A 57671-nucleotide genomic window follows, 5' to 3' on the forward strand; every position below is an offset into this window, starting at 1 on the left:
TCGCGACCCGTTCATCGCCAGCCAGAAGGCGACAATGCGAGCGGCTGCCGAACAGGCGTTGCTGCAAAAAGACATCGAGCCGGCGGATTACACAATGATCCTGTCGGTCATCGCTGGCGAAATGCATCCCTGGATGGGCAACAGGCAAGTGTGGTTCGAGGACCTTGGCGTGATGAAAAAGCGCCTGACTGGCTGCGTCGCGTTCGTGATCTGCGAAAAGTATCGTTACAACGATGAGCTGATCCTGTATGTCCCCCACGATCCGCACCACCCGCTCAAACGGTACACGTACGAGCAGATGCGCAGCGAATTCAAGCGTTTGTTGACCGCGCGGGACGCAGCCGACACGAACGGCGCAGCTCCGACCCGCTACCAGCAGTTCCTCAGCCAGTTCCTGCCTTATGACCAGCGTCCTTACTATTTCAGCCAATTCACCCAGGTGGCCGCCGATTCACCCAAGGATGCCTGGCAAATAGTGCGTTCGCCCTGGGCTGTGGTTATCCAGGCGATCAGCCCCGGCTCGGCATTTACCACCCTCAGCGAGGTGCCGCCCCAGCGCAAGGTGAAACTGCAACCGGTGCCTGAACCCTATATTGCCCCGTCGACGGTCGGTCGCAAGGGACGAGGCCTCTGGGCCCCCAATGATGATCTCTGGGAGTACCTGTTTACCCAGAGTCGGGACAAGACCATTGCCGATGCGCGAAGCCATGCGGTGCCGACTGCCGATGTCGATGCGAAAGCCCGCGACGCCAAACTGGCGCACCTGATGCAGATCGGCATGCTGGGCTTGAACATGGTATCGATGTTCGTGCCTGTGCTGGGTGAGGTAATGATGGTAGTGATGGCCGGGCAATTGCTCTACGAAACCCTGGAGGGCGCCATTGAATGGAGTGAAGGCGATCGCAGGGCAGCCAAGGATCATCTGATCGATGTAGCGGAAAACCTGGCACTGATCGGAGCCATGGCGGGGGTCGGCGCCGGCGTGCAGAAATTCGCCGCAGCCCGCGCGGTGCCGGTGATCGAACAGATGAGTCCGGTGACACTGGTCAATGGTGAAGCCCGGCTGTGGAAGCCTGATCTCAGCGCTTATGAGTCGCCCGTCATCCTTGACGCCAGCCTTGCCCCCAATACAGCGGGCCAGTACGGGGTTGACGGCAAAACCTATATCCGGCTCGAGGGCAAGCTTTACCAACAGAAGTTTGACGAGGTAATCGGAAAATGGCGCCTGCAGCATCCCACCGATGCCAGCGCCTATCAGCCTGTTCTGGACAGTAATGGCGCCGGCGCCTGGCGCGCCACTCTGGAACGTCCACTGACGTGGGATCGCCGTACACTGCTGCGCCGCATGGGCCATCGCAGCGAAGCGTTTTCCGACGCCGAGTTGGGCAGGGCCGCCGACATCAGCGGGGTCAGCGATGACGCATTGCGCAAGATGCATCTGGACCACGCGTTGCCGCCTCCGGAGCTGCTGCAAGCCTTGCGCATGCTCAAGGCCGATACGGACGCCGGGCGAGTCATTGAACAGTTGCGCGGCACGCAACCGATCGACGAGATGTATTTGTATGCCTTGCCGCTGGTCACTGAGATGCCGTTGTGGCCAGCCAACCGGGTACTCGAAGTGTTCGACGGCGCGGGCTTGTCGGGTCAATCCGTCAAGTATGGCGGCGCGCGCCGTGTGCGTGGCAGCGGTGTTAGGGCGCCGATCCGGATTACCCGATCCGATATTCTTGCCGGAGAGCTGCCCACGGTCATTCTGGCGGCACTCGACGAAGCTGAAATCACCCGACTGCTGGGCGCGCAGGGCGCGCGCCTGCGTGACGCCAGGCCTGTCGAGTTTGCAAGGCAAATGGCGGATTACGCGCAAACGCGCCAAGCTGCCATTTACGACAGCATCTACACAGGGACCGAAGCCGCCGACCCCTTGGTCAAGCGCTTGCAGACTGCCTGCGTGGGGCTCACCGAATCGGCTGCTCAGGACGTTTTGGCTCACGCCGGACCCGCTGAGCTCGAACAGCTGACGACGACCGGACGCGCGCCGCTGCGCATGCTCGAGGAGGCGCGCTGGTACGCGCGCAAAAGCCGGCAGGTCAGGGCTTTTGCCGGCCTGCGCAGCGACAATATCGCGTCAGCGGACAGCCGCCGTCTGGCACTGCACGCACTGGGAAGTCTGCCCGGTTGGCCGGACGGCTTGCGTCTGGACGTTCGCGAAGGCAGCGTCGAAGGTCCAGTGCTCCACAGCGTGGGCCCCGAGACAGGTGGTGAGAAAAAGTACCTGATCAAAAAAGGTGCACAATTTCAGGCATTCAACGATCGCGGCGAGGCGCTCAACAGCCTGCCTCGCCACGGCGACAACTTTTACCCATCGATCATGCACGCCTTGCCTGATGAGGCGCGACGCAGCCTGGGACTGCCAGCAGTCGGCCAGTGGGCCGAACTGCAGCAAGCGATTATTGCGCAAGCCGAGCAGGATCCCCGCACAGCGCTGGCTTTGCTGAAACCGCAAAAATGGCTGAAGCCGCCCGCACGCATCAGCGGAAATCTGGTCGGGTATTCCGCCAGCGGGCGAGGCCCGGCTTTCAATCCGGAACTGGTCGAGCGATTGCGCGATCTCTATCCGGAGCTGTCGGTCGAGCAAGCGAACGGTTTTATCCTGACGCAGGTGCGCGAGGGCAAAAGCAACCGCGAAATCTTTGCGATGCTGCAGTCCCGTCGTCAAGAGTGGGAACGACTCAAAGCAACGCTCGATGAATGGGTGGGAGATTCGCGTACCACCTCAAATGACCTGTCGGGCGTGTTCCAGAGATCACAAACGGCGAGGGCGCTGGAAGCGAGCTGGCGCAAGGCACCGTTAGCCGCCGATGATCACAGCGCCGCGAGGCTTTTGATTGTCAGCTACTACCCGCTGCCAGCGATCGAGGCCGATTTTTCCCACGTGCGCGAGTTGATCCTGAGCGGTGACGGCATGACGGACCCGGGGGCCGACGCGTTTCTGTCGCGCTTCCCCAATCTTGAGCAGTTGACCCTCGGCGAACGAGGCAGTGCTTTCGGCACCTACATGGGGCGCGAACAATCACTGAGCGACCTGCCGCCGGCCGTGAGTGCAATGGCTTCGCTGAAAAAACTCAGGTTCAGAACCGGCGCGACGTCTTTGGCACAGGGCTTTTCCCAGAGACTGGCGACGATGACGACGCTGGAGGACCTTGATCTTGAATTGGTTCGACTGGACGCCGCTGCCACGCCAGAGCTTGATCTGGCCACGTTGCAGCGGCTGAAAAGACTCAAAATCGACGCACCGGAACTGGCTCGATGGCCTGCGTCCGTGCAAAGTCTGCCAGATCTGCAACGGCTGGATTTGTCACGAACCGCCATTGCCCACATTCCCTCGGCACTGATGGCTGGCCATGAACGGCTGTGGGCGGGGCTAGCCCTGGATTGGTCGAAGTTTTCCCACGAAGCATTCAAACCGGCTTATGAGTACGTAAAAAATTATCTGGGACCTTGGGGACATCTGGTTGACCTGGACTTGATGGTTCGCCAGTACTGCGTCGGCGAACTGGATTTTCTGACGGGAGAGGCGGGATACGTCAATCCACTGCCACAACATATCCTGGGCCTGTGGAATACCCCCGAAACCCGACTCAACGCCGTCGAAATCCTGCGTCTGGAACACGCCGGAATATTCCGTGCGTTTTATGAGCCAACGACATCCAGTGGTTTGCGCACTGCGGCTCCGGCTTCGCGCTGGCGATCTCTGCCCAACAGACAAGTCCTGGATGCGCTGGCGGCCAATTGGCGCGCTGCCGTGCGCAAGCGCTATGGTCTGGAACGCGCTATCCGGCCCCGCAGCTCGCTGGATCGGGACTTCTACGTGCCTGGAGACGCTCGTGTATTCGAGTTGAGTGATCGCAACTGGCTGACTGGCGGCTCCTCCATTACCGAACTTGCGCCAATACCGGCCGGTACTTTTTCCCACGTTGAGACCGTACGCCTGGACCGGCTGAATGTTCCGGCCGCACAGATCGAGACTTTTCTGAAGGCTTTCAGCGAGATGCGCACGCTGGAAATTACCGCTTGCGGGCTGACTGAGGTGCCGGTCGGCCCGCAAGACCTTGCGCAGCTCACTCGGCTGAATCTTTCAACCAACCGCATCGTCATGACGCCGCAGGTGCAACGGCAGTTCAGTGAATTGAAAGGACTGAAATTCCTCAGCGTGCGCCTCAATCAGCTGACAGCACTGGATGTGTCGGCATTGACCGGGCTTGAGGTTTTGGACCTGAGTTCCAATGGACTCAAAACTTGGCCGGCCGGTGCTGAAAACCTTCCCCGCCTGCAGTGGCTGGATCTGCGTTACAACGCTATCGATTCATTGCCTGAGCAAGTGCTGGCTTGCGATGACGTACTGTTGAAGACCAGCCTGACGGACAACCTGTTCAGCGCAGAGGGCGAGGCCGCACTGTCGATGGCCCAGCAGCGTATCGAAGCTGCCATTGGTCTGCCCGCAGGCGCTTTGACAGCGTTCAGAAGCCCATCCGCCGCGCTGTATGCCCATACGCTTACGACGCCGCAAACCGCGTTTTCCATTGTCCACGATTTTCTCTTGCCGCTGCGCCCTTTGACGTCCGTGGCTGAAGATGCGGCAGACAGCGTCGGCCGGCTACAGCAGCTCAACCCACGGCTCTCCCATGAATATGCGCAGCAATGTGTGGCGCGCCTGCGCAGTGAGGGGCTGGATGATATGCAGATAGATGCCCGGATAAGCGAGTGGCGGGACAGCGGCGACTCACTGACGCGGCAGTTGAACAGCTGGATCTTTGCCGGTGCGACCGACTCCAGGACAACCGCGCTGACGACGCAAGGTCGCGCTTTCGCGGCGATAAAAATTCGTGATTGCATGGTCGACGGGCTGACACGGCATACAGAGGGAGCGGGGCGTGAGCTTGATCTGACCGGGCTCTCCACCGGTGATCTGCCGCCCCTGTCGGACACGCTTTCCCACGTACAGACTCTGAATCTGACAGGCGCAGGGTTCTCGGCACAGAGCTTCAATGAGTTCTGCACGGCGTTTCCGGAGTTGACCAGACTGGTGCTCAACGGCAACGCATTGCAGACGGTGCCGGACGCCGTCAGCGGCCTGAGTCGTCTCGAACGTCTGGAGTTGAGCGGCAACCTGCTGACGGATGCGCAGCCGCTGCATCGCCTGGTCAGTGCCAATCGCCTGCGCTGGCTGGACCTGAGCCACAACCGGCTCGACGTTATCGATGCCAGCGTGTTCGTTCAGCTTGAAACACTCGAGCTCGCCTACAACGGGCTGGATCGCTGGCCGGCCGGTGTGCTGGACTTGCCGCAATTGCATACGCTTAACCTCACAGGCAACAACATCACGGCGTTTCCGGACCGGCTGCTGGGCGGCAATCATGAGGGGCTGGTCGCGGGTACTGATTTATCCGATAACGCCCTGACGCTCAACAGTCTTGAGCAGCTGCGTGACTACAGTATCGCTAACGGCAATCGCGACGTAATGGGCTATTCGCGGCTGTTGCTGGATGAGGAAATGGCGCAGCGCCTGGCGTCTGGCAGCGAATCCGATTCTGACCCGGACTCCGACTCGGGGTCCGATGGCGGCAGCGACGACAGCGACGACAGTGACGACAGCGGCGGTGGCACAGGGTCGAGGCGCGTCGATACACATGCGGTAGTCGAAGCCGACGAAGTCATCGATAACCCGCTGCAGGACATTGCTGCACCGGCAATGGACATCTGGTTGACATACACCCCGTCCGATCTACGCGTGGAGCGCGCCGCGCTATGGAGGCAGCTGGCCGAGGAACCCGGCCATGAGGCGTTTTTCCATCTGCTCTCGACGCTGCCCGATACCGGTGAGTACAAGTTGGCGGGTGCCGACCTGACGCACCGGGTATGGCAGGTGATACAAGCGGCGACAGAAGACAGGGAATTGCGCCAACTGTTGTTTGCCAACGCCGCGACGCATGGCACCTGTGTCGATGGGCGGATTCTGACTTTCAGTGAGCTGGAAACAAGGGTTTACTTGCACAATGCCCTGCGCGACGTGCCGCTTCGTCCGCAACAGCGCGGCAGAGCCTTGATCGACCTGACCCGACGCTTGTTTCGCCTGGAAAGAATTGACAGGCTGGCCGAAGCTGTCGCGAAAAAGAAGGACCGGGCGGAGAGGCGCTTGCAGTACCGGATCGGCATGATCCGAGGTTGGCCTGACGATCTGGAATTGCCCGCGCAACCGGAACACATGGTGTTTGACACTCCGATTCGCGATCAAACCCTGACCAACGCGCGCAACGCCGTGCTGGCGGACGAGGCATCCGACCTGTTCCTCGAAGATCTGATTTCTCGTGATTACTGGATCGATTACATGCGCGACCAGCACCCCGAGGTATTCGATGAGCTGGAACGAAACGCCACACGGCGTCAGGAAGAGGTTGAAGATGCGTATCCGGAGCGCGATGCCAGTCAGCAAATGCTTGATCAGTATCTGGATGCAATGCGTCAGTTGGAGATCGAAATCGCCGAAGCGCGAACTCTCAAGCTCAAGGAGTTGACCCGCGCAGAACTGGCAAAAACGCCAGCGGTCCAGGCACAAACGGGCCCAGCGTCACCGCAACCAGGGCCTTCACGACCCTGAGACCGATTGAGCCCGCCAGGGCCTGAGAGCCTCAGGCCCTGGCGGTGTATCAGCTGTCGTAACCCAGGTTCGGCGCCAGCCAGCGCTCAGTCACGCTCAGGTCCTGGCCCTTGCGAGCGGTATAGCTTTGCACCTGGTCCTTGTCGATCTTGCCCACGGCAAAATACTGCGCCTGCGGATGGGCGAAGTACCAGCCGCTGACCGCTGCTGCCGGGAACATCGCATAGTGTTCGGTGAGGAACACGCCGCTGCGCCCGGCGCGCATTTCGGCAGCCTCTGGATCAAGCAGGGTGAACAGCGCGGCTTTCTCGGTGTGATCCGGGCAGGCCGGGTAGCCGGGGGCGGGGCGGATGCCACGGTATTGCTCTTTGATCAGCGCATCGTTGTCGAGGGTTTCATCCTTGGCATAACCCCAATGTTCTTTACGCACTTGCTGGTGCAGCCATTCGGCGCAAGCTTCGGCCAAGCGGTCGGCGAGGGCCTTGACCATGATCGAGTTGTAGTCATCGCCCGCGTCCTGATAGGCCTTGGCCACTTCTTCGGCGCCGATGCCGGCGGTGGTGATAAAGCCGCCGACGTAGTCGGTGACTTCGCTGTCCTTCGGCGCAACGAAGTCGGCGAGGCAGAAGTTCGGCTTGCCGTCGGTCTTGATGATCTGCTGACGCAAGTGATGCAGCTTGGCCAGCGGCTTGCCGTTGTCGTCGTACAGCTCGATGTCGTCTTCGTTGACCTGATTGGCCGGCCAGAAACCGAACACCGCACGGGCGCTGATCAGCTTTTCGTCGATCAGTTTGGCGAGCATCTCCTGGGCGTCCTTGTACAGCGCAGTGGCGGCTTCACCGACCACTTCGTCTTCGAGGATGCGCGGGAACTTGCCGGCCAGGTCCCAGGAGATGAAAAACGGCGTCCAGTCGATGTACTCGGCCAGCACCTTCAAATCGATATTGTCGAGCACCTTGCTGCCAGTGAAGGTCGGTTTCACTGGCTGATAATTGGCCCAGTCGAATTGCGGCTTCTTGGCGATGGCAGCGGCGTAGCTCAGGCGTTCGGTGCGGGCGCTGCGGTTGGAAGTACGCTCGCGCACGTCGATGTATTCCAGGCGCGTCTTCTCGACGAAACCGGCTTTCAATTCCTTGGACAGTAACTGCGTCGCCACGCCGACGGCGCGCGAGGCGTCGGTCACGTAGACCACGGCATCGTTGCTGTACTTCGGTTCGATCTTCACCGCGGTGTGCGCTTTCGACGTCGTCGCGCCACCGATCATCAGTGGCAGATGGAAATCCTGACGCTGCATTTCGCGGGCAACGTGGACCATCTCGTCCAGCGACGGCGTGATCAGGCCGGAGAGGCCGATGATGTCGCACTTTTCTTCTTTGGCAACCTGCAGGATTTTCTCGGCCGGGACCATCACGCCGAGGTCGACGATGTCATAGCCGTTGCAACCGAGCACCACGCCGACGATGTTCTTGCCGATGTCGTGCACGTCGCCCTTGACCGTAGCCATGAGGATCTTGCCCTTGGCTTCCGGTTTGTCGCCTTTTTCCAGTTCGATGAACGGGATCAGGTGCGCCACGGCCTGCTTCATCACCCGCGCGGATTTCACCACTTGCGGGAGGAACATTTTGCCGGCGCCGAACAGGTCGCCGACGATGTTCATGCCGGACATCAACGGGCCTTCGATCACCTCGATCGGCCGCGCAAACGACTGCCGGGATTCTTCGGTGTCTTCAACGATGTGCGTAGTGATGCCCTTGACCAGCGCATGCTCCAGACGCTTGTTGACGTCCCAGTTGCGCCACTCTTCGGTCTCGGCTTCCTTGACGCTGCCGTCGCCCTTGTATTTGTCAGCGATGGCGAGGAGGGCGTCGGTACCTTCCGGCGTACGGTTGAGGATCACGTCTTCGACGGCGTCGCGCAGCTCGACCGGGATCTGGTCGTAGATCTCCAGCTGACCGGCGTTGACGATGCCCATGGTCAGGCCCGCGCGGATCGCATACAGCAGGAACACCGAGTGGATCGCCTCGCGCACCGGGTTGTTGCCACGGAACGAGAACGACACGTTGGACACGCCGCCGGAGCTCAGGGCGTACGGCAGTTCATCGCGGATGTAGGCGCAGGCATTGATGAAGTCGACCGCGTAGTTGTTGTGTTCTTCGATGCCGGTGGCCACAGCGAAAATGTTCGGGTCGAAGATGATGTCTTCCGGCGGGAAGCCGACTTCGTTGACCAGAATGTCGTAGGAGCGTTTGCAGATTTCCTTCTTGCGCGCTTCGGTGTCGGCCTGGCCGGCTTCGTCGAACGCCATCACCACCACCGCAGCGCCGTAGCGTTTGCACAGTTTGGCGTGGTGGATGAACTGCTCGACGCCTTCTTTCATGCTGATCGAGTTGACGATGCCCTTGCCCTGAATGCATTTGAGGCCGGCTTCGATCACTTCCCACTTCGACGAGTCGATCATGATCGGCACGCGCGAGATGTCCGGCTCGCCGGCAATCAGATTGAGGAAGGTGACCATGGCCTTCTTCGAATCGAGCATGCCCTCGTCCATGTTTATGTCGATGATCTGCGCGCCGGCCTCAACCTGTTGCAGGGCGACTTCCAGCGCTTCGGTGTAATTGTCTTCGCGAATCAGCCGGGCGAACTTGGCCGAGCCGGTGATGTTGGTGCGCTCGCCGACGTTGACGAACAGTGAGCTGCGATCGATGGTGAACGGCTCCAGACCCGAGAGGCGGCACGCCTTGGGAATGTCCGGAATCTGCCGCGGCGAGTAACCGGCAACGGCTTTGGCGATGGCTTCGATGTGCCCCGGCGTGGTGCCGCAGCAACCGCCGACGATGTTGAGGAAGCCGCTCTGGGCGAATTCCTCGATGACCTTGGCTGTCTGCGATGGCAGCTCGTCGTACTCGCCGAACTCGTTCGGCAGGCCGGCGTTCGGGTGTGCGGAAACGTGGGTGCTGGCCTTGTTCGACAGCTCTTCCAGATACGGCCGCAATTCACTGGCGCCTAGCGCGCAGTTGAGGCCTACGGAAATCGGCTTGGCATGGGCCACCGAGTTCCAGAACGCTTCGGTGGTCTGCCCCGACAGGGTACGGCCGGACGCATCGGTGATGGTCCCGGAGATCATGATCGGCAGTTCGATGTGCAGTGCTTCGAACACGCCCTGCACGGCGAAGATCGCCGCTTTGGCGTTGAGGGTGTCGAAAATGGTTTCGATCAGGATCAGGTCGGCGCCGCCCTCGATCAGGCCTTTGGTGGCTTCGGTGTAGTTCTCCACCAGCTCATCGAAGGTGACGTTGCGGTAGCCGGGGTTGTTGACGTCGGGCGACAGCGAGCAGGTGCGGCTGGTCGGGCCGAGTACGCCGGCGACGAAGCGCGGCTTGGCCGGGTTCTCGGCGGTCTTGGCGTCGGCAATCTTGCGCGCCAGACGTGCGCCTTCTACGTTTAACTCGTAGGCCAGCTCTTCCATGCCGTAGTCGGCCATGGAAATGCGTGTGGCGTTGAAGGTGTTGGTTTCGAGAATGTCGGCACCGGCGTCGAGATAAGCCTTTTCGATGCCGCCGATCACGTCCGGACGGGTGATCACCAGCAAGTCGTTGTTGCCCTTGACGTCACTCGGCCAGTCCGCAAAGCGCTTGCCACGATAATCCTGTTCTTCGAGCTTGTAGCTCTGGATCATCGTGCCCATCCCGCCGTCGAGAATCAGGATGCGCTCTTTGAGGGCTTGCTTGAGAGCTTGAAGGCGGACGCTGCGATCGGACATGTGGACTACTCGAAAAGACCATTACGAAGGAGCGGGATCATAACAAACCTGTGCGCTTTTGGAGCATGCCGGGCTTTTCCATGAATATCGCTCATGTTGGTACGAACGTCATAACGGTAGAATCGCAGCCTTTTTTACAATCGGGATCAGCAGCATGTCGTACCGCGTCATCAGTTTCATGTTGCTGTTCCTGAGCGGCGTTGCTGCAGCGCAGACGCCTGCGACCTCGTCCCCGATCAGTTACACGCGCGATATCCAGCCGATTTTCACCGAGAAATGCGTTGCCTGCCACGCCTGCTATGACTCGGCCTGCCAGTTGAACCTGGGCAGCGGCGAAGGCGCCGCCCGCGGCGCGAGCAAGATGCCGGTCTACGACGGTGAACGGACTCAAGCGGCACCGACCACCCGATTGTTCTACGACGCGTTCGGCAAACGTGCCTGGCAGCAGAAGGATTTCTATTCGGTGCTAGATGCCCAGGGCAGCCAGGCAGCACTGATGGCGCGTATGCTCGAACTCGGCCACAAAACCCCGCTGACACCGAATGCCAAACTGCCGCAAGAGATTGTGCTGGGGCTCAACCGCAGCAATCTGTGTGCGATGCCCGCGGAATTCGACGCTTATGCCGGCGCGCATCCCAAAGAAGGCATGCCGCTGGCGGTCACCGGGCTGACCGACCAGCAATATCAAACCTTGCAGCGCTGGCTGGCGTCCGGCGCGCCGATTGATGAGCAGGGGCTGGCGCCGAGCGCCAAAGAGGCGTTGCAGATCGTCCAGTGGGAACACCTGCTCAACGCCCCCGGTGCTCGGCAGAGTCTGGTCGCGCGCTGGCTGTTCGAGCACTGGTATCTGGCGCACATCCATTTCAAGGATGGCGAGCCGGGGCATTTTTTCCAGTGGGTGCGTTCGCGCACGCCGACCGGTCAACCGATCGACCTGATCGCCACGCGCCGGCCCAATGACGACCCGGGTACGCAGGTGTATTACCGCTTGTGGCCGGTGCAAGGGGTGATCGTGCATAAGACCCACATCACTTACCCGCTGAGTGCGGCGAAGATGGCGCGGGTCAAAAGCCTGTTCTACAGCGGCAACTGGCAGGTCGATGCGTTGCCCGGTTATGGCCCGCAGAGTCGCGCCAATCCATTTGCCACGTTCGAAGCGATTCCGGCGCAGGCGCGCTATCAGTTCATGCTCGACAACGCCGAATACTTCGTCCGTACCTTTATTCGCGGCCCGGTGTGCCGGGGGCAAATTGCAACCGATGTGATCCGCGACAACTTCTGGGCGCTGTTCCAGGCCCCTGAGCATGACCTGTACATCACCGACCCGCGCTATCGCGGTCAGGCCACGCCGTTGCTGGCCATGCCGGGGCAGAACGATGACGTCGGCAGTGTTCTGAGCCTGTGGCGCGATTATCGCAACAAACGTAACGAATACGAGGCGCTGCGCCGCGACAACTACGCTGATATCCCGGCGCCGAGCTGGTCGACCCTGTGGGCCGGCAATGACAACGCGCTGTTGAGTATCTTCCGCCATTTCGACAGCGCAGCGGTGGTCAAGGGCTTGATCGGCGACGTGCCGCAGACGATGTGGTTGTTCGACTATCCGCTGCTCGAACGCACCTATTACCAGTTGGCGGTCAACTTCGATGTGTTCGGCAACGTCTCCCATCAGGCGCAGACGCGTCTGTACTTCGACCTTATCCGCAACGGCGCCGAGCAGAACTTTTTGCGCCTGATGCCGGCCGATTCCCGCGAGGATTACCTCAATGATTGGTACCAGAGCAGCGGCCAGTTCAAGATGTGGCTCGACTATGAAGCCATCGATGACGACAAGCCGAGCGCACTGAAACTCGACGAAAAAGACCCGAAACGCGACTTTGCGATGCAATTGCTGGGGCGTTACGGTGATCTCAATGCGCGGCCGGATCCGATCAATCGTTGCGATGGCGCTTACTGCTCGCGGCCGAACATCGACCCGGCACTGCAAAATGCCGAGCAGGCCCTGAGTCACCTGGCCTCTCGCCCGGCTGCCGGATTGAAAGTCATCGATCAGTTGCCCGAAGCGACGCTGCTGCGCATCGAAACGGCGGGCGGTAAACGTGAGGTGTACAGCCTGCTGCGCAACCGTGCGCACAGCAACGTCGCGTTCCTGTTGGGTGAATCGCTGCGCTATCAGCCGGGCCTCGACACCCTGACGATCTATCCGGGCGTGCTGACCAGCTATCCGAATTTCATCTTCAACGTACCGGCGGATCAGGTCCCGGCGTTCGTCGATGCGATGGAAAATGCCAGGGATGCCCATCGCTTCGAGAAAATCGTCGAGCGCTGGGGTATCCGTCGCAGTCACCCGCAGTTCTGGTTTTATTTCCATGATCTGAGCCAGTACCTCCACGAAACCGATTCGGTGGAAGAAGGCGTGCTGGACATGAATCGCTACGAGAATCTCTGAGCAGACAACGACGCAGGCTTTTGGCCTGCGCCGTCGGGTGCGTCAATGCTGAGCAGCGCTCATGTCGGATCGGACGCTGACGCTGCGCCAGCGGGCTTGAAGGCTTTCCAGTAGTCCGTGCCGTAATCGAGGAACAGTTCGGTGCCCGCCGGAATTTTCTCCCACGCGACGAGGAAAACCATGTATTTGCCGACGCAGATCGAGCCGACGTTCTCGACGCCAATATTCGCCTGGCCGGGTACGTTCACCGCGTTGATCATGCTCAACAGGTTGCTGTTGCCATGGCCGCTGAGCGTTGCGCCTTTGGTTGCGGTTGCAAACAGAAAGGTACTGACCGATTCATGGGATTTGTCGAGCATTTCCGCATGCAGGGACTTGGCGGTGCGGTGCAACTTTCCCGCGTAAGGACCGAGGACTTCGAAAGGCTCGATATCGATTTTGGCGAACACTGACAGTCCCCTCTCTGGACCGTCAGTGGGTCGCCTGAGCTCGAAGCGATCAGTCAGCCTGTCGTGATGCACGCCTTCTTCGAAGATCCACTCATGGACATCCTCGGTGATTCTGCGCTGCATCTCCTTGAGTCTGGGGCCCTGAAAGTCCGCGAAAAACCGGTTGGCGTCAGTAATTGCGATTTTGTCTATATCACCCTCCAGTTGGTGCGTGAGGCTGATTCTGACATCTGTCGGATCTTGCAAAATGGGGGCGTTGTTATTGATGTGGTGACCCAGTGATGGCGTTAGATCCAAGGCACTTGCTGTGGCTGTAGCAGGATTGTCCAGTCTGGGACGCTTGGAACTGCCAGCTGTGGGCAGCGATGTTGGCTCGGGGCTGCTGGGCGTCGGCGGTTCCGGCAGGTGCCTGGGGCCGGACTTTATTCCATAACCCACGGGAATTGATTTACGCGGGAGTATTTCTACCGGTTCGGAGGCGGCGATCAACTGCAAGCTCTCCCGGACTGCACTTCGCAATTCACCCCGGTCATTGACATACGTGGCCCAGAGCACTGGATTGAGATCATTGTTGTGGACGAACATGTCCATCGTGGTTGCCGAACCGGTTGCGAGGAAATGCCTCTCCCACTCGTTGAGATGTTCAGCCGTCAAGGGTGTGAAGCGCTGGTTGCTGGCGTATTTCTCCAGCACTTTCCCCCGCGCTTTGAAGCTGCCGTCAGCATTGACGTGATCCATGAGATCCGCAGGATCGAGATTGTGCTCAGCGGCGAACCCCTCAAGGGTAAGGCTATTGCGGTCTTCCCGCGCCATCGCTCGCCAGTTCTGCAGGTTTTCGAACGTCACAGCGACGCGTGCGATTTCAGCTTGGTCCAATACCTGCTGGCCGAGCGGGGTCAATTGACCTTGGGTATGAACGAATTGCCGGAAGGTTTCCGGATCCAGTCTGTGCTTTTTGGCAAAATCCTTGATGGCTCGACCCAACGCCTGCTCACTGAACTCAGACCATTGGGTGAGGATCAGGGGTGTCACCTTATTTGAGTGTTCGGGAGCGCCGCCTTTCATCCCGATCGGGTGGCTATACCAGTGACCGGGTCTGACTGATGACAGGTTGATCGAAAGGTCCCGGTTGTTTTTCGGATTGACCAGCACGACGGAAAAACTGTTTTCGCCGGTCATCGCTGTTTCCTTGATGAATCCATACGAGTTTTCCCGAATCTGGTAAACGGCGATAGTGCCGTGCTCATCGATGTTGCAGATGAACCTCTGGTTGTATTCAGGCCGGAAGAATATGCCTCGCGAGTCGGCTTTCAATCCGGAAATCCAGCTTGGTTCTACCGCGTATGGACGCAACAACGGGCTGCTGTTGCTCATTACCGTCAGAGGTTCGCGAAAGCGCGGGCCGAAAGCCTGGCTCGACAGCGCATCGATCAGGCGATAATCCACTGCGTCAGCGCTGCCAACGTTGCGCATGGGGATGTTGGCAATCCCCTCGACCGTGCACAGCCGGTCGCCAGGCTGACGCGGTGTCCATGTGGTGGGGTCGACGGCCATCAGATGGTGGGCCGCAACCGACCCATCACGCAGACGTGCAATTCCCATCCGCGTCTGGCGCAATGTTGCGCGACCAATCTTGCGCAGAGTGAATCGCCCCAGCCTGAGCAATGACAGCACCGACTCCAGCGGATTGAGTTCCTGAAGCGTCGAGATCACCAGCGTTCGCGTCAGGCTGGCGAACCTGGGCAAGGCCATGCGGATGCCGAGCTTGCCAGCCTGCGTTGCCAGACGCGTACAGCCGGCAATGTATTTACCAATGGGCAGGGCAAAGGAAACAATGTCGGTGAACAGGCCAAGGCCACCGCTTTCAATGCGCTTGGGTTCGCCGGAAGTCAGATCGTCGATGGCGCTCCAGAACGGCACGAATATCTTTCCCCAGAACGCTAGATCCTGCAGAAAATCTCTGCCCAGATCCATGCTGCGCGTGGCCTTGCGGGTTTGCTCGAGCAAGGCCGATTCATCTTTGAAAAACAGTTCGCGGGCGATCATCGCGGCCAGGCTTTCAGCTCGCGCAGACGTCAGGTTGTTCGCAGCGAAGGGCAGAGTCCGCGCCGCTACGTCAGGGGCGCGCTGTTCAATCGGCACAGCCTCTAACGTCTCGGCGACCTGTTCCACAATCAACGTCGCCTGCTGGTTGTCTCTGGGTTTGGAGCCGTCGCGATAGGCATCCCAATCGAAGGGCAATGGTGTGCCTTTTCTGAAGGAGCCCCGGGTGGTCCGACTGCTGGAGCCGATGCTCTCGACAGCAATTTCACCCCCCACCTGCAAGGATTTCAGCTCTTTGCGCCAACGCACGACGCCCGCGAACGGAAAAACTTCAATGTAGCGAACATCCGTCGGGTAGGCGGGATTGACGGTACGCAGAATAAATCCCGAGCGTGCACGAACCGCGTTGGTGTTTGCCGGATTCTCATGCTCCACCTGAGTGTCATGGAGGGGCAGCCTTAATGAGTAAACGACGACTTCATCGCGCTCCAGATCCGTGCCGCAGGCGGGTAGATACTGGCTCAGCAATGCTTTGATCAGCGTCGCGTAGGCGGCTCGCGGTGTATCCAGCCAGTTGCGGAAGGCCTCTTCGAAGGCAGCATCCGTTTGGTAACGAAAACGACTCGGGGGCCTGAGCGTCAGGTCTTGCATTGCACGGACCACATCGCGCTCGTGCTGCTCGAGGGTCTGCACTGCCAGCTCGACTTCGCTTATCGAGTAAGCTCCGTGACGTTCTCCAAGAAGACCGGTCTCCACTGCCCAGTCCACCGTGGGACGCAGTTTCGCTGCCGTTACCAGGCGTTGTTGCTCGGCATCATCGACATGCGCCTGGTAATGCTCGGCTGGCAGGTTGACCAGCTGTTCGAACGTCATATGCCGGGGTGAACCGGGCGCGATGCTTTCGGCCAGAATAAAGCCACTCTTGAAATTGACCCAGGTGCTGGAAGTGCCGTAGGGAAGATCCTCGGGGATGTCCTGTACCCACGCCTCGCTGGCGATATGGCTTTTCAGGACGGCCACTGCCAGTAATGCCGTGGGGCGGTTGACCGACAGCGATCGTTGAAAGTGCTCGATGAGCGACTGACGTATGAGCGAGTAACGGCTGCCTGTTTCGATAAGGATCTGCAGTTCGTTTCGATAGTTGCCATGGGGACCGGGTTTTACCGTCAGCCAGAGTGCTCGCCACAGCAGTTTTTTCAATACGGCAGGGGGGCACTGCTGATTGTCGCGTGCACCGTACCAGTCCAGTTCGCGGGCAATGCGTAGAGCCAGTTGCAGGTTCTTTGCAGCACCTAGAACGGTTTCCAGAAGAGCGACGGGGGTGGTGTTGGCAAAGTTCTCCAATTTGTCATTGAATTTTCCCGGGAGGAGGTTTGCCAGCAATGAGCGGGATGTTTCCAGTTCAATCTGGCGAACAATGCGCAGGATCGCTTGATCACCCGTAGCGCCGAACAGGTGCTCAAGGTCACTGACGTGTCCATCATGCCCAAGCAGCCACAGTGCGCGATGGTCAACCAGATTGTGCAGAAGGCGTTGCCAGTCGGCGTTATTGGTGGGTCGAAGTGGTTGCAGCGAATAGTAGGCAAGGACAAGATCGAGCCTTACCGAGCCGTCGCTTTTGACGCCGTTGCCGACTTTACGGTGAATGTCGAGCAAGACATCGACATCAATGGACCAGTACATCGGCAGCTGTCTGAGAGTGACCGCGTAACCGGCTATGGTGAAAACTTCCGGAGGGGAGGGGGCGGGCGTTTTGCTGGAGCTCAACTGGAAAGAGACAAGATCAGACAAGAAGTCATTTCCCAGAGGCGATGTATCCACGCCGACCGGTGTTGAAACATGCCTGATGAAGTCTTCATCCTCTTCCAGCTTTTTCAGTACGCGAAATGCTTCCTTGCACTCGCGCCCCAGGGCGGAGCTGGCAGGAGGGTGATAGTAAAGGTCGCGGGCATCACCGTTGAAATGCTCACCGACTAGCGCGTGCAGATAACTGATCAGGTGGTTGAGGTCCTGCAGTCTGCGCGGCGGCGTTCTGCTGTAAAATCTCGATAAAGATGTATTCATTGAGCGCCTCTGAAATAAGTGCAATGGAAACGTGCAAGTAAACGAAGGCGGGGAATATATCGGTCGAAAAAATCCCTGAGGCATACATATATATGCCTGGTGCTTGTCTCAGTATCCATTTGTATACGGGGCAGCCCGCTAGCGGAAGCAGGCCTGACGACGCCGCGAGGCGCTTGGGCGAGCGATGAATCCAGCGTTTTCCGACAAAAATACTAGGACTTTGTCAGGCGCGTCATTTGGCGTAAACTGCGCCCAAGCCTGCGAGGAGTTTCCATGACCGCTATTACCATTACCGACGCCGCCCACGACTACCTGGCTGATCTGCTGTCCAAGCAGAACACCCCGGGCATCGGCATCCGCGTCTTCATCACCCAGCCTGGCACGCAGTACGCCGAAACCTGTATTGCCTACTGCAAGCCGGGCGAAGAAAAACCTGAAGATACGGCGCTGGGGCTGAAAAGCTTCACCGCGTATATCGATTCGTTCAGCGAAGCGTTTCTCGACGACGCCGTGGTCGACTACGCCACCGACCGCATGGGCGGCCAGCTGACTATCAAGGCGCCAAACGCCAAAGTACCGATGGTCAACGCCGACAGCCCGGTCAACGAGCGCATCAATTACTACCTGCAAACCGAAATCAACCCGGGGCTGGCCAGCCACGGCGGTCAGGTCAGCCTGATCGATGTTGTGGAAGACGGCATTGCCGTGTTGCAGTTCGGTGGCGGTTGCCAAGGCTGCGGCCAGGCCGACGTGACCTTGAAGGAAGGCATCGAGCGCACCTTGCTCGAGCGCATCCCTGAGCTCAAGGGCGTGCGCGACGTGACCGACCACACGCAGAAAGAAAACGCCTACTACTAAGGCGTTCGCTGCGAACAAGAAAAACGGCGCCCCGTGAGCGCCGTTTTTTATGCCCCCGCTTTACCCAGGGTGGGAGCGAGCCTGCTCGCGAAGAGGCCATCAAGGGCGATAAAGATGCGCATGCCCCGCCCGATACAACGACGACTCACTGAACACCTCGCTGCCCAGCACCCGCCCGACCAGAATCAACGCGGTGCGCCGGAAGCCTTTCGCTGCAACCTTGTCGGCAATGTCCGCCAGCGTGCCCACCACCCAGTCCTGATCCGGCCACGTCGCCCGGTGAATCACCGCAATCGGACAATCTGCACCGTAATGCGGCAACAACTCCACAAGAATCTTCTCCAGATGTTTGACTCCCAGGTGAATCGCCATGGTTGCGCCATGCTGGGCCAGATTGGCCAATTCTTCGCCGACCGGCATCGCAGTCTTGTCGGCATAGCGAGTCAGAATCACGCTCTGCGACACATCCGGCAGGGTCAGTTCGGCACCGAGCAACGCCGCACAGGCGGCAGTGGCCGTCACGCCCGGAATGATCTCGAACGGGATATCAAGCTCACGCAGATAACGAATCTGTTCACCGATCGCGCCGTACAGGCTCGGATCACCGGAATGTACCCGCGCGACGTCCTGGGCGTTGGCGTGCGCGGTCTTGATCAGCTCGATGATCTGCTCAAGGTGCAGCTCGGCACTGTTGACCACGGTTTGCGCCTGATGCCCTTCGAGCACCGCAGCGGGTACCAGTGAACCGGCATAGATGATCACCGGACATTGGCGGATCAACCGTTGGCCTTTGACAGTGATCAATTCCGGGTCGCCGGGGCCGGCGCCGATGAAATAAACGGTCATCGTTGGATCCTTGGAGAAGAGGCGCGACAACGCTACAGATGAAGATTGCTCATGATGGATGGCGGCGATTATCAGGATTTACGCGGCGCCGGCCAATGCCAGAGTGGCTTGAGCGTATTTTTGACGGCTGATCAGCAGCTTTGCCGGCGCCTGCAACAGTTGTTCGGCGAGCGCCAGCGCTGCACTTTCCGCCACGCCGTAGCAGCCGGTGCGTTCGTACGCGATTTGCGACTGGTGGCTGAGCATTGACTGGTAACCGGCCAATTCCTCGCTGCTGAAATACAGCAGGGGCAAGGCCAGTTGTACGGCCAGTTCCTGCAGGCCCGGTTCGTCGCGCTTCAAATCGATGCTGGCCAAGGCCTTGATCGACTTGAGCTCGATACGGTGTGCCTGCAAGGCCTGGTCGAGCAACGCGCGCAGCGTGCTGGTCGGACAGCCGCGCTGGCAGCCGAGGCCGACCACCAGCGTGGACGCCGCGCGGTCATCGCTCATGCGTGATAGTGACCGTCGCTGTTGCGGCGGAACAACCAGGCGCTGATAAGGCCTAGGGCCAGCCAGAACGCCACGTTGGTCAACTGCGAAGCGATCTTGAACTGGCTTTCCAACGCTTCGGGCGCGAGCATCGAATGCACCAGCGGCTGCGGCGCGCCAATCACATGCGGCACCGCGAGAATCGCTACGCCGAGCAGCTTCATCAGCCAGTGCCGGCTGAAGGCGATCAGCGACAGGCCGACGGCGGTTGAGGCCGCAGTGCCGATCCACCACATCTGCCGCGACGTCAGATCAGCCGCAGCGGTGCCCGGCAATTCCGGCGGCAGGCCCAGCGTTGGCGCCAGAACGAACGTCACGTAACCGGCCAGACCCCAGAGCAAGCCTTGCCCGGTGGAGCGCGGCGCACGCAGGGTGTACAGGCCCGCCAGCATCAGAGCGAAACCGACCGCCACCACCAGATTGCCACCGGTGGTCGAAACCACGCGCTGCCAGCCGTTTTCCGGCTCCCAGGCTTCGCCATCGTGGCTGTGCGCTGCGGTGCCGGCCGCGTGTTCGTGGACTTGGGCGACCGGTTCGGATTTTTCAAAGGTTTCGGCCTGAAGAATCAGCGGTGAGACCCAGAAGCTTTGCAGCACCGTGAGGAGCAGGGCGGCCAGCAGGCCGCTGAAACCTGCGGTTTGCGCAATTCGCTTGATCATTTGACAGGTCTCAGTGGCACGGAAACGCGGCGCTGTGGCGGGTATCGTGGGCGGCGTTGTGCACCGCTTCGATATGCGAAAAACCGGCGAAATACACAAGGCCCGCGCCGAGAATCGAGGCGAAGGCTGCGGCGATCAGGCGTTGGCTGAGGGGGGTGGTGCTGGCGATTTTGTCCGTGTTGCTGGCGGTGCTGCTGATGATCGACATGGCGCTTCCCTATGGAGTGTCAGGGGCAGTCGAACGCATGCGGACCCTGCGTGACGGACGCGCAGAGGTACGAACAGCGCCCGCCCACCGCGGGTTTGTTATGTCCAGTGACGCCGATTGCGCACTGTGTGTTGCGGGCCGGTCTCCGGGCTCGCGAGGGGTTGGCGCCTGGCCGACCTGCAAGCGTCACCTTCCCATGCCGGGTCGGCACAGTGGTTTTGACGCTTCGCTCGCTTACCGTTGCGGGGGCAGCACCGGACTGACATGGCTCTGAGTAAAGCACATGATTCACCGGTTTCCCGTTTCACCCTGTGAAGGGCACCCGTAACAAGGCGTACAGGAGAGCATGTGGGTGGGTTTGAGTCAATTTCGGGCGGTAGTGAATATCCACGAAACCTAAGCATTGACCCATCACCAAGCCATGCGTAGCCTTGCGCCTTCGAGGTTCTTCGGCATCTGTCGAAGCTAAGAAGGGAACGCGGTCAAAGCCGCGGCTGCCCCCGCAACTGTGAACGGTGATGTTCGCTGCCACGCCACTGCCAGCTCGGTCCACGAGCCCGCGGGAAGGCGCAGCGAATGCCAGGCCCGGCGCCTGAACACTGTCAGCCAGGAGACCTGCCTCTCACTTTCAACCGGGCGGGGTGATCCGGTGGCGAATACTTCCGGCGCGCCTGCGCGTGGCCGGTTCTCGTCCCGTATGCCCGCCGCTTTGCCAAAGGGCATACCGATGAAAACACTGGCCAAACTCCCCGTCACCATCGTCACCGGTTTCCTCGGTTCGGGCAAAACCACCTTGCTGCGGCACATGCTCGACAATGCTCTGGGCCGGCGCATTGCGGTGATCGTCAACGAGTTTGGCGAGCTGGGCATCGACGGCGAAATCCTCAAGCAGTGCACCATCGGTTGCACCGAAGAAGAAGCCAGCGGCCGCGTTTACGAACTGGCCAACGGCTGCCTGTGCTGCACCGTGCAGGAAGAATTCTTCCCGGTGATGCGCGAACTGGTCGCGCGTCGCGGCGATCTCGATCACATCCTCATCGAAACCTCGGGCCTGGCCCTGCCAAAACCGTTGGTGCAAGCCTTCCAGTGGCCGGAAATCCGCAGCGCCTGCACCGTTGATGCGGTAATCACCGTGGTCGACAGCCCGGCCGTAGCCGCCGGCACCTTTGCCGCGTTCCCGGATCAGGTCGATGCCCAGCGCAAGCTTGACCCGAACCTCGATCACGAGTCACCGCTGCACGAACTGTTCGCCGACCAACTGGCCAGCGCCGATCTGGTGATCCTCAATAAAGCCGACCAGACCAGTCCGGAAGATCTGGCGCGTGTGCGTCTGGAAGTCGCCGAAGAGCTGCCACCTGCGGTAAAAATCATTGAAGCGAGCAGCGGCCGTCTGCCGCTGGACGTGCTGATCGGCCTCGGCGCCGGTTCCGAAGAGCACATCGACAGCCGACACAGTCACCACGACCATCACCACGACGGTGATGACGATCACGATGACCACGATCACGACGCCTTCGACTCGATCTCCATCGAACTGCCGCAAGCCGACGAAAGCCTGCTGCTCGACGCACTGACGCAGTTGGTCGTGCAACACGGCATCCTGCGCGTGAAAGGCTTCGCCGCGATTCCGAACAAGCCGATGCGCCTGCTGATTCAAGGCGTGGGTACGCGGTTCGACAAGCATTTCGACCGTCAGTGGAGCGCCGACGAAGCGCGCGTGACGCGTCTGGTGTTGATCGGCCAGGAATTGGATGCCGCGCAACTCGAAGCGCAACTGCGCGCCGCGCTCAGCGTTTAAGCCATGCACCTGCTCAGGACCCAGCCCGGCGGATTCGTCTCGGACGACAACATTGCCGATCTCGGACAAACCCCCGCCGAGCTGGTGATCCTGTGCAGCGGCGATTCCAGCCTGGCGCTGCTCGCCGAGGCTGCGCAGCAACTGCCCGAAGACTACCCGAGCCTGCGTCTGGCCAACCCGATGCAGGTGCAGAATCATGCCTCGGTCGACCTGTACGTCGACGAAGTGCTGCGCCACGCCAAGGTCATTCTGATCTCGCTGCATGGCGGTATTGCCTATTGGCGCTATGGCGTCGAGCGGCTGGTCGAGTTGTCGGAGCGCGGCGTGCAACTGATCCTGGTGCCCGGCGATGACCGCCCGGATCCGGAGTTGAGCGACTTGAGCACGGTCAGCGCCGAAGTCCGCGATCGACTCTGGCAATTTCTGCGTCAAGGCGGCATGGGCAATGCGCTGGATTTCTTCCATTGCCTGGGCAACCAATGGTTCGCCCGCGATTACCCGTGGAGCGAGCCGCAAACCCTGCCGCGCACGGCGATTTATCACCCACAGAAAAACAGCGCTGCCCTGAGCGATTGGCAAGCCGAATGGCGACCCGATCAACCCGTGGCGGCGCTGTTGTTTTATCGCTCGCATTTGCAGGCGGCGAACACGGCGTTCATCGATGTGTTCTGTCAGCGTTTGCAGGCAGCCGGGCTCAATCCGCTGCCGATCGCGGTGGCCAGTCTGAAAGAACCCGGCTGCCTGTCGGTGGTTGAGGACTGGCTGGATGAAGTCGAGGCGGGGGTGATTCTCAACACCACCGGTTTTGCCCAGTCCAGCCCCGAAGCGCCGCATCTGCGCCCGTTCCGCCGCAACATCCCGGTGATTCAAGCGATCTGCGCTCAGGACAACGAACCCGGCTGGCGCGACAGCGAGCAAGGCCTTGGGCCGCGCGATCTGGCGATGCACATTGCTTTGCCGGAGCTTGACGGGCGCATCATCAGCCGACCGATCAGCTTCAAGGATCTGGCCTGGCGCAGCGAGCGAAGTCAGTCCGATGTGGTCTGCTACCGCGCTCAGCCCGAACGCATGGATTTCGTCGCCGAACTGGCGCGGCGTTGGGTTGCTTTGGCACGCGTGCCGAACGGCGAAAAACGCATCGCGCTGATCCTTGCCAACTACCCGACCCGGGACGGCCGCATCGGCAACGGTGTGGGCCTCGATACGCCGGCGGCGGCGCTGAACATCCTGCGGGCATTGCGTGCCGAAGGTTATCCCATCACAGCTGAGTTGCCCGACAGCGGCACCGAGCTGATCCAGCAACTGCTCGGCGGTGTCAGCAATGACCTCGACAGCCTCGATCTGCGTCCCTGTCAGCAGAGCCTGGCGATGGACGATTACCTGGCAATGTTCAACGCGCTGCCGGAGGCAAATCGCGCGGCGGTGGTCGAACGTTGGGGATCACCACACAACGATCCGATGTGCCGCGACGGCCGCCTGATGATTGCGGGTCTGCGTTTCGGTCTGACCTTTGTCGGCATTCAGCCGGCGCGCGGTTATCAGGTCGATCCGAGCGCGGTGTATCACGACCCGGATCTGGTTCCGCCGCACGGCTATCTGGCGTTCTATTTCTGGTTGCGCAACACCTACGGCGCTCACGGCGTGATCCACGTCGGCAAGCACGGCAATCTCGAATGGTTGCCGGGCAAAGGGGTTGGCCTTTCGGAGAATTGCTGGCCGGACGCGCTGCTCGGGCCGCTGCCGAATATCTATCCGTTCATCGTCAACGACCCCGGCGAGGGCGCTCAGGCGAAGCGGCGTACCCAAGCGGTGATCATCGACCACCTGATGCCGCCGCTGACCCGCGCCGAAACCTACGGGCCGCTGCGCAATCTGGAGTTGCTCGCCGACGAATATTACGAGGCGCAACTGCTCGATCCGCGCCGCGCCCGTGAGCTACAGCGCGACATTCTGCAATTGGTGCGAGACACGCAGATCGACCGTGAACTGCAACTGGATGCTGCGCTGGACAGCGACGCCGATGCGGCGATCTGGTTGCCGCGTCTGGATACTTATCTGTGCGATCTGAAGGAATCGCAGATTCGCGATGGGTTGCACATATTTGGCGAATCGCCGAGCGGGCGCTTGCGTATCGACACGTTGCTGGCGCTGCTGCGCATCCCGCGCGGAGACGGCAAGGGCGCGCAGTCGAGCTTGTTGCGAGCGTTGGCCAAGGCGTTTGAGCTCGGTTTTGATCCGCTGGATTGCGCGTTGGCCGATCCCTGGAGCGGCCGGCGGCCGACCGAGTTGCAGACCATCAGCGAAGAAGTCTGGCGCACCGCCGGCGACACCCGCGAGCGCCTCGAACTCTTCGCTGCAGACCTGATCTCCCAAACACTACAAAATCCCTGTAGGAGTGAGCCTGCTCGCGAAGGCCTCGGGTCCGGCAATTCAGTTTTGAATGACACACCGCTTTCGCGAGCAGGCTCGCTCCCACAGGGGCCAGGGTGGTCTGATGTGAATGAGATCATCCAGTCCCTGCGCGAAGTCGTCGCCCCGCGCCTCGATGCTTGCGGGCCGGCTGAAATGCGCGGTCTGCTCGACGCCCTCAGCGGTCGTTTCGTCCCCGCCGGCCCCAGCGGCGCGCCCAGCCGTGGCCGCCTCGACGTGCTGCCCACCGGGCGCAACTTTTACTCGGTCGACGTGCGCAATCTGCCCACAACTACCGCGTGGCGCATCGGGTTCCAGTCGGCAACGCTGATTCTCGAACGGCATCTGCAGGACCACGGCGATCACTTGCGCCAACTCGGCTTGTCCGTGTGGGGCACCGCAACCATGCGCACCGGCGGCGACGACATCGCCCAGGCCATGGCGCTGATGGGCGTGCGTCCGGTCTGGGCCACGGGCAGTCAGCGCGTGGATGACTTCGAAATTCTGCCGCTGAGTCTGCTCGATCGCCCGCGTGTTGACGTGACGCTGCGGGTTTCGGGGTTTTTCCGTGATGCGTTTGCCAATCTCATCCGCCTGTTCGACGCCGCCGTGCAAGCGGTGGCCGCGCTGGACGAGCCTGACGACTTGAACCCACTGGCCGCCAAAGTGCGCGCTGAACGTGAAGCGCTGCTGCAAGCGGGCATTGATGAGAACACCGCGCGGCGTCAGGCCGGGTGGCGCATCTTTGGCGCGAAACCGGGGGCGTACGGCGCGGGAGTGCAAGGCGCTATCGACGGGCGCCTGTGGCAGACCCGCGAAGACCTCGCCGGGGTTTATCTGAATTGGGGTGCCTACGCGTACGGCGGCGCTGACGAAGGTACCGCCGCCCGCGAGCAATTCAGTCAGCGCTTGAGCCAGGTGCAGGCAGTGCTGCAAAACCAGGACAATCGCGAGCATGATTTGCTCGATTCCAATGATTATTACCAGTTCCAGGGCGGCATGCTCGCGGCGGTGGAGAGCCTGCGTGGCGAGGCGGCAGCCAGTTATCACGGCGATCACAGCCAGCCGGATCTGCCGAAGATTCGTACCTTGAAAGAAGAGCTGAACCGCGTGGTGCGCTCGCGCGCGGCCAACCCGAAGTGGATCGACGGAGTCAAGCGTCACGGCTACAAAGGCGCGTTCGAACTGGCGGCGACGGTTGATAATCTGTTCGCCTTCGATGCGACGACGCAGCTGATCGACGACCATCAATATGCGTTGCTGGCGGATGCGTACTTGCTTGACCCGGCGACCCGGGATTTTGTCCGTGAGCATAATCCCCATGCACTGCGCGACATGACTGAGCGCATGCTTGAGGCGCAGCAGCGCGGGATGTGGCAGGAGCCGGGAGCGTATAAAGAGGCGCTGGAAAACCTCCTGCTGGACATAGAAGAAGACACCTGACACAACGCGATCCCCTGTAGGAGTGAGCCTGCTCGCGATAGCGATAGTTCAGCAAATCCATAAGTTGACTGATACACCGCCATCGCGAGCAGGCTCACTCCTACAGTTGAAACAATTCACCGACCATGACCGAGTACCCAAAATGACCGACACCCCACATTTCCCGCTCTCCGCCGTGGTCGGCGCCGATGACTTGAAGCTCGCCCTGTGCCTGACCGCCATTGACCCGAAAATCGGCGGCGTACTCATCGAAGGGCCGCGCGGCATGGCCAAGTCGACATTGGCCCGGGGCCTGGCGGATCTGCTCGCCAGTGGCCAGTTCGTCACTTTGCCGTTGGGCGCAACTGAAGAACGCCTGGTCGGCACCCTCGATCTCGACGCTGCCCTGAGCGACGGGCGCGCGCAATTCTCCCCGGAGTATTGGCCAAGGCTGACGGTGGCGTGCTGTACGTCGATGAAGTCAATCTGCTGCCCGATCACCTGGTGGACCTGTTGCTCGATGTCGCCGCCAGCGGCACCAACCTGATCGAGCGTGACGGCATTTCCCACCGGCATTCGGCGAGGTTCGTCCTGATCGGCACCATGAATCCGGAAGAGGGCGAATTGCGGCCGCAACTGCTTGACCGTTTCGGCTTGAATGTCGCCCTCAGCGGGCACACCGCGCCCGCCGAGCGCGGCCAGATCATTCGTCGGCGGCTGGATTTCGACAGCGATCCACAAGGGTTCTGCGCGCAATGGAAAAGCCAGCAGCAGATTTTGCGTTCGCGTTGTGAAAGCGCCCGCGAGCGCTTGGCAGCCATCCCGCTGGATGATGCGGCACTGGCGCTGATTACCGAGCGTTGCTTTGCCGCTGGCGTCGATGGCCTGCGCGCCGATCTGGTGTGGTTGCGCGCAGCGCGCGCCCATGCCGCGTGGCGGGGGGCCGATGCGATTGCGCAAGAGGATATCGACGCGGTGGCCGAATTTGCCCTGCGCCATCGCCGTCGCGAGCAGCCCTTGGCTGGCGCGGAGCCACAAGCGCAATCTCCGTCAGCCGCAGACAGCAAACCCAGCGAAGGGCAGGGCCAGTGGGGCGAGATGCCGGCAACGGCGCAAGCCACCGGTGCCCGCCGCGAAGTTCCGAGCTGGCCGCCGCTGGCAAAAAAGCCCTAGGCATTCGCCCCCGATCCGACGCGGGGGCGAATGCCAGACCCCGTGCCGGACAACTCGACAATGGCCGCCAGGGCCAGCGGAATGGGGCCGGCAGCGGATCGGTGAACTGGCCGGGCACGCTCCTCAATGGCCGCCCCCGGCGCCGCGCCGATCTGCTGTTCCAGCAACGCACCCGCTCACCCCATGAGATCTGGCTGGTGATCATCGATGCGTCGGCTTCGACTCGTCGCCATCAGGCCTTGAGCGATGCCAAGGGCCTGCTCGCGGAACTGTTCGACGACGCTTACCGCCAGCGGGCGCGGCTGGCTTTGCTGACGGCCAGTGGCACCGCGCCGAAATGGCAGGTGCAAGGATTGAAGGCCTCAAGCGGCCTGAGTGTCTGGCTCGACGGCCTCGGCGCCGGTGGCGGCACGCCGTTGCTCGCGGCGCTGGCGCAGGCGCAGCAGTGGCTGACAGTGCGGCGCAAGCGCTTTCCCGCCGAACGGCAGCGCTGCCTGATCGTGACCGATGGTCGCCTGAAGGACGTGTCTGGGTTGCCCGTGCTGGCGTGCCCCGGATTGCTCATCGACATTGAGCGCGGGCCGATTCGCCTGGGCCGAGCGAAAGAACTGGCGACCGCGCTGCAAGCGCAGTATCAGCATATCGATGAGCTGGGTTTACGCTGAAATCCGCTGCGCCGCTCAAACCCTGTGGGAGCGAGCTTGCTCGCGAAGGCGTCTTCAGCAGCGCTGAAAATCTCCGGTCGAGTTCATTCATACAGATTTTGAAATGATTTGCCGCTGTGGAACGGGCCGGTCGACCCTGTACGCTCCAAGGCCATTTTGCATTCAGGATTTACATGAACACCCTCTCGGAGCCTCCCAGTCAGCATTCTCCAGCGCGCCTTCGCGCGGTCTTGATCCATTCGCAGCATCCCGTCTTCCGACTCCCGACTATGGTTGATAACGCGGCTCTTGAGCCTTCGCGTTGCACTTCGCCGTGTCCGGCAGCCTGAATTCACCGAAGAGAGATCGAGACGTTTTATGGAATGGTTAGCGGATCCCACGGCCTGGTTAGGCCTGTTGACTCTGATCGTGCTGGAACTGGTACTGGGTATCGACAACCTGGTGTTCATCGCAATTCTTGCCGACAAACTGCCGCCGCATCAGCGTGATCGTGCGCGGATCATCGGCCTTTCGCTGGCGTTGATCATGCGTCTGGGCCTGTTGGCGAGCATTTCCTGGCTGGTCACGCTCACACAGCCGTTGTTCGAGGTGTTCGACAAGAGTTTCTCCGGGCGTGATCTGATCATGCTGTTCGGTGGTGTGTTCCTGTTGTTCAAGGCGACGATGGAGTTGCATGAACGCCTCGAAGGCCATGTTGGCGAGCGCTCGACCAACACAACCTACGCGCTGTTCTGGCCGATCGTGGCGCAAATCGTGGTGCTCGACGCCGTGTTCTCCCTTGATGCGGTGATCACCGCCGTGGGCATGGTCGATGAACTGGCGGTGATGATGATCGCGGTGATCATTTCCATCGGACTGATGATCGTCGCCAGCAAACCGCTGACCCGCTTCGTCAACGCGCATCCGACCGTGATCATGCTGTGTCTGGGCTTCCTGATGATGATCGGTTTTGCCCTGACCGCAGAAGGTCTGGGCTTCCATATCCCGAAAGGTTACCTGTACGCGGCCATCGGTTTTTCGATCCTCATCGAGGTGTTCAACCAGATCGCCCGGGCTCGGCGCAAACGTTCGATGCAGGGCGTGCGCCCGATGCGCGAGCGCACAGCCCATGCGGTGATGCGTCTGCTCGGTGGCCGCAAGCTGGCGGCGGAGGAGGTTGGCGAGGAAATCTCCGACCTGCTGGACAACGGTGAAGCGCCGGTGACCGAGCTGTTCGACCGTCGTGAGCGGGTGATGATCAGCGGTGTGCTGCAACTGGCGGAACGGCCGATCCGCAACCTGATGACGGTGCGCGCCGACGTTGACCTGATTGATCTTGCCGATGATGCCGAAACCATTCGTACGAAGTTGATGCATTCGTCGTACTCGCGCTTGCCGTTGATTCGCGATGGTGCGGTGGATGAGCCGTTGGGCTTCGTACACAAGAAAGAACTGCTCAAGGAATATCTGGCCGGAAACGAGCCGAGCCTTGAGCATCTGGCGCGCAAGGCGATCAATCTGCTCGACAGTTATTCGATCCTCAATGCGCTGGAGCAAATGCGCGCGGCATCGACGCACATCGCCTTCGTGGTCAACGAATTCGGCGATTTTGTCGGCGTACTGACCATGACCGACATCCTCGAATCGATCGCCGGCGAGTTACCCGACGCCAGCGAAATCGAAGGCCCGGACGTGGTCGAAGAGCGCGGCGGGTTTCTGGTCAGCGGCGCGCTGCCCTTGGCTCGCGTTCGCCAGCGTACCGGCTTCGATGCCGAGCCGACCGAGGATTATCAGACCATGGCCGGGTTGGTCATGAGCCTGCTGGATCGGTTGCCGATGACCGGTGATCGACTGGAGTACGAGGGCTGGCAATTGACCGTCAAAGCGGTTGAAGAGCGGCGCGTGACGCGGGTGTTGCTGGAGCGTGAGGTGGCTTGAGCATCCAACAGTTGGCCCGCCGCCGCGCTTTTTATTGATGAAACGTGAAGCGGTCCTTGCCCGTATGCTTTGATGCGTACAACGCCGCATCCGCCTTGATCAGCGCCTGATTCAACGAGTCACCTTCGGCCACCCGGGTAATGCCGATGCTGATGGTGACCGGGTGCTGGGTGGGGTGTTCACGCACTGACTGGCACAGCTGCGTGGCAAGGCTTTCTACATCCTCGCGCCGCACTCCCGCCAGATAGATCGCGAACTCCTCACCGCCCATACGCGCGTAGTCAAACGCAATCATCACTGCCTTGATATCGGCAGCGACGCGAATGAGCACCTCATCACCGATGTCATGCCCGTAGGTGTCGTTGACCTTCTTGAAGTTGTCGATGTCGATCATCATCAGGTAATGATCGCGCTCGCGCGGGCTTGCCAGCAGCCGTTGCCCTGCGTGGGTCATGAACGAGCGTCGGTTGGGAATTTGCGTCAGCGGGTCGTTGTAGGCCTGATCCAGCAGCAACCGCGACATCAGGTAGTTGTTCAGCTTGGCCTCACGGAACTTCAAAAAGGTGTACACCGTGAGTGCGCAGAGGAACACGCTGTAGCAGGCAGTCAGAACGCCGCGCAGTTCAGTGATTTCGGTAGTGGTGGCGAGAAACGGGTTGAGGATCACCCAGATCACACCTTGCACCGCGAAGAACGCCCAGCGCCGCAGCGGCAGTACCGACACGCTGTACAACATGCTCGCTGCGGCCAGCACCAGCCACAAGCTGTGCGAATCAGGCGCGAGGCCGTCGCCGATCATTCGCACACCGACGGTCAATCCCAAAACCAGCAGCAAGGTGAGCACATCGAAATGGCTAGCCCTGCGCGTAAAACCGAGCACCACCGTCAATAGCGCGAAACCAGCGAGAAACGCCATCGAGCGCCACGTGAAGCCTTGGCCGCCGAGAAAACTGACGATCAGATCAAACAGCAGCCACATGAACACACTGACCACGTAGATCAACAGGCTGAACGGTTTGAGCCGTTCGAACTCGCGCTGGAGAAACTCTTCCCTCAACTCGTTAGACGCGGTTTCCTTCAATGCTTGCGCTTCAATGGTTTCGAACATGCTTATCCTGCTGTCTGCGCAAATGTGGCAACCACCCGAACCGGCGGGCGGCGCGCAATGTGTTCGCTCAACAGCAAAGCAGGCAGACAGCGGGTTGTCCAATCCCGGTCGGGTTCAGCGCAGAAGCCGGTGGCGCGAACCAGTGACGGTGCGCAATGACTTGAGTGTTCGCCTCAGCCATGCCAGATCATGGTGAGGTTTGCGTGGCGTTGCGGGAGCCTTTGTCCTGCCGACATGCCGGGCCATATCCCTCGCCAGGGTTTCCTCGGTGCCGATACCTTTGAGCTTTTTCAGCAGCCTGCCGTTTTTATAGAACAGCACTGTCGGCGTGCCCGTGACATTCGGGTGCCTGGGCGATTGGCTGGTGTTGAGCATATAGATGTTGGCGCGCAATCGGTAAGGCTCGGCAATCTGCCGAAAGACCGGCCCGGCCCATTCGCAGGCGGGGCAGTGTTCATTGGCGAAATACAGAATGACCGGACGCCAGGTTTTCAGGGCTTTGCGGTAAACCGGGTCCAGCGCGGAAGTTGTGGTTGTGGCGTTCATCGAAGGGTCCTTTTCAACGAGCGGGTAGGCACCTTTGACGTTAAAGGAGCAGGGTGTCGCGGTCTACTGTCAGAAATTACAGGTGGGCTGCGTAAACACGAGATTTATCCCACAAGAACGCCAGATAGACCTGACAACCAATGCGGGAACCTCACATGAAACCGCGTGGTAACCTCAATGCATTGCGCCGAGCATCACTTGGAGTGCTATTTTGAGCACTAATCAGAGCACTTCAAGAGGCACAGTTCATGACGCACATTGTTCTTTCTCACGTCGTAGCGAGTATTTCCGAATTGAAAAAAAACCCTATGGGTACAGTGGCAGCTGGTGGAGGCCGGTCTGTGGCGATCCTTAATCGAAACGAACCGGCCTTCTACTGTGTTCCTGCCAAGGAATATGAAGCAATGATGGAGCGCCTGGAGGATCTGGAACTGATCGCCCTTTGCAAGGAGCGAGAAAACGATCCGACCATCAAGGTATCCATTGATGACCTATGAACTGGAATTTTCTGAAAAGGCTTGGAAGGAGTGGCGAAAGCTTGGGTCGGAGCTCAGAGAGCAGTTCAAAAACAAACTTGTTGAAAGGCTGGCAAATCCCCACGTTCCGGCGGCTCGTCTGAAAGGATTGAGTAACGCCTATAAAATCAAGCTTCGAAGCGCTGGATATCGGTTGGTCTATCGGGTCAGGGACGAGGTACTGGTCGTTACGGTGATAGCGGTTGGGAAACGGCAGGGTGGTGATGTGTACAGGCAGGCACTCAAACGCTGACACAGGTATTGCTCAACTGTAACCCTGATTCGCACCATCACGACGCCATCTGCCCCAAGTTGGGAACGAATCACCCCTTTCATTAGTAATCGCAGGGACCTTCCTGCGCGTTGGGTCGGACCGACCAATTGGTCCGCAAGTCCATATCTCCTTGATTAACAAAGCATTCAATACGACTACAGATTTCTCCTGATTCCTGTGGCACACTTTCTGCTGTCTATTCCGTAGTAACAAACCGTGTTCCGGTATAGCGGAATAAACACAATCTGGAGTGCTTGCCATGCATCGCCGTCCTTCGTTGTTCAAAGCGTGTGTTTTTGTTCTTGCAGCTTCGTCCGCATTCATGGGTATGGCCCAGGCTGCCGACAGCAAACTCGACAGTGTCCTGGCGCGTGGCAAGTTGATTGTCGGCACCGGCAGCACCAATGCGCCGTGGCACTTTCAGGGCGCCGACGGCAAGTTGCAGGGTTTTGATATCGACATCGCCAGGATGGTGGCCAAGGGGTTGTTCAACGACCCGAGCAAAGTCGAGTTCGTGGTGCAGTCGTCCGATGCGCGGATTCCCAATCTGCTCACCGACAAGGTCGACATGAGCTGCCAGTTCATCACCGTCACCGCCAGCCGCGCGCAGCAAGTGGCATTCACCTTGCCGTACTACCGCGAAGGCGTCGGCCTGCTTTTACCGAACAACAGCAAGTACAAGGAAATCGAAGACCTGCAGGCGGCGGGCGATGATGTAACTGTCGCGGTGCTGCAGAACGTGTATGCCGAAGAGCTGGTGCACCAGGCATTGCCCAAGGCCAAGGTCGATCAGTACGACAGCGTCGACCTGATGTATCAGGCAGTGAACTCCGGCCGCGCCGATGCCGCCGCCACCGATCAGTCCTCGGTCAAATACCTGATGGTGCAGAATCCCGGCCGTTACCGCAGCCCGAGCTACGCCTGGAGTCCGCAAACTTACGCCTGCGCGGTCAAACGTGGCGATCAGGACTGGCTGAACTTCGTCAACACCGCGCTTCATGAAGCCATGACCGGAGTTGAGTTCCCGACCTACGCCGCTTCGTTCAAACAATGGTTCGGTGTTGATCTGCCATCTCCAGCCATCGGTTTCCCAGTCGAATTCAAATGATCCCGTGAGAGTGGGGCGATTTCAGTCGCCCCGCTCAAGGTACTGCTGACCATGAACTATCAGTTGAACTTTGCCGCCGTGTGGCGCGATTTCGACACCTTGCTGGCGGGGCTCGGTCTGGGCTTGCAGCTGGCGCTGGTGTCGATCGCCATCGGCTGCGTGATCGGCCTGCTGATGGCGTTTGCCTTGCTCTCCAAACATCGCGCCTTGCGGGTGTTGGCCTCGGTGTACGTCACGGTAGTGCGTAACACGCCGATCCTGGTGTTGATTCTGTTGATCTACTTTGCCTTGCCAAGTCTGGGGATTCGTCTGGACAAGATTCCTTCGTTCATCATCACGCTGTCGCTGTATGCCGGCGCGTACCTGACCGAAGTCTTCCGTGGCGGCTTGTTGAGCATTCCCAAAGGCCAGCGCGAAGCCGGGCTGGCAATCGGTCTCGGTGAATGGCAGGTCAAGGCTTACGTCACCGTGCCGGTGATGCTGCGCAACGTGTTGCCGGCGCTGTCGAACAACTTCATTTCGCTGTTCAAGGACACCTCGCTGGCTGCTGCGATTGCGGTGCCGGAGCTGACTTATTACGCGCGCAAGATCAACGTCGAGAGCTACCGGGTGATCGAAACCTGGCTGGTGACCACGGCGTTGTATGTCGCGGCCTGTTACCTCATTGCCATGCTGCTGCGTTACCTCGAGCAGCGTCTGGCGATCCGCCGATAGGAGGCTGCGATGTACGAATCTCCCAGTTGGTTGCATGAATTGTGGGTCGCACGCGAGCCGTTGTGGCAGGGCTTTCTGACCAGTGTGCAGGTCTCGGCGTTGGCCATTGTGTTGGGCACCATGCTCGGCGTGGTTGCAGGCCTGGTCCTGACTTACGGCAGATTCTGGATGCGCGCGCCGTTTCGGCTGTACGTCGATCTGATTCGCGGCACACCGGTGTTTGTATTGGTGCTGGCCTGCTTTTATATGGCGCCGGCGCTCGGTTGGCAGATCAGTGCGTTTCAGGCCGGAGCCCTGGGCCTGACACTGTTTTGCGGCTCGCACGTCGCCGAAATCGTTCGTGGTGCGCTGCAAGCCCTGCCGCGCGGGCAGATGGAGGCGGGCAAAGCCATCGGCCTGACGTTCTACCAATCCCTCGGCTACGTACTGTTACCTCAGGCGCTGCGGCAGATTTTGCCGACCTGGGTCAACTCGTCCACCGAAATCGTCAAGGCGTCGACCTTGCTCTCGGTGATCGGCGTCGCCGAATTGCTGCTCAGCACGCAACAGATCATCGCCCGGAACTTCATGACCCTGGAGTTCTACCTGTTCGCCGGTTTTCTGTTCTTCGTCATCAACTACGGCATCGAATTACTCGGCCGGCACATTGAAAAGCGGGTGGCCCTGCCATGACTCAAGCTCAAGTTGCTTCACAAAATCAGGCGCTGCTGGACATTCGCGGCCTGCACAAACAGTACGGCGCGGTGGAAGTGCTCAAGGGTGTCGACCTGAGCATGCAGCGCGGCAACGTCGTCACGCTGATCGGCTCCAGCGGTTCGGGCAAAACTACGCTGCTGCGTTGCGTGAACATGCTTGAAGAGTTTCAGGGCGGGCAGATCCTGCTCGACGGCGAATCCATCGGCTATGACGAGGTCAACGGTAAACGCGTGCGTCACCCGGAAAAGGTCATTGCCCGCCATCGTGCGATGACCGGCATGGCCTTCCAGCAATTCAACCTCTTCCCGCACCTGACCGCGTTGCAGAACGTCACCTTGGGGCTGCTCAAGGTGAAGAAAATGCACAAGGACGAAGCCGTGGTGCTTGCCGAAAAATGGCTGGAGCGTGTCGGCCTGCTGGAGCGGCGCAATCACTTTCCCGGTCAGTTGTCCGGCGGTCAGCAACAGCGCGTGGCGATTGCCCGAGCGATTGCGATGAACCCCAGCCTGATGCTCTTCGATGAGGTCACTTCGGCCCTCGATCCGGAGCTGGTCGGTGAGGTGCTCAACGTGATCAAGGGGCTGGCCGAAGACGGCATGACCATGTTGCTGGTGACCCACGAAATGCGTTTCGCCTTCGAGGTCTCGGACAAGATCGTTTTCATGAATCAAGGTCGAATCGAAGAGCAGGGGCCTCCCAAGGAACTGTTCGAACGCCCGCAATCGCCGCGTCTGGCGGAATTTCTCAAGAGCACGCGGTTTTGAATCTGCACTTTTGCAATCAGGAGAAACACCCATGAGCATTACGCGTTACGGCACCGGCAGCACCGCCGCCGGCGGCCAGCCTCGTCCATTCGCCCGCGCAGTTGAAGCGGATGGCTGGCTGCATGTGTCCGGCCAGGTTCCGGCGGTGGATGGCGAGATCATCGTTGGTGGCATCGTCGAACAGACCCACCAGACCATGAAGAACCTGATCGCCATTCTCGAAGAGGCTGGTTATGGTCTTGAAGACGTGGTACGGGCCGGTGTGTGGCTGGACGATCCTCGGGATTTCAGCAGCTTCAACAAGGTCTTCGCCGAGTACTTCAAACCCGAACACGCCCCGGCGCGGGCCTGTGTGCAGGCGAGCATGATGGTCGATTGCAAGGTTGAGATCGACTGCATTGCCTACAAGAAGAAGGCCTGAAACACGCCGATCGTTCCGACGCTATGCGTGGGAATGCAGCCCGGGACGCTTTGCGTCCCAAAAGCGGACGCGGAGCGTCCGGTGAGGCATTCCCACGCGGAGCATGGGAACGATCATTGGCTGTAAACTCCCGGCGACTTTGAATGGAAACCACTGACATGACCGAAGACACCATCAAGCGCCGGGCACGCGGTCTCGACCGGGCGTTCGATATCCTCGATTTTCTCAAGGAAATCGGCCAGCCGCTGCGCCCCAACGACATCGCCAATGGCATCGGCGGGCCGAAATCGACGGTCTACGAATTGGTCGCATCCTTGCTGGAACGGAGAATTCTGGAGCCGGTGGGCAAGGACGGTCACGTCTATCTGGGCCGCCAGTTGTACTTCCTCGGCCAGGCGCATCTGCGCCATTTCGACCTCAGCCGTGAGGCCGATCACGCCCTGCAGGAAATCGTCAGTCAGACTCGCGAAACCGCGCAGATGTGCCTGCTCAACGGGCGCAAATACACGGTGGCGTTGATGAAGGAGGGCGAGCGGCATTTTCGCATTTCCTCCGATATTGGCGAAAACGCGCCGATCCCGTGGACCGCCTCCGGGCGCCTGCTGCTCGCGCATTTGAGCGACCAGCAAATCATCGACCTGATCGACGAAGACGACTACATCCTGCCCGACGGCGAACGCCTGCCACTGGAACGTTTTCTGGCGGAAATTCGTCAGGCTGGCATCGATGGCTTCTTCTCCTTCGACAGCGTCGCCGACACCTTCACCCACTGCTTCGCCGCGCCGGTCAAAGACCCGCAAGGCGTGGCCATTTGTACTTTGTGCATCGTCGCCCCACGGGCCGATGCGAAAAACAATTACAACGACTATCGCCGGGTATTGATCGAGAGCGCCAACAGCCTCGCCCGGCGGATCAACGAATAACCGCGGCTGCCTGCGGCCGCGCCTGTGAGGATTCGACCATGACCACTGCCATCAACTCTGCCGTAGAAAAAGGCGATGCCGCCATCGGTGCGCAACTGACCCGCGACGTCAGCCTGCCGGCGCTGGTGCTGCACCGCGAGGCGCTGGAGCACAACATTCGCTGGATGCAGAAGTTTGTCAGCGACAGTGGCGCGGAACTGGCGCCCCATGGCAAAACCAGCATGACCCCAGCGCTGTTCAAGCGACAGCTCGACGCCGGCGCCTGGGGCGTCACCCTCGCCAGCGCCACGCAGACACGCGCCGCTTATGCCCACGGCGTGCGCCGGGTGCTGATGGCCAACCAACTGGTCGGCACGCCGAACATGGCGCTGATTGCCGATCTGCTCGCCGATCCGACGTTCGATTTCTATTGCTTGGTCGATCACCCGGATAACGTCGCCGACCTCGGGGCTTACTTCGCTTCGCGGGGCGTGAAGCTCAACGTGATGATCGAATACGGTGTGGTCGGCGGACGCTGCGGTTGCCGTAGCGAGCAGGAAGTCATCGAACTGGCCAAGGCCATCGACGCGCAACCGGCGCTGGCCCTGACCGGCATCGAAGGTTACGAAGGCGTGATCCACGGCGACCACGCAGTCAGCGGCATTCGCGAATTCGCCGCATCGCTTGTGCGCCTGGCGGTGCAGCTGCAGGACAGCGGCGCCTTTGCTATCGCCAAACCGATCATCACCGCGTCCGGCTCGGCCTGGTATGACCTGATTGCCGAATCCTTCGAAACGCAAAACGCCGCTGGCCGCTTCCTGAGCGTGTTGCGCCCGGGCAGTTACGTGGCGCACGACCACGGCATCTACAGAGAAGCGCAGTGCTGCGTGCTCGACCGTCGCAGCGATCTGCACGAGGGCCTGCGCCCGGCGCTGGAAGTCTGGGCTCACGTGCAGTCGTTGCCGGAGCCGGGTTTTGCGGTGATTGCTCTGGGCAAGCGTGACGTCGCGTTCGATGCCGGTTTGCCGGTGCCGCTGCTGCGCTACAAGGCCGGCGCAGTTCCGGCGGTGGGCGATGACGTCGGTGCGTGCAAGGTCACGGCGGTGATGGATCAGCATGCGTTCATGACCGTGGCGCCGGGGGTACAGCTGCGGGTTGGCGACATCATTTCCTTTGGGACATCGCACCCGTGCCTGACGTTTGACAAGTGGCGGGTGGGGTTGCTGGTGGATGAACAGTTGGCGGTCATCGAAACCATGGAGACTTGCTTCTAAGGCTTGCGATTGCGTTGCGGCGGCTATTCGCGAGCAGGCTCGCTCCCACAAGGACAATGCGCTCCATTGTGGGAGCGAGCCTGCTCGCGAAAGCGTCCGGACAGCCACCACCGAACCACCAGAGATCCCACCCGATGAAAATCCTCCGCAACACCCCGCGCATCGCCCTGATCGGCGAATGCATGATCGAACTGCAGCAACGCGCCGACGGCAGTCTGCAGCAAAGCTTCGGTGGCGATACCCTCAACACAGCGGTGTATCTGTCCCGTGCGCTGGGCGATAAGGCGCACGTCGACTACGTCACCGCGCTGGGTGACGACAGTTTCAGCGACGAGATGTGCCAGATCTGGCGCAGCGAAGGCATCGGCCTTGATCTGGTACAGCGTTTGCCCGGTCGGTTGCCTGGTCTGTACTGCATCCAGACCGACGCCAACGGCGAGCGGCGCTTCCTGTACTGGCGCAACGAAGCGGCGGTACGCGATTGCTTCACCACCCCTGCGGCCGAGCCGATCCTCGCGGCGTTGCCGGACTACGACGTGCTGTATTTCAGCGGGATCACCCTCGCGGTGCTTGGCATGCAAGGCCGCGCCCGCTTGATCAAGACATTGAGCGAAGCCCGGCAGCGTGATGCGCGCATTGTCTTCGACAACAACTACCGCCCGCGCCTGTGGGCGTCGGTTGAGGAGGCGCGCGCGGCATATCGCAGCGTCTTGCCTTATGTCGATCTGGCGTTGTTGACGGTGGATGATGAACAGGCATTGTTCGGGTTTGCCGATTGCGCTGAGGTGTTTGCCACGTATGCACAGATCGGCACGGCGGAAGTGGTGCTCAAGCGCGGCGCCGAGGCGTGTCTGATTCGCTGCGATGGTGAGGCGTTCGAAGTGCCGGCGCAGAAGGTCGACAAGGTCGTCGACACCACAGCGGCGGGGGACTCGTTCAGCGCGGCGTATCTGGCCAGGCGCTTGCTCGGCGGCAGTCCGGCAGAGGCGGCGCAAGCGGGACATGAATTGGCCAGTCGGGTGATACAGGTGCCTGGAGCGCTGATCCCCAGGTAATCAGAGAATGGCCGCTTGCTGCGCAATCGGTTCGCGAGCAGGCTCGCTCCCACAATGAAAACTTGGTCGACATGTGGGAGCGAGCCTGCTCGCGAAGAAGCCCGGCAGCCAGCCGATCAATCCCGATAAAACACCTGCACCAGGTGATAACCAAACTTGCTCTTGATCGGCCCATGCACGGTGCGCAGCGGTTTCTTGAAAATCACCGCATCAATCGCCCCGACCATCTGTCCCGGCCGCACTTCGCCCAGATCGCCGCCGCGCTTGCCGGACGGGCAGGTGGAAAACTTCTTCGCCAGCACATCGAACGCTTCACCCTTGGCGATGCGCTGTTTGAGTTGTTCGGCCTCTTCGGCAGTTTTCACCAGAATGTGGCGGGCTTGGGCTTTCATCGTGCGATACCTGATAACGGGTGACGGCGGGGCGCGCGATTATGCCTCAAGTCACGGGGTCGGGGTGCTCAACTTGCGGATCTTGCTCGCCAGGACCTCGAGTACAAACGGCTTGGCGACCATGTCCATGCCTGCTTCGAGAAAGCCCTGACGCTCGGCAGCTATTTGCGCGTAACCGGTCATGAACAGCACTTTAAGATCCGGCCGATGCTGGCGAGCAATCTCCGCCAACTGGCGACCGTTCATGCCCGGCAGCCCGACATCAGTGACCAGCAGATCGATGCGTTGTGCGGATTCGAGCAGCGGCAGGGCGGTCTGCGCGTTTTCCGCTTCGAAGGTTTTGTAGCCCAGTTCCTTGAGCAGATCGAGCACCAGCATGCGCACCGCCGGATCATCTTCAACGACCAGCGCGGTTTCACCGGTCGATGACGCCGCGATCGGTTCGGCATTCTTCACCGACACCGCCTCGGCATCCAGTTCAAGCAAACGCGGCAAGTACAGACGTACGCAAGTGCCTTGTCCCGGCACACTGTCGAGGCTGACATGGCCGCCGGACTGCTGGGCAAATCCGTAGATCATCGATAGCCCCAGTCCGGTGCCCTGGCCGATCGGCTTGGTGGTGAAAAACGGGTCGAATGCCTTGGAGCGAATTGACGGCGTCATGCCGGTGCCGTTGTCGCTGACCGCGAGCATGACGTATTCCCCGGCCTTTACCGGCTCGAGAATGGTGATGTCGCTGCTGTCGAGGTACACGTTCGCGGTCTGGATCAGCAACGCGCCGCCCTCCGGCATCGCATCGCGGGCGTTGATCACCAGGTTGAGCAGGGCATTTTCCAACTGACTGACGTCGGTGCTGACGGGCCACACGTCGTCGGGCAGGCGCAATTGCAGATCGATGGCATCGCCCTTGGTGCGCCGGATCAGGTCTTCCAGCGAGTGCACCAACTCGTTGACGTTCAGTTGTTTGCGGTCCAGCGACTGGCGCCGCGAGAACGCCAGCAAGCGATGGGTCAGCGCGGCCGCACGGTTGGCCGATGACACCGCCGCCTCGGTGAAGCGGCCAATCTCGTCGGCGCGACCGTTGGCGATATAGCGCTGCATCAAATCCAGACTGCCGATGATGCCCGTGAGCATGTTGTTGAAGTCGTGAGCGATGCCGCCGGTGAGCTGGCCGACAGCTTCCATTTTCTGCGCGTGGCGCAGCGCATCTTCAGCGCGCTCGCGCTCGAACATCTCGTTCTGCAAACGCTGGTTGGCCTGGGCCAGTTGTTCGGTGCGGGCGCTGACACGCTCTTCGAGAGTTTCATTGAGATTGCGCAGGGCTTCTTCGGTTTTTTTGCGTTCGGTCTCATCGATGACAAAGATGTAAAAACCGTTGACAGCACCGTCCGCGCCATGACGGGGCAGATAGTTCATCAACGCGTGACGGGTACTGCCGTCGCGGTGCGGCGTGTAGAAACTGAAGGAACAGGAGCGTCCGGCCAGCGCTTCAGCGATAAAAGGCGCGCGCAGGAAATACGCCTCTTCGCCGATGACTTCGCGAATCGTGCGGCCGTACAGCTCTTGCGGAGTCAGCCCATACCAGTCGAGATAGGCCGCGTTGTTCAGGCGAAAACGTTCTTCGGCGTCGACGTAACTGATCAGGATCGGCATGGCGTTGATGATCAGCTGCAATTCGGTCTGGCTCTGACGCAGCGCCTGTTCGGTGTGTTTGCGTTCGGTCAGGTCCAGCGCCGCGCCGAGAAAGCGCATCGGCCGACCATGATGATCCTTGTAGCAACGGCCGCGTGCGAACACCCAGCGCAGCGTGCCATCAGCCTGCAGCAAGCGGTATTCCTCGGCGTACTCAGTGCCATGGGTAATGCAGTATTTGATTCCGCGCGCGACCATGGCGCGGTCTTCGGGGTGTACCCCGTGCAGATATTCGCTGATCGGCAACTGCCCGGCCCTGGTCGGATCGACACCGTGCAATTCGGCAAAGTGCGCATCGGCGATGAAGCGGTCTTCGCCAATGTCCCAGTCCCAGGTGCCGACGGCGTCGGTGGCGGCGAGGGCCAGTTGCAGGCGTTCTTCGGACTGGCGCTGGGCCTTCAGGCTTTCCTCGGAACGGCGCTGCAACTCCAGGGCGATGCGGCGGCGTTCGTTGGTTTCGATGGCGGTGATCAGAATTCCAGCCACCTGGGCGGTTTCATCGCGAATCGGGCTGTAGGTGAGATCCAGCCAGAAATCGGTTTTCTTGCCGTCACGTTGCACGCTGAACCGCTGCTCGCTGAAGCTGCGTACCTGGCCCTGTAACACCGCCTGATAAATCGGTTCGGAGAAATCCCGGACTTCCGGCCAGACGTCATGAGTCGGTTGCCCGAACGCTTCGGGATGTTTGCTGCCAGCGAGCAGGGCAAAACCATTGTTGTAGATCTGCGTGAGTTGCGGACCCCATAACAGCAGCATCGGCATCGGTGAATGAATGACGATATCCACCGCCGTGCGCAAGCTCTGCGGCCAGGTGCCGGCGGGGCCCAGCGGGCTGCGGCTCCAGTCGGTGCGGGCAATCAGGGCCTGAGTGTCATCGGTGGTGGGTACAGCGTTCATGTTTCAATCCTGAGCGTGGTTCGGTGAGACGGGGTCTATCATTGTTGCAGGAGCCGCGCCAAGCGTAGGCCAAATCTGCTCATTCATTGCTTCGCGGGTGCTGTCAGCCATGGAAATCGATGCACTGTTGACAATATTGTCGCAAAAAAACGGTTCTGATCTGTTCCTCTCTACCGGCGCAGCGCCGAGCGCGCGCATTGACGGTGTGCTGAGAGCGTTGAGCGATCAGCCATTCAAACCCGGCGAAACCGCGGCCATCGCCGCCTCCCTGATGGACGCCGAGCAACGCCGGGAGTTCGACCGGGATCTGGAAATGAACCTGGCAATCTCCCGAACGGGCGTCGGGCGCTTCCGGGTAAACATTTTCAAGCAGCGCAACGATGTGTCGATCGTCATCCGCAACGTCAAACTCAACATCCCGCGATTCGAAGACCTGAAGCTGCCGCCGGTATTGCTGGAAACGGTGATGCTCAAGCGAGGGTTGATTCTGTTTGTAGGCGCAACCAGTTCAGGCAAGTCGACTTCGCTGGCGGCACTCATCGATCACCGCAACCGCCACAGCGCCGGGCACATCGTGACGATCGAAGACCCGATCGAATATATCCACCGGCACCAGCGCTCGATCGTCAATCAGCGCGAAGTCGGTGTCGACACACGCAGTTTCCAAGCTGCTTTGAAGAACACGCTGCGCCAGGCCCCGGATGTGGTATTGATCGGCGAAATACGTGATCGCGAAACCATGGAGCATGCGTTGTCATTCGCCGATACCGGGCATCTGGTGTTGTCGACCTTGCACGCGACCAATGCCAATCAGGCGCTGGATCGGATTATCAATATGTTCCCTGAAGAGCGGCGACCGCAGTTGCTGCAAGCGCTAGGCAATAACCTGAAAGCATTTATCTCACAGCGCTTGGTGCGTACTGTTGATGGTCAACGAAGGGCTGCTGTTGAGGTATTGCTAGGCACGCCAACGGTGGGAGATCTGGTTCGGCGAAATGAACTGGGAGAACTTAAAAGCGTTATGGAAAAGTCGGAGGGTGCAGGTATGCAAACATTCGACTCCGCGCTTTATAAGCTGGTTGAAGAAGGTGTTGTCGATGTAGATGAAGCAATTAAACATGCAGATTCTGTGAATAATTTAAGATTGCGGATAAAGCTGCACTCAGACGATAGAATCAAAGATGACTCGTCGGGTGGTTGGGGGTTGATTGAGTAAAGTGGATGTTTACTGAGTTCGTGTTTGTTCTGTTGAAGTTTTCGCTCTGAAATGTTGGTTAATAACTAACTGGTTGATAGATGTTTGGTTCTGTTTAAAGTTTAAAGGCGTCGATTATGACGCTAATGAATTTAAACTAGGACAGAACATGAAGATCAGAAGTGGTTCCTCTGGTAGTGCAGTTATGGCTGCGCAGGAAAATCAGTTATGCATTAAAGCTGATGGGTTAGAGCGGAAAAAAATAACGTCAGTGCTTTATGCGTTGTATAAAGTGCGACAAAGTGCAGCGTTGATCGATATGGAGTCAATTACTTTGACCTTGGAGGAGGAATCCTCTTTTTATTATGTGCACAAGACTTTCAGCAAAATGCTGGCGGATCTGATCAAGCCATACGATCGTAACGCGGTTGCAATCGTCACCAGCGCCGGGCTTGACGTCTGGATCAACAACGGAAGTGGCGCTGAAAGCATACGACAGAAAATACAATCTGACCCGAATGAGCAGGCAGTCCTGAAAATAATCATGGAGGGCGCGGCGCAAACGGGTGGAGCAGTCCGCTCGGTAACGGACGATGCCAGTTATGCTCAATGGCTGCGCTTTCACGGGCTGTTGGTCCCGACTGATGTCGAGCAACTGGAATCTCTGCTGAATTTTCTGCAATGGGAATTCCGCCGTAGTGACCGTATCGCCGGTTATTGGGACTACATCAACGGCCACGACGGTGGCTCAGCTGCATTGACCGTAACTCAGTGTCAAGAAATTCGGACATTGACAGCGAAGCTGGTTCCCGCCGGAAAAGGTTTGCTGGGTATGTTGTATGAAAACGTCAAGCCCGTTTTACATGACGGGATTGATTGGGAGACTGCCGACGAGGTGCTGCAGGAACTTGTGCATCATCAGTTTTCCTATGATTTGGCGAAGAAGTATATTGATGCACTGCAGTGGTGGGGCGCTCGTGCTGTCGAGGAGTGCGATGCGTATGATTATGCGCATGTTCTCTACACGGCCATTCTTCTTCAACTTGATCCAGGTATTGGTAGTAAGAAACAGCGCAACGTAATCGCTGGCTATGATATTTATCATCCAGCCGTTGCCGCCGATAAGAGCCTGTCCAGTATTCGGCAGAGCTTTGAGCAGCATCTTGTCGGCCAGAAAATCGTGCCCCGCGCGTTGGTGCCTTTGGCATCACATATGCTGCTGTCCGCGGTGGCCCCGGTACTGTTGATCGATGGTGTGCCGACATGGCTGACTGCTGGTTCAATCGGCTGGGTAACGTTGTCTCAGGCGGTCGGCATGATCGAGCTCAGCGTCAGAGGATCTTCACGCTTTGTTCATTACGATGACGTAATGCTATTTGCCGACATGGGCTCGATAAGTCATGCACTGGGCCAACTCCAGGGCCTGGCTGCAGTTGACGTCATCATTGATTGGGCGTTGATCAACGAGGTGATCACGCAAAGTGATCTGAATGCATCTGTCGCCAATGCCGCCGAGAAAGCTCTGGGTGCCTATCAAATACATGTAGAAACGATGGTCAACGGCGTGAAGGCGTTTTCCACGCCAGTACCCAATCGGAAGAAGCTCGCGCTGGAGGCTTTGCAAAAAGCTTTACCGGAATGTGATTTTCTCGAGGACCCGCTACTTCGGCCGGAAACTTTTTCCAGTGCACGAGTATCAATGCTGGATTTGCACATCGAGGGTGTACTGACTTCGGGCGAATGGGACTGGAATGAAACACCACACATTCTGAGCCGATATCCGCAGTTGATGAGGCTGGCGATTAATCAAGATGTTTTTGAGGCGGAGGTTCGAAAGTATCACCGCAACATTCACAAAGCGATAGCTTCCAATATAAAGCTGGCCCTGTCTGGAATGCCCCGCCCGGATCGCGATATTTTTGCAAAAAACAAGATAACTTTCTTTACTGTGCGGGCGCCAGTTACTGAAATTATCTACCCCAGTAGCAATTACAACTTGGTTGGCGTGGCCAACAAGGGGCCTCAAAGTTTCGAGGTGCAAGCGAAGAAAGATCAGGCACGGGGGCGCTTCGCGGTGATCATGATCGCCTCATACGGTGATAATGAATTTCTGTGCTATGAGTTGTTCAGCCTTTTGGGCGAATGTCGAAGAAATGACGCTTTGGGTGAATTGATTCTGAAAACTCAAAAAATGAAGATGCAAGCCAGGCTGGATTTTCAAGGAAAGAGCAATGATAAGTCATCTCCTCTTCCCGCAACCCATAATGTTCCGACTGACTTTCATAGCTACACGCAGGGTACACGTCCCCGCCCTAATGCCTCCGATATCATGGTCATAGAAAAGCTGGGGACGCTTGCTGCGCCGACAACTCCGCCAGCGGGCAAGCACAGTCTTTATCAGTTCTTCATGGACGAACATATAAACAATATCGCGCAATTCGTGATAACGCACCGGCCTATCGGCAGCCTCGATGAACTGAAGTTGGCGTTTACTGATCTTACGGAAAGAGAGTCTCTGACCAAGAAGACCGACGAATGGGTGACGTTTGTAGTTGATCTGGTTGTGCCCTTCAAACGATGCATTGAAGACATTGCTTCGGGTGAGCGCAACAAAGTCGTGGATGGCATTTATGCCTGCACGATGGATGCGATTGGGATTTTCTTCACTGTCTTGGGCGCCCCGGCAAAGATACTGACGATTGCAGCAAGAACAGTTTCGCTGACGGCGAAACTCGCCAGCGTCGTGAAATATTCCTTGAAGTTGACGGTGTCGACATTCAACCCCATAGATGGGTTACCGACGGCCGGATACCTCGCGACCAAGTCACTTTTGAAAAGCGGCCTTGAATTAAGCAGGCAGGGCGTCAAGCTACTCGACTCAGCGACCTCGCAATTGCATCGATTGACCGGTAGGCGTCAATCCGTGGACTTTCTGAAGTTATCCAGTTTGCCCCAAGCCGGTCAGGGCAAATGGAAACCCCGGGCGGGTGCCGCCGATGTGGTTAACGTATGTGCGTTGAACAGAAACAATCAATGGTATGCGATAAGCAGTCGCGGTACTCCGTGGGGGAAAACGCTGGCTGACTTCCAGTTTCAGCACGCGTTCACTGTGCCTAGCGTGCGTCCCGAGAGCTATACGCGACATATCGTCCAGAACAGTCTGCCGATTGCGCGGGAAAAGGTTGACGCGGCAGTCAAGCTGCTCAGCATGCCAAAGCTCAATACCAAGACCGATTTTGCCATTGGCCTGTTTTTAGGCAGCACCCCTGGAGGGCGAGATGAGTTTGCGACTTTATTGACGGCTGTTCGATTGAACGTCTACGACACGTCCGCCAGCAATTTCGTGCTGGACAGTGCAAAAATCGATGATCAAACCATTGAAGTCAGCCAGACCCAATACAGCGAATGGAAAAAGGCCGGCTTGCACGAGAAGGAAAGTGTCGAGTACCTGACCATCAACAACCGAAATCTCAATTCCCGTTTCAATGCAGCAGGTTTTAATTACGGTGAGGTTGCGGACGATCTGCTTCATGAGATGTTCCGCGCAGGGGCAGGCAAAACTGATTTGATTACCGCCCCGGCCAGTATGCAGAACAACACTGCCGTCCTCGATGTGGCACCGTTGCTGAATCTCGCGGCTGGGCGCCTGCCGAAACCGGGTGGCGGGTTTCACAGTGCCGCTGAAGCTCGGTCGAATGCCGACTCTTATGCAGTGTTGACTGCGCTGCTGAGTCAGGTGGAAACGGATGCTGCTGCATACTTCAAGAACGTCGAAATCCTCAATGCAGCGGTCAGCCGTCACATCGGTCGGACGATAGAAAGTGAAGTTCTCATTGAGTTGAACGGTGATTGATTCGTAACGCTGCCCCATGCTGGCACGGGGCAGCGTTGCTTCATGGCGCGCAGTCGCTGAGCTCACGCCGATCTCGAAACTGCTCCAGCGCTTCGGGATTGGCCAGCGCATCGGTGTTCTTCACCGGCCGCCCATGCACCACGTCTCGCACCGCCAGCTCGACAACCTTCCCGCTGATGGTGCGTGGAATATCCGTCACCGCAACAATCTTCGCCGGTACATGCCTAGGGGTGGTATTGGCGCGGACGACTTCACGAATGCGCTGTTGCAACTTGTCGTCGAGCATCAGTCCTTCGCGCAATCGCACAAACAACACGACCCGCACATCATCCTGCCACTGTTGGCCAATGGCGACGCTATCCAGTACCTCAGTGATTTTCTCGACCTGACGATAGATTTCCGCCGTGCCGATCCGCACGCCACCCGGATTGAGCACGGCATCCGAACGGCCATGAATCATCATCGCGCCGTGGGGCAATTGTTCGGCGTAGTCACCTTGCGCCCAGACGCCAGGAAACAGGCTGAAATAAGACTGTCGCAGCTTCGCGCCGTCAGGGTCATTCCACAAACCAATCGGCATCGCCGGGAAATGTCGGGTGCAGACCATTTCGCCTTTTTCACCGATTACCGGCTGACCAGCGTCGTTCCAGACTTCAACAGCCATACCCAGGCTCTTGCCCATGATCTCGCCGCGTCGTACCGGTGACAGCGGATTGCCGTTGACGAAGCACGAGACGATATCGGTGCCACCGGACATCGAGGCCAGGCACACATCGGTTTTCAAGTCGCGGTAAACGAAATCGTAACTTTGCGGCGATAGCGCCGAGCCGGTGCACAGCAAGGTTCTCAGGCTGCCCAGATCATGACTTTCGCGGGGCCTGACACCGCTGCTTTCCAGCGTGGCAAGAAACTTGGGACTGGTGCCAAACACGCTGATGCGTTCGTCGTCGATCAGGTCGAGCAGACGCTGAGGGTCCGGATGAAACGGTGAGCCGTCGTAGAGCACGACAGCGCTGCCAACCGCGAGCGCCGAAACCAGCCAGTTCCACATCATCCAGCCGCAGGTTGTGTAGTAAAACAGGCGATCACCGGGACCGAGATCGCAGTGCAAGCCGTGTTCCTTGACGTGTTGCAGCAGCACGCCGCCGGTGCTGTGGACGATGCATTTCGGTACGCCAGTGGTGCCGCTGGAGTACAGCACGTAAAGCGGATGGTTGAACGGCACCGGAGTGAAATCCGGCTCGCCACCGGGTAGATAAAAATCTTCCCAGAAAGAGACGCAGGCCAGGGTTTGGTAGTCCTCGATGCGAGCTTGCGGGCGAGCGTACGGCACGATGATCAACCGCTGCAGCGACGGCAGTTGCGCCAGGATTTCGTTGAGCTTGGCGGTCTGATCGAGGTTTTTCCCGGCATATTGATACCCGGCGCAGGTGAGCAGCACTTTCGGTTCGATCTGGCCAAAGCGATCAATCACGCCATGGGTGCCAAAGTCGGGCGACGAGCAGGACCAGATCGCGCCGAGGCTGGTGGTGGCCAGCATTGCCACCAGCGTCTGCCAGGTGTTGGGCATGCACGCCGCCACGCGATCACCTTGAGCCACACCGGCCGCGCGCAGGCTCGCCTGAAAACCGGCGACGTGTTCGGCCAGTTCGGCCCAGGTCAGCTGTTCGCGCTGGCCATTTTCCGCGACGGCGACCACTGCTACCGCATCATCGCGACGGCGCAGCAGGTGTTCAGCTAAGTTCAGCGTCGCGCCCGGAAACCATTCCGCACTCGGCATCTCTGCACCCTCACGCAAGACGGCGTCAGGCTGGGTGTGAAAACGGATGTCGAAAAAATCGACGATCGCCTGCCAGAAAGCGGGGCGCTGCTCGATGCTCCATTGGTGCAGGGCAGGGTAGCCATCGAGCTTAAGCGAATGCCGCTGATTCACTTCGCGCCGGAACGCGTCCATGCGCGAACGGGCGATACGCTGGGCGTCGGGTTGCCAGAGGATCTCGGACATGGGGTTGCCTCTTTTTATCGGATTACACATACCTTGTAGGAGTGAGCCTGCTCGCGATAGCGGTGTGCCAGCCCCGTAACAGGTGACTGATGTACCGCTATCGCGAGCAGGCTCACTCCTACAGAGGGCCAGGTGTTTATTGCGCCAGCCAGCCACCATCAATATTCCACGCCGCGCCGCGTACCTGGCTGCCAGCTTCGCTGCACAAGAACAGCACCAGCTCACCCAAATGCTGCGGTGTGACGAACTCCAGCGACGGCTGTTTTTCGGCGAGCAGATCATGCTGCGCCTGCTGCGGATCGACGCCCTTGGCCGCGCGATCATCGATCTGCTTCTGCACCAGCGGCGTCAACACCCAACCTGGACAGATCGCATTGCAGGTGACATGGCTGGTCGCGGTTTCGAGCCCGACCACTTTGGTCAGGCCGATCACACCATGCTTTGCGGCGACATATGCGGCTTTGCCGGTGGAGCCGACCTGACCATGCACCGAGGCGATGTTGATGATGCGCCCCCAGTTTTTCCGACGCATGCCCGGCAGGCTCAGACGCGTGCTGTGAAACACCGACGACAGGTTGATCGCGATGATCGAATCCCAGCGCTCCACCGGGAACTCTTCCACTGCCGCGACATGCTGAATACCTGCGTTGTTGACCAGAATGTCGACGCCGCCAAACTCACGCTCGGCGTAAGCAATCATGTCGGCAATCTGCGCCGGATCGCTGACATCGGCGGGATGATGGCCGACCTTGCCGCCGTACTGAGCGACGTCAGCGATCACTTTCGAGGCGTCGCCGAAGCCATTGAGAATCAGATTGGCGCCGGCCTTGGCCAGGCTCAGCGCGATGCCCAGGCCGATGCCGCTGGTGGAGCCGGTCACCAAAGCTGTCTTGCCGGAAAGAGTGGTCATGAATACCTCACACAATGCCAGTGGCGTAGAAAGTGCCGATCACCACGAAAACCGCCAGGGTCTTGATCAGCGTAATACAGAAAATGTCTTTATAGGCTTCGCGGTGGGTCAGCCCGGTCACCGCCAACAGCGTGATCACCGCGCCGTTGTGCGGCAGGGTGTCCATGCCGCCACTGGCCATCGCTGCGACGCGGTGCAGCACTTCCAGCGGAATATTCGCCGCGTGCGCCGCACTGATGAACTGCTCGGACATCGCCGCCAGCGCAATGCTCATGCCGCCCGAGGCCGAACCGGTGATGCCGGCCAGCAGCGTCACGGTGATCGCTTCGTTGACCAACGGATTGGGAATCTGCTTGAGCCAGTCAGCCAGCACCAGGAAGCCGGGCAGCGACGCAATCACCGCGCCAAAGCCGTATTCGGAAGCGGTGTTCATGGCCGCCAGCAGCGCACCGCTGACCGCGCTTTTGCTGCCTTCGGCAAGCTTGCTGCGAATCGCCTGAAAGCCGAACGCCAACACCATGAGGATGCCGACCAGCAACGCCGCCTGCACCGCCCAGATCGCCGTGAGTTTGGCGATCTCGGTGGTGACCGGCGCGGCCATGCCCGGCAGCGCGAGGCTATGAGTCTTGCCGTACCACTGCGGAATCCACTGGGTAAACAGCAGATTCATGATGCCCACCGCCAGCAATGGCGACAGCGCAATCCAAGGGTTCGGCAGCTTGAGATCTTCTGCCGTTTCCGGTTCGTTGCGCAGTTCGGTGCCGTAACCTTCGCCGGCACGCTGCGCCTTGTTGCGCTGACGCTGCAGGAACAGCATCCCGGCGCAGAATACGAAGATCGTGCCGATCACCCCCAGCCACGGCGCCGCCCAGGCGGTGGTGTTGAAGAAGGTGCTGGGGATGATGTTCTGGATCTGCGGGGTGCCGGGCAGGGCGTCCATGGTGAACGAGAACGCACCGAGGGCAATGGTCGCCGGGATCAGGCGCTTGGGGATATTGCTCTGGCGGAACATCTCCGCTGCAAACGGGTAAACGGCAAAGACCACAACGAACAACGACACGCCGCCATAAGTCAGCAGGGCGCAGACCAGCACGATCACCAGCATCGCTTGCTTAGTCCCGAGCAAGCGAATCGCAGCAGCCACGATCGAGCGTGAGAACCCGGACAGCTCGATCAACTTGCCGAACACCGCGCCGAGGAGAAATACCGGGAAGTAGAGCTTGATGAAACCGACCATCTTGTCCATGAACACCCCGGTAAACGCGGGCGCTACGGCGGACGGATCGGTGAGCAGGACCGCGCCGAGGGCGGCGATCGGGGCGAAGAGGATGACGCTGTAGCCACGGTAGGCAGCCAGCATCAGCAGCGTCAGGGCTGCCAAGGCAATGATCACACTCATGGTGTGTCTCTCCAGGATTGTTATTTTTGTGGGTGGAACGGGTGTGGAGAGGTGTTAGCGAGATTTGTGCCAGAAGCTCAAGTTATTGAAATATATGGATATTATTCTTCTCAAAGAGATGTTTGGATTGATATTGTCTCTAATCAGAGACTTTCGTTGCTGGAAGGACGCTTTCGCGAGCAGGCTCGCTCCCACAGCTGACACCGGGCTCCCTGTGGGAGCGAGCCTGCTCGCGAAGCTTTTGCTCTCGTCTTAAAAGAGAGATCGGCTGTCTCTTTATATAGACTCGGCAATCCCGAGCGCAGCCATTTTCTTGTACAGCGTCGACCGCCCAAGCCCCAACCGAACCGCCGCCTCCGGTACTTTCCCCGCGCATTGCGCCAAGGTCGACTCGATCAACTGCCGATCAAACCGCGCCCGCGCCTTGGCAAATGTCTCACCGGCCGGCGCTTGCAGACTCGGTTCGGGCGTTCGCTCAACCGGAGTGAACGTGCCAATCGCCGCGCGAATATCCTGTTCGGTCAAGATCAGATCATCACTGAGCAACGCCGCCCGCTCCAGTACGTTGCGCAACTCGCGAATGTTGCCCGGCCACGCATGCTGGCCCAGCAACGCCAGCGCATCGCGGTGCAGTTCATGCTGGCTGCGCAGTTCTTCCAGAATCGCCTCGCTCAGCGCCGGCAGATCATCGAGACGTTCGCGCAGCGGCGGCACCTGGATCGGCAGTACGTTGAGGCGGTAGTACAAATCGGCGCGGAATTCGCCGCGCTTGATCGCCGCCTGCAGATCCGTCGAGGTCGCGGCGATTACCCGCACATCGCTCTGGATCACTTCGTTGGAGCCGACCGGTTCGTACTCTTTTTCCTGCAACACCCGCAGCAGTTTGCTTTGCAGCGGCAGCGGCATGTCGCCGATCTCGTCGAGAAACAGCGTGCCGCCCTGAGCGACCTGCAGTTTGCCGGTGCGCCCCTTGCGATCGGCGCCGGTAAAAGCGCCGGGTGCCGTGCCAAAGAATTCGGCTTCCAGCAGCGCTTCGGGAATCGCCGCACTGTTGATGCTGACGAAGGCTTTGTGCGCCCGAGGCGAGGCGCTGTGAATCGCTTGGGCAAGCAGCTCTTTGCCGGTGCCGGTTTCCCCCAGCAGCAAAACGGGCGAATCAGCGCTGGCACTGCGCCGGGCGCGGCGTTTGACTTCGAGGCTGGCGGCGCTGGTGCCGATGAAATGGGCGAAATTGTATTTGGTCTGCCGCGCACGCAGCAGCGAGCGGGTCGAGGCGAGTTCTTCCTGCATGCTCAGGTAGCGCTTGAGCATCGGCGACAGCGTGCGCAACTCGTCGAACAGGGCAAAACCGATGGCGCCAATCACGCTGCCGGCGTCGTCGTGGATCGGCAGGCGCATCACCACCAGCGGTTCCTTCGGCGTGTCCTGCATGTCCAGCAGAATGGGGCGACCGGTGCGCACCACTTCGCGCAGCAAGCTGCCGGGGATCACACTTTCGCAGGATTTGCCGATGGCGCCTGCCGCCGATTCGAGACCAAAGCGCCGCGCGTAGCGTTCGTTCATCCAGACGATGTTCGCTTCGCGATCGACGATCACCGTGCCTTCGCTGGACTGCTCGATGATCTCGAACAGCGAACGGATCGCCAGGGTGCGAACCCGTTGATAGTCCTTGAGGCTTTCGGTGGTGTTCATCTGCAGTGTCCTGAAAATATTTCGCCTGTTTAAGGCCTCATCGCGAGCAGGCTCACTCCTACAGGGGAACGCATTCCAATTGCAGGAGTGAGCCTGCTCGGGATAGCCATGACTCGGTTCCGAGGCGAGCGCCGATTATGCCTACCCCGGATGCGCCGCCGCCAACAGCTCTTTGGTGTACGGATGCTGCGGGTTGTCGAACACGTCGTGACTGGCGCCCCGCTCGACGACCTGGCCGTCCTTGATCACGATCATGTCATGGGCGAGCGCGCGCACCACCGCCAGATCATGGCTGATGAACAGGTAGGTCAGACCGTGTTTTTCCTGCAGATCACGGAGCAGGGCGACCACTTGTTTCTGTACGGTGCGGTCGAGGGCCGAGGTCGGTTCATCAAGAAGGATCAGCGCGGGTTTGAGCACCAGTGCCCGGGCAATGGCGATGCGCTGGCGCTGACCGCCGGAAAATTCATGCGGGTAGCGATGGCGGCTCTCCGGATCCAGACCGACTTCCTTGAGAACACGAATTACCTGCTCGTCGCATTCGTCAGCCGTCGATTCGCAATGCACTTCCAGGCCTTCGCTGATGATCTGTGCTACCGACATGCGCGGGCTCAGGCTGCCAAACGGATCCTGAAACACCACTTGCATCTTCCGGCGCCACGGCCGCAGTTGCTTCTGATTGAGGCCATCAAGCGCTTCGCCCTGAAAGCGAATACTGCCCTCGGAATCCAGCAAGCGCAGGATCGCCTGCCCCAGCGTCGACTTGCCCGAACCGGACTCGCCAACAATGCCCAAGGTCTTGCCGCGCTGAATATTCAGACTGATGCCATCAACTGCGCGCAGATACTGCTTGCGGCGAAACAATCCGCCGCCGACCTGGAAATCGACGCGCAGGTCAGCGACCTCCAGCACATTTTCACGTTCGTCACGGGGCAGGGCTTCACCTTCCGGTTCTGCGTTCAACAGCACGCAGCTGTAAGGGTGTCTGGGTTCGGTAAACAGGGTTTCGCAGGGTGCCTGCTCGACGATCTCGCCAGCCTTCATCACGCACACCCGCTGCGCGATGCTGCGCACCAGATTGAGATCGTGGCTGATCAGCAGCAGCGACATGCCGAGCCGCTGTTGCAAGGACTTGAGCAGCAAGAGAATCTTGCGCTGCACGGTGACATCCAGCGCCGTGGTCGGCTCGTCGGCAATCAACAACTCCGGTTCGCAGGCCAGGGCCATGGCGATCATCACCCGTTGCCGTTGCCCGCCAGAGAGCTGATGCGGATAAGCTTTCAAGCGTTCCTTGGGCTTTTGAATGCCGACCAGTCCGAGCAGTTCGAGAATACGCTGCTGCGCTTGCTTGCCGCCGAGGCCACGGTGCAGCAACAGGGTTTCGCCGATCTGCTTTTCGATGGTGTGCAGCGGATTGAGCGAGGTCATTGGCTCTTGAAAGATCATCGCAATGCGATTGCCGCGCAGCTCACGCAAGACTTTCGGCTCGGCACCGAGCAGTTCCTGTCCGCGATAGCGGATGCTGCCACGGGTTTGCGCCTCCGTATCGGGCAGCAGCTGCAGGATCGAATGCGCGGTCACCGATTTCCCCGAGCCCGATTCGCCGACCAGCGCCAGGCACTCACCGGGGCGGATATCCAGGCACAGTTCTCGCACCACCGTCTGGCCATGGAAGGCGACATTGAGGTTGCGGATTTCAATCAGGTTTTCAGTCATGGTCACGCTTCAGGATCGAGGGTCGAAAGCGTCACGTAACGCTTCGCCGATAAATACCAGCAAGGAAAGGATCAGCGCCAGGGTAAAGAACGCGGTCAACCCGAGCCACGGCGCTTGCAGGTTCTGCTTGCCCTGACCGATCAGTTCGCCCAGCGAGGCACTGCCGGCCGGCATGCCGAAGCCAAGAAAATCCAGCGCGGTCAACGTCGAAATCGCCCCGGTCAAAATGAACGGCAGATAGCTCAGTGTCGCGTTCATCGCGTTGGGCAGGATGTGCCGGAAAATCACTTTGCGGTCAGTCAGGCCCAAGGCGCGTGCGGCTTTGACGTATTCCAGATTGCGCCCGCGCAAGAACTCGGCCCGTACCACATCGACCAGTGCGAGCCAGGAAAAGAGCGCCATGATCCCCAGTAACCACCAGAAATTCGGCTCGACGAAACCGGAGAGGATGATCAGCAGGTAAAGCACCGGCAGTCCCGACCAGACTTCCAGTACCCGCTGCCCCAGCAGATCGACCCAGCCACCGTAATAGCCCTGCAACGCGCCGGCGGCGATACCGATCAGCGCGCTGACAAACGTGAGCATCAAGGCAAACAGTATCGATACCCGAGCGCCAAAGATGACGCGGGCCAGCACATCACGCGCCTGATCGTCGGTGCCCAGCCAGTTGACCGATGTTGGTGGGCTCGGCGCCGGTTTGTTCAGGTCATAGTTGGGCGTGTCATCGCTGAACGGAATCAGCGGGAACAATAACCAGCCGCCGTCCTTGTGGATCAGGTTCTGCACATATTCGCTGCGGTAATCAGCCTGGAAGGGCAGTTGCCCGCCGAACTCCTGTTCGGTGTGGCGCTTGAAGACCGGGAAGTACCACTGGCCCTGATAACTGACTACCAACGGCTTGTCGTTGGCGATCAATTCGCCACCCAGCGTCAGGATGAACAGGCCGATGAACAGCCACAGCGACCACCAGCCGCGACGGTTTTTCTTGAAACGTTCGAAACGGCGACGACCCAAAGGCGAGAGCTTGAACATCAGGCATTCCTCGCGGCGAAGTCGATACGCGGGTCGACCAGGGTGTAGCAGAGGTCGCCGATCAGTTTTATCAGCAGGCCGAACAGAGTGAAGATAAACAGCGAGCCGAACACCACCGGATAATCCCGTGATACCGCTGCTTCGTAACTCATGCGTCCAAGGCCATCGAGGGAGAAGATCACTTCGATCAGCAGCGAGCCGGCGAAGAACACGCTGATGAACGCCTGAGGTATGCCTGAGACCACCAGCAGCATCGCGTTGCGAAAAACATGTCCGTACAGTACGCGGCGTTCGCTCAAACCTTTGGCTCGGGCCGTGACGACGTACTGTCGGGTGATTTCATTGAGGAACGAGTTTTTCGTCAGGATGGTCAGGGTGGCGAATCCGCCAATCACGAGTGCGGTGACCGGCAGCACCAGATGCCAGAAATAGTCGGCGATCTTGCCCAGCGTCGACAGCGATTCGAAGTTGTCCGAGACCAGTCCGCGCACCGGAAACCAGTTCAGCGAAGTGCCGCCGGCAAATACCACGATCAGGAACATCGCAAACAGAAACGCTGGCATTGCATAGCCAATGATGATCGCCGTGCTGCTCCAGATATCGAAATGGCTGCCATGGTGGACGGCCTTGCGGATGCCCAGCGGGATCGACACCAGATAGGTGATCAGCGTCGCCCACAGCCCGAGCGAAATGGTCACCGGCATCTTCTCCAGAATCAGGTCGGTGACGGTCGCGCCGCGAAAGAAGCTTTTTCCGAAATCCAGCTGCGCGTAGTTTTTCAGCATCAGCCACAGGCGTTCGTGGGCAGGCTTGTCGAAGCCGTACTGTTTCTCGATGTCCTTGATCAGCTGCGGGTCGAGGCCACGGCTGGCGCGCGACGCGTTGCTCGATGTCTCGCTGGCTCCGCCGCCGACGCTGGCACCGCCGATGCCCTGCAGATGGGCGATGGCCTGTTCCACCGGTCCGCCGGGCGCGGCCTGAATGATCACGAAATTGACCAGCAGGATGATCACCAGCGTCGGAATGATCAGCAGCAGGCGCCGCAGTATGTAACCCCACATCAGTGCGGCCCTCCGGGTCTGCTGCGACTGATTTTCTCAGCGGTCATTTGTTGGTTGGTCAACGGCGTCCGGCTGATTTCCCACCAGCTCTCGATGGCTTCGTCATTGCTCGCCTGGACCGTGGGAATGCCGAAGCGGTTCCACCAGACGGTCGAAGTGCCCGGCGGGTAGTAATTGGGAATCCAGTAGTAGTTCCATTGCAGCACTCGGTCCAGTGCATGGGCGTAATGCAACATGTCCGATTGAGTCGAGGCGCGGATCAGGCCGTTGATCAACGTGTCGACCGCCGGGTTTTTCAGCACCATGTAATTGTTCGCGCCCGGATCGTTGGCCGCTGCCGAGCCGAAGTAGTTGAGCAGCTCGCCGCCCGGAGACGTCGTGACGGGGTAGCCGGTGACGATCATGTCGTAATCGCGGCTCATCAGGCGATTTACATACTGCGAAGAGTCGATGCGGCGGATGTTGAGCTCAATGCCGATCTGCTTCAGCGTGCGCTTGTATGGCAGCAGGAGGCGGTCCATGCCGTTCTGGCTGACTAGAAAGG

Annotated in this window: 37 protein-coding genes, 1 pseudogene and 2 riboswitches (2 of these 40 running past the window's edge); of the genes and pseudogenes, 20 read left to right on the top strand and 18 right to left on the bottom strand. The window is 59.6% G+C overall.

Annotation, left to right across the window (positions count from 1 at the left end; all coding sequences use genetic code 11):
• A protein-coding gene (locus tag ACZ0AZ_RS21280; protein WP_463538073.1) for an NEL-type E3 ubiquitin ligase domain-containing protein crosses the window boundary here: on the top strand, window positions 1-6655 show its 3' portion. 701 nt of this gene lie to the left of the window's left edge; only the last 6655 of its 7356 coding nucleotides appear in the window; its start codon lies beyond the left edge, outside the window; it ends in the stop codon at window positions 6653-6655.
• A gap of 49 nt (window positions 6656-6704) precedes the next feature.
• Here ACZ0AZ_RS21280 and metH read toward each other — a convergent pair whose 3' ends face one another.
• Window positions 6705-10415 (bottom strand): methionine synthase, encoded by a 3711-nt coding sequence (gene metH, locus ACZ0AZ_RS21285; protein WP_463538074.1) that lies wholly within the window; start codon window positions 10413-10415, stop codon window positions 6705-6707.
• Between the two features lie 154 nt (window positions 10416-10569).
• On the opposite strand from metH, the gene ACZ0AZ_RS21290 reads away from it, so the two are divergent.
• Window positions 10570-12864 (top strand): fatty acid cis/trans isomerase, encoded by a 2295-nt coding sequence (locus ACZ0AZ_RS21290; protein WP_463570696.1) that lies wholly within the window; start codon window positions 10570-10572, stop codon window positions 12862-12864.
• A 59-nt stretch (window positions 12865-12923) separates the two neighbouring features.
• Here ACZ0AZ_RS21290 and ACZ0AZ_RS21295 read toward each other — a convergent pair whose 3' ends face one another.
• Window positions 12924-17420: an SET domain-containing protein gene (locus ACZ0AZ_RS21295; protein ID WP_463570694.1), complete on the bottom strand. Its 4497-nt coding sequence runs from the start codon at window positions 17418-17420 to the stop codon at window positions 12924-12926.
• A 273-nt stretch (window positions 17421-17693) separates the two neighbouring features.
• Between ACZ0AZ_RS21295 and nfuA the strand changes: the two genes are divergently transcribed.
• Complete coding sequence (nfuA, locus tag ACZ0AZ_RS21300) at window positions 17694-18278, top strand: Fe-S biogenesis protein NfuA (RefSeq protein WP_003225494.1); 585 nt, start codon at window positions 17694-17696, stop codon at window positions 18276-18278.
• Between the two features lie 99 nt (window positions 18279-18377).
• On the opposite strand, the gene cobM is transcribed toward nfuA, so the two are convergent.
• The 4 genes from cobM to ACZ0AZ_RS21320 all read right to left on the bottom strand — a co-directional run bounded on the left by cobM (window position 18378) and on the right by ACZ0AZ_RS21320 (window position 20522).
• Entirely contained in the window at window positions 18378-19124 is a 747-nt protein-coding gene (gene cobM, locus ACZ0AZ_RS21305; protein ID WP_039758624.1) for a precorrin-4 C(11)-methyltransferase, read from the bottom strand.
• Window positions 19125-19202: 78 nt separating this feature from the next.
• A complete protein-coding gene (locus ACZ0AZ_RS21310; RefSeq protein ID WP_039758622.1) occupies window positions 19203-19616 on the bottom strand; it encodes a cobalamin biosynthesis protein in 414 nt (137 codons plus the stop codon).
• Window positions 19613-20314 (bottom strand): CbtA family protein, encoded by a 702-nt coding sequence (locus ACZ0AZ_RS21315; RefSeq protein WP_039758619.1) that lies wholly within the window; start codon window positions 20312-20314, stop codon window positions 19613-19615. The genes ACZ0AZ_RS21310 and ACZ0AZ_RS21315 overlap by 4 nt, the downstream gene beginning before the upstream one ends.
• A 10-nt stretch (window positions 20315-20324) precedes the next feature.
• Complete coding sequence (locus ACZ0AZ_RS21320) at window positions 20325-20522, bottom strand: CbtB domain-containing protein (RefSeq protein ID WP_039758617.1); 198 nt, start codon at window positions 20520-20522, stop codon at window positions 20325-20327.
• Window positions 20523-20641: 119 nt separating this feature from the next.
• Window positions 20642-20863: riboswitch (cobalamin riboswitch) on the bottom strand.
• Between the two features lie 84 nt (window positions 20864-20947).
• Window positions 20948-21159: riboswitch (cobalamin riboswitch) on the top strand.
• 90 nt (window positions 21160-21249) lie between these two features.
• On the opposite strand from ACZ0AZ_RS21320, the gene cobW reads away from it, so the two are divergent.
• The 5 genes and pseudogenes from cobW to ACZ0AZ_RS21345 all read left to right on the top strand — a co-directional run bounded on the left by cobW (window position 21250) and on the right by ACZ0AZ_RS21345 (window position 29906).
• The gene (gene cobW / locus ACZ0AZ_RS21325) at window positions 21250-22320 is read left to right on the top strand and encodes a cobalamin biosynthesis protein CobW (RefSeq protein ID WP_129998574.1); all 1071 of its coding nucleotides are present in this window, start codon (window positions 21250-21252) and stop codon (window positions 22318-22320) included.
• A gap of 3 nt (window positions 22321-22323) precedes the next feature.
• Window positions 22324-26172, top strand: a complete 3849-nt coding sequence (cobN, locus tag ACZ0AZ_RS21330) for a cobaltochelatase subunit CobN (RefSeq protein ID WP_463538077.1) — start codon at window positions 22324-22326, stop codon at window positions 26170-26172.
• A 142-nt stretch (window positions 26173-26314) separates the two neighbouring features.
• Window positions 26315-27324: pseudogene (locus tag ACZ0AZ_RS21335) on the top strand (ATP-binding protein).
• Window positions 27297-27989, top strand: coding sequence for a vWA domain-containing protein (locus ACZ0AZ_RS21340; RefSeq protein WP_310405262.1), 693 nt, complete (start codon window positions 27297-27299; stop codon window positions 27987-27989). Before ACZ0AZ_RS21335 ends, ACZ0AZ_RS21340 begins: the two are co-directional and overlap by 28 nt.
• A 357-nt stretch (window positions 27990-28346) precedes the next feature.
• Entirely contained in the window at window positions 28347-29906 is a 1560-nt protein-coding gene (locus ACZ0AZ_RS21345) for a TerC family protein (protein WP_463538078.1), read from the top strand.
• Window positions 29907-29937: 31 nt separating this feature from the next.
• On the opposite strand, the gene ACZ0AZ_RS21350 is transcribed toward ACZ0AZ_RS21345, so the two are convergent.
• Together ACZ0AZ_RS21350 and ACZ0AZ_RS21355 are read right to left on the bottom strand one after the other, a co-directional pair.
• Window positions 29938-31014: a GGDEF domain-containing protein gene (locus ACZ0AZ_RS21350; protein WP_463538079.1), complete on the bottom strand. Its 1077-nt coding sequence runs from the start codon at window positions 31012-31014 to the stop codon at window positions 29938-29940.
• 114 nt (window positions 31015-31128) lie between these two features.
• The gene (locus ACZ0AZ_RS21355; RefSeq protein ID WP_129998580.1) at window positions 31129-31560 is read right to left on the bottom strand and encodes a thioredoxin family protein; all 432 of its coding nucleotides are present in this window, start codon (window positions 31558-31560) and stop codon (window positions 31129-31131) included.
• 248 nt (window positions 31561-31808) lie between these two features.
• On the opposite strand from ACZ0AZ_RS21355, the gene ACZ0AZ_RS21360 reads away from it, so the two are divergent.
• The 10 genes from ACZ0AZ_RS21360 to kdgK all read left to right on the top strand — a co-directional run bounded on the left by ACZ0AZ_RS21360 (window position 31809) and on the right by kdgK (window position 39283).
• Complete coding sequence (locus ACZ0AZ_RS21360) at window positions 31809-32057, top strand: type II toxin-antitoxin system Phd/YefM family antitoxin (RefSeq protein ID WP_039758605.1); 249 nt, start codon at window positions 31809-31811, stop codon at window positions 32055-32057.
• Window positions 32047-32328, top strand: coding sequence for a type II toxin-antitoxin system RelE family toxin (locus tag ACZ0AZ_RS21365; RefSeq protein WP_039758603.1), 282 nt, complete (start codon window positions 32047-32049; stop codon window positions 32326-32328). The genes ACZ0AZ_RS21360 and ACZ0AZ_RS21365 overlap by 11 nt, the downstream gene beginning before the upstream one ends.
• Window positions 32329-32608: 280 nt before the next feature.
• The gene (locus ACZ0AZ_RS21370) at window positions 32609-33457 is read left to right on the top strand and encodes a transporter substrate-binding domain-containing protein (RefSeq protein ID WP_039758601.1); all 849 of its coding nucleotides are present in this window, start codon (window positions 32609-32611) and stop codon (window positions 33455-33457) included.
• Between the two features lie 51 nt (window positions 33458-33508).
• Complete coding sequence (locus ACZ0AZ_RS21375) at window positions 33509-34171, top strand: amino acid ABC transporter permease (protein ID WP_024012746.1); 663 nt, start codon at window positions 33509-33511, stop codon at window positions 34169-34171.
• A 9-nt stretch (window positions 34172-34180) separates the two neighbouring features.
• Entirely contained in the window at window positions 34181-34843 is a 663-nt protein-coding gene (locus ACZ0AZ_RS21380) for an amino acid ABC transporter permease (protein WP_016774495.1), read from the top strand.
• Window positions 34840-35631 carry an amino acid ABC transporter ATP-binding protein gene (locus ACZ0AZ_RS21385; RefSeq protein WP_041478713.1) on the top strand — a complete coding sequence of 264 codons (792 nt, stop codon included), beginning with the start codon at window positions 34840-34842 and terminating at the stop codon, window positions 35629-35631. Before ACZ0AZ_RS21380 ends, ACZ0AZ_RS21385 begins: the two co-directional genes overlap by 4 nt.
• Window positions 35632-35662: 31 nt before the next feature.
• Window positions 35663-36052, top strand: a complete 390-nt coding sequence (locus ACZ0AZ_RS21390; RefSeq protein ID WP_016774497.1) for a RidA family protein — start codon at window positions 35663-35665, stop codon at window positions 36050-36052.
• Window positions 36053-36210: 158 nt separating this feature from the next.
• Complete coding sequence (locus ACZ0AZ_RS21395) at window positions 36211-36975, top strand: IclR family transcriptional regulator (protein WP_041478714.1); 765 nt, start codon at window positions 36211-36213, stop codon at window positions 36973-36975.
• 38 nt (window positions 36976-37013) lie between these two features.
• On the top strand, window positions 37014-38228 hold the full coding sequence (locus tag ACZ0AZ_RS21400; RefSeq protein ID WP_463538080.1) for an amino acid deaminase: 1215 nt from the start codon (window positions 37014-37016) through the stop codon (window positions 38226-38228).
• A 134-nt stretch (window positions 38229-38362) separates the two neighbouring features.
• Complete coding sequence (gene kdgK / locus ACZ0AZ_RS21405; RefSeq protein WP_129998584.1) at window positions 38363-39283, top strand: 2-dehydro-3-deoxygluconokinase; 921 nt, start codon at window positions 38363-38365, stop codon at window positions 39281-39283.
• 116 nt (window positions 39284-39399) lie between these two features.
• Here the strand turns inward: kdgK and ACZ0AZ_RS21410 are convergent, their stop codons facing one another.
• Both ACZ0AZ_RS21410 and ACZ0AZ_RS21415 read right to left on the bottom strand, forming a co-directional pair.
• Window positions 39400-39675, bottom strand: coding sequence for a peptidylprolyl isomerase (locus tag ACZ0AZ_RS21410; RefSeq protein ID WP_007912322.1), 276 nt, complete (start codon window positions 39673-39675; stop codon window positions 39400-39402).
• A gap of 51 nt (window positions 39676-39726) precedes the next feature.
• On the bottom strand, window positions 39727-42264 hold the full coding sequence (locus ACZ0AZ_RS21415) for a PAS domain-containing hybrid sensor histidine kinase/response regulator (RefSeq protein ID WP_463538081.1): 2538 nt from the start codon (window positions 42262-42264) through the stop codon (window positions 39727-39729).
• A 109-nt stretch (window positions 42265-42373) separates the two neighbouring features.
• On the opposite strand from ACZ0AZ_RS21415, the gene ACZ0AZ_RS21420 reads away from it, so the two are divergent.
• On the top strand, window positions 42374-43480 hold the full coding sequence (locus ACZ0AZ_RS21420) for a PilT/PilU family type 4a pilus ATPase (RefSeq protein ID WP_039758582.1): 1107 nt from the start codon (window positions 42374-42376) through the stop codon (window positions 43478-43480).
• Window positions 43481-43628: 148 nt separating this feature from the next.
• On the top strand, window positions 43629-47312 hold the full coding sequence (locus ACZ0AZ_RS21425) for a hypothetical protein (protein WP_129998586.1): 3684 nt from the start codon (window positions 43629-43631) through the stop codon (window positions 47310-47312).
• Window positions 47313-47352: 40 nt separating this feature from the next.
• Here ACZ0AZ_RS21425 and ACZ0AZ_RS21430 read toward each other — a convergent pair whose 3' ends face one another.
• The 8 genes from ACZ0AZ_RS21430 to ACZ0AZ_RS21465 all read right to left on the bottom strand — a co-directional run.
• Complete coding sequence (locus ACZ0AZ_RS21430) at window positions 47353-49317, bottom strand: acetoacetate--CoA ligase (protein ID WP_463538084.1); 1965 nt, start codon at window positions 49315-49317, stop codon at window positions 47353-47355.
• A gap of 136 nt (window positions 49318-49453) precedes the next feature.
• A complete protein-coding gene (gene hbdH / locus ACZ0AZ_RS21435; protein ID WP_039758577.1) occupies window positions 49454-50227 on the bottom strand; it encodes a 3-hydroxybutyrate dehydrogenase in 774 nt (257 codons plus the stop codon).
• 7 nt (window positions 50228-50234) lie between these two features.
• Complete coding sequence (locus ACZ0AZ_RS21440) at window positions 50235-51626, bottom strand: GntP family permease (RefSeq protein WP_039758575.1); 1392 nt, start codon at window positions 51624-51626, stop codon at window positions 50235-50237.
• Between the two features lie 276 nt (window positions 51627-51902).
• A complete protein-coding gene (locus tag ACZ0AZ_RS21445) occupies window positions 51903-53318 on the bottom strand; it encodes a sigma-54 interaction domain-containing protein (RefSeq protein WP_463538085.1) in 1416 nt (471 codons plus the stop codon).
• A 141-nt stretch (window positions 53319-53459) separates the two neighbouring features.
• On the bottom strand, window positions 53460-55034 hold the full coding sequence (locus tag ACZ0AZ_RS21450; RefSeq protein WP_039758573.1) for an ABC transporter ATP-binding protein: 1575 nt from the start codon (window positions 55032-55034) through the stop codon (window positions 53460-53462).
• 9 nt (window positions 55035-55043) lie between these two features.
• Window positions 55044-56066 carry an ABC transporter permease gene (locus tag ACZ0AZ_RS21455; protein ID WP_129998591.1) on the bottom strand — a complete coding sequence of 341 codons (1023 nt, stop codon included), beginning with the start codon at window positions 56064-56066 and terminating at the stop codon, window positions 55044-55046.
• Window positions 56066-57127 (bottom strand): microcin C ABC transporter permease YejB, encoded by a 1062-nt coding sequence (locus ACZ0AZ_RS21460; RefSeq protein WP_039758569.1) that lies wholly within the window; start codon window positions 57125-57127, stop codon window positions 56066-56068. The genes ACZ0AZ_RS21455 and ACZ0AZ_RS21460 overlap by 1 nt, the downstream gene beginning before the upstream one ends.
• Window positions 57127-57671: the 3' end of an extracellular solute-binding protein gene (locus ACZ0AZ_RS21465; RefSeq protein ID WP_310404951.1), read on the bottom strand. Its footprint extends 1324 nt past the window's final position; the window shows 545 of its 1869 coding nt (coding positions 1325-1869); its start codon lies off the right edge, out of view; its stop codon occupies window positions 57127-57129. Before ACZ0AZ_RS21465 ends, ACZ0AZ_RS21460 begins: the two co-directional genes overlap by 1 nt.

The organism is Pseudomonas sp. AC239, assembly GCF_979258545.1.

Excerpts from the sequence above, each read along its gene's own strand:
- ACZ0AZ_RS21395 (WP_041478714.1), top strand. The coding sequence starts at position 36,211 with ATGACCGAAGACACCATCAAGCGCCGGGCACGCGGTCTCGACCGGGCG.
- ACZ0AZ_RS21355 (WP_129998580.1), bottom strand. The coding sequence starts at position 31,560 with ATGAACGCCACAACCACAACTTCCGCGCTGGACCCGGTTTACCGCAAA.
- ACZ0AZ_RS21415 (WP_463538081.1), bottom strand. The coding sequence starts at position 42,264 with ATGAACGCTGTACCCACCACCGATGACACTCAGGCCCTGATTGCCCGC.
- ACZ0AZ_RS21420 (WP_039758582.1), top strand. The coding sequence starts at position 42,374 with ATGGAAATCGATGCACTGTTGACAATATTGTCGCAAAAAAACGGTTCT.
- ACZ0AZ_RS21430 (WP_463538084.1), bottom strand. The coding sequence starts at position 49,317 with ATGTCCGAGATCCTCTGGCAACCCGACGCCCAGCGTATCGCCCGTTCG.
- ACZ0AZ_RS21370 (WP_039758601.1), top strand. The coding sequence starts at position 32,609 with ATGCATCGCCGTCCTTCGTTGTTCAAAGCGTGTGTTTTTGTTCTTGCA.
- ACZ0AZ_RS21295 (WP_463570694.1), bottom strand. The coding sequence starts at position 17,420 with ATGAATACATCTTTATCGAGATTTTACAGCAGAACGCCGCCGCGCAGA.
- ACZ0AZ_RS21455 (WP_129998591.1), bottom strand. The coding sequence starts at position 56,066 with ATGTTCAAGCTCTCGCCTTTGGGTCGTCGCCGTTTCGAACGTTTCAAG.
- ACZ0AZ_RS21365 (WP_039758603.1), top strand. The coding sequence starts at position 32,047 with ATGACCTATGAACTGGAATTTTCTGAAAAGGCTTGGAAGGAGTGGCGA.
- ACZ0AZ_RS21425 (WP_129998586.1), top strand. The coding sequence starts at position 43,629 with ATGAAGATCAGAAGTGGTTCCTCTGGTAGTGCAGTTATGGCTGCGCAG.
- ACZ0AZ_RS21410 (WP_007912322.1), bottom strand. The coding sequence starts at position 39,675 with ATGAAAGCCCAAGCCCGCCACATTCTGGTGAAAACTGCCGAAGAGGCC.
- cobM (WP_039758624.1), bottom strand. The coding sequence starts at position 19,124 with ATGACCGTTTATTTCATCGGCGCCGGCCCCGGCGACCCGGAATTGATC.
- ACZ0AZ_RS21375 (WP_024012746.1), top strand. The coding sequence starts at position 33,509 with ATGAACTATCAGTTGAACTTTGCCGCCGTGTGGCGCGATTTCGACACC.
- nfuA (WP_003225494.1), top strand. The coding sequence starts at position 17,694 with ATGACCGCTATTACCATTACCGACGCCGCCCACGACTACCTGGCTGAT.
- ACZ0AZ_RS21450 (WP_039758573.1), bottom strand. The coding sequence starts at position 55,034 with ATGACTGAAAACCTGATTGAAATCCGCAACCTCAATGTCGCCTTCCAT.
- cobW (WP_129998574.1), top strand. The coding sequence starts at position 21,250 with ATGAAAACACTGGCCAAACTCCCCGTCACCATCGTCACCGGTTTCCTC.
- ACZ0AZ_RS21380 (WP_016774495.1), top strand. The coding sequence starts at position 34,181 with ATGTACGAATCTCCCAGTTGGTTGCATGAATTGTGGGTCGCACGCGAG.
- kdgK (WP_129998584.1), top strand. The coding sequence starts at position 38,363 with ATGAAAATCCTCCGCAACACCCCGCGCATCGCCCTGATCGGCGAATGC.
- ACZ0AZ_RS21345 (WP_463538078.1), top strand. The coding sequence starts at position 28,347 with ATGGAATGGTTAGCGGATCCCACGGCCTGGTTAGGCCTGTTGACTCTG.
- ACZ0AZ_RS21350 (WP_463538079.1), bottom strand. The coding sequence starts at position 31,014 with ATGTTCGAAACCATTGAAGCGCAAGCATTGAAGGAAACCGCGTCTAAC.
- hbdH (WP_039758577.1), bottom strand. The coding sequence starts at position 50,227 with ATGACCACTCTTTCCGGCAAGACAGCTTTGGTGACCGGCTCCACCAGC.
- ACZ0AZ_RS21360 (WP_039758605.1), top strand. The coding sequence starts at position 31,809 with ATGACGCACATTGTTCTTTCTCACGTCGTAGCGAGTATTTCCGAATTG.
- ACZ0AZ_RS21445 (WP_463538085.1), bottom strand. The coding sequence starts at position 53,318 with ATGAACACCACCGAAAGCCTCAAGGACTATCAACGGGTTCGCACCCTG.
- ACZ0AZ_RS21310 (WP_039758622.1), bottom strand. The coding sequence starts at position 19,616 with ATGAGCGATGACCGCGCGGCGTCCACGCTGGTGGTCGGCCTCGGCTGC.
- cobN (WP_463538077.1), top strand. The coding sequence starts at position 22,324 with ATGCACCTGCTCAGGACCCAGCCCGGCGGATTCGTCTCGGACGACAAC.
- ACZ0AZ_RS21460 (WP_039758569.1), bottom strand. The coding sequence starts at position 57,127 with ATGTGGGGTTACATACTGCGGCGCCTGCTGCTGATCATTCCGACGCTG.
- ACZ0AZ_RS21440 (WP_039758575.1), bottom strand. The coding sequence starts at position 51,626 with ATGAGTGTGATCATTGCCTTGGCAGCCCTGACGCTGCTGATGCTGGCT.
- ACZ0AZ_RS21390 (WP_016774497.1), top strand. The coding sequence starts at position 35,663 with ATGAGCATTACGCGTTACGGCACCGGCAGCACCGCCGCCGGCGGCCAG.
- metH (WP_463538074.1), bottom strand. The coding sequence starts at position 10,415 with ATGTCCGATCGCAGCGTCCGCCTTCAAGCTCTCAAGCAAGCCCTCAAA.
- ACZ0AZ_RS21320 (WP_039758617.1), bottom strand. The coding sequence starts at position 20,522 with ATGTCGATCATCAGCAGCACCGCCAGCAACACGGACAAAATCGCCAGC.
- ACZ0AZ_RS21290 (WP_463570696.1), top strand. The coding sequence starts at position 10,570 with ATGTCGTACCGCGTCATCAGTTTCATGTTGCTGTTCCTGAGCGGCGTT.
- ACZ0AZ_RS21315 (WP_039758619.1), bottom strand. The coding sequence starts at position 20,314 with ATGATCAAGCGAATTGCGCAAACCGCAGGTTTCAGCGGCCTGCTGGCC.
- ACZ0AZ_RS21385 (WP_041478713.1), top strand. The coding sequence starts at position 34,840 with ATGACTCAAGCTCAAGTTGCTTCACAAAATCAGGCGCTGCTGGACATT.
- ACZ0AZ_RS21400 (WP_463538080.1), top strand. The coding sequence starts at position 37,014 with ATGACCACTGCCATCAACTCTGCCGTAGAAAAAGGCGATGCCGCCATC.